39 protein-coding genes and 1 pseudogene are annotated in these 41118 nt (G+C 71.8%); 24 read left to right on the forward strand and 16 right to left on the reverse strand.

The window, feature by feature from the left end; translation table 11 throughout:
* Window positions 1-429, reverse strand: a 429-nt coding sequence (locus ACWEJ6_RS46340; RefSeq protein ID WP_452431743.1) for an SGNH/GDSL hydrolase family protein, incomplete at its 3' end; no start/stop codon positions are given.
* A complete protein-coding gene (locus tag ACWEJ6_RS46345) occupies window positions 426-1001 on the reverse strand; it encodes a PadR family transcriptional regulator (RefSeq protein ID WP_452431744.1) in 576 nt (191 codons plus the stop codon). The genes ACWEJ6_RS46340 and ACWEJ6_RS46345, both read right to left, overlap by 4 nt.
* A 225-nt stretch (window positions 1002-1226) precedes the next feature.
* Between ACWEJ6_RS46345 and ACWEJ6_RS46350 the strand changes: the two genes are divergently transcribed.
* From ACWEJ6_RS46350 to ACWEJ6_RS46360, 3 genes are all read left to right on the forward strand, one after another.
* Window positions 1227-2933, forward strand: a complete 1707-nt coding sequence (locus tag ACWEJ6_RS46350; RefSeq protein ID WP_452431745.1) for an ABC transporter ATP-binding protein — start codon at window positions 1227-1229, stop codon at window positions 2931-2933.
* Window positions 2934-3084: 151 nt separating this feature from the next.
* Window positions 3085-4734: a urocanate hydratase gene (hutU, locus tag ACWEJ6_RS46355; protein ID WP_358283617.1), complete on the forward strand. Its 1650-nt coding sequence runs from the start codon at window positions 3085-3087 to the stop codon at window positions 4732-4734.
* A gap of 68 nt (window positions 4735-4802) precedes the next feature.
* Entirely contained in the window at window positions 4803-5636 is an 834-nt protein-coding gene (locus ACWEJ6_RS46360) for a MurR/RpiR family transcriptional regulator (protein ID WP_387667833.1), read from the forward strand.
* Here ACWEJ6_RS46360 and ACWEJ6_RS46365 read toward each other — a convergent pair.
* The 3 genes from ACWEJ6_RS46365 to ACWEJ6_RS46375 are packed head-to-tail and all read right to left on the reverse strand — an operon-like array spanning window position 5616 to window position 7857.
* A complete protein-coding gene (locus ACWEJ6_RS46365; protein ID WP_397162516.1) occupies window positions 5616-6365 on the reverse strand; it encodes an ABC transporter permease in 750 nt (249 codons plus the stop codon). The two genes, ACWEJ6_RS46360 and ACWEJ6_RS46365, sit on opposite strands and share 21 nt — an antisense overlap.
* Window positions 6362-7312, reverse strand: coding sequence for an ATP-binding cassette domain-containing protein (locus ACWEJ6_RS46370; RefSeq protein ID WP_387669264.1), 951 nt, complete (start codon window positions 7310-7312; stop codon window positions 6362-6364). The genes ACWEJ6_RS46365 and ACWEJ6_RS46370 overlap by 4 nt, the downstream gene beginning before the upstream one ends.
* Before the next feature lie 11 nt (window positions 7313-7323).
* Window positions 7324-7857, reverse strand: a complete 534-nt coding sequence (locus ACWEJ6_RS46375) for a PadR family transcriptional regulator (RefSeq protein ID WP_452431746.1) — start codon at window positions 7855-7857, stop codon at window positions 7324-7326.
* Between the two features lie 55 nt (window positions 7858-7912).
* On the opposite strand from ACWEJ6_RS46375, the gene ACWEJ6_RS46380 reads away from it, so the two are divergent.
* From ACWEJ6_RS46380 to ACWEJ6_RS46400, 5 genes are all read left to right on the forward strand, one after another.
* Window positions 7913-8599: an SDR family oxidoreductase gene (locus ACWEJ6_RS46380; RefSeq protein ID WP_452431748.1), complete on the forward strand. Its 687-nt coding sequence runs from the start codon at window positions 7913-7915 to the stop codon at window positions 8597-8599.
* Between the two features lie 33 nt (window positions 8600-8632).
* Complete coding sequence (locus ACWEJ6_RS46385) at window positions 8633-9802, forward strand: allantoate amidohydrolase (RefSeq protein ID WP_452431749.1); 1170 nt, start codon at window positions 8633-8635, stop codon at window positions 9800-9802.
* On the forward strand, window positions 9793-11115 hold the full coding sequence (locus tag ACWEJ6_RS46390) for a formimidoylglutamate deiminase (protein ID WP_397218657.1): 1323 nt from the start codon (window positions 9793-9795) through the stop codon (window positions 11113-11115). The genes ACWEJ6_RS46385 and ACWEJ6_RS46390 overlap by 10 nt, the downstream gene beginning before the upstream one ends.
* Window positions 11112-12257, forward strand: coding sequence for an imidazolonepropionase (gene hutI, locus ACWEJ6_RS46395; protein WP_452431750.1), 1146 nt, complete (start codon window positions 11112-11114; stop codon window positions 12255-12257). The genes ACWEJ6_RS46390 and hutI overlap by 4 nt, the downstream gene beginning before the upstream one ends.
* A 106-nt stretch (window positions 12258-12363) precedes the next feature.
* Entirely contained in the window at window positions 12364-13305 is a 942-nt protein-coding gene (locus ACWEJ6_RS46400) for a sigma-70 family RNA polymerase sigma factor (RefSeq protein ID WP_358283634.1), read from the forward strand.
* Window positions 13306-13431: 126 nt separating this feature from the next.
* Here the strand turns inward: ACWEJ6_RS46400 and ACWEJ6_RS46405 are convergent, their stop codons facing one another.
* Window positions 13432-13998 carry a TetR/AcrR family transcriptional regulator gene (locus ACWEJ6_RS46405; protein WP_364324545.1) on the reverse strand — a complete coding sequence of 189 codons (567 nt, stop codon included), beginning with the start codon at window positions 13996-13998 and terminating at the stop codon, window positions 13432-13434.
* 79 nt (window positions 13999-14077) lie between these two features.
* Here ACWEJ6_RS46405 and ACWEJ6_RS46410 point away from each other — a divergent pair, with 79 nt between their 5' ends.
* Both ACWEJ6_RS46410 and ACWEJ6_RS46415 read left to right on the forward strand, forming a co-directional pair.
* On the forward strand, window positions 14078-14881 hold the full coding sequence (locus ACWEJ6_RS46410; RefSeq protein WP_452431751.1) for an alpha/beta fold hydrolase: 804 nt from the start codon (window positions 14078-14080) through the stop codon (window positions 14879-14881).
* 10 nt (window positions 14882-14891) lie between these two features.
* The gene (locus ACWEJ6_RS46415) at window positions 14892-15656 is read left to right on the forward strand and encodes an MOSC domain-containing protein (RefSeq protein WP_452431752.1); all 765 of its coding nucleotides are present in this window, start codon (window positions 14892-14894) and stop codon (window positions 15654-15656) included.
* Here ACWEJ6_RS46415 and ACWEJ6_RS46420 read toward each other — a convergent pair.
* A complete protein-coding gene (locus ACWEJ6_RS46420) occupies window positions 15640-16560 on the reverse strand; it encodes an ABC transporter substrate-binding protein (RefSeq protein ID WP_452431753.1) in 921 nt (306 codons plus the stop codon). The genes ACWEJ6_RS46415 and ACWEJ6_RS46420 overlap by 17 nt on opposite strands.
* A gap of 192 nt (window positions 16561-16752) precedes the next feature.
* On the opposite strand from ACWEJ6_RS46420, the gene ACWEJ6_RS46425 reads away from it, so the two are divergent.
* The 7 genes from ACWEJ6_RS46425 to ACWEJ6_RS46455 all read left to right on the forward strand — a co-directional run bounded on the left by ACWEJ6_RS46425 (window position 16753) and on the right by ACWEJ6_RS46455 (window position 25087).
* The gene (locus ACWEJ6_RS46425) at window positions 16753-18069 is read left to right on the forward strand and encodes an ammonium transporter (protein WP_358283648.1); all 1317 of its coding nucleotides are present in this window, start codon (window positions 16753-16755) and stop codon (window positions 18067-18069) included.
* On the forward strand, window positions 18066-18404 hold the full coding sequence (locus ACWEJ6_RS46430; protein WP_352321406.1) for a P-II family nitrogen regulator: 339 nt from the start codon (window positions 18066-18068) through the stop codon (window positions 18402-18404). The genes ACWEJ6_RS46425 and ACWEJ6_RS46430 overlap by 4 nt, the downstream gene beginning before the upstream one ends.
* Window positions 18401-20626, forward strand: coding sequence for a [protein-PII] uridylyltransferase (locus ACWEJ6_RS46435; protein ID WP_387667811.1), 2226 nt, complete (start codon window positions 18401-18403; stop codon window positions 20624-20626). Before ACWEJ6_RS46430 ends, ACWEJ6_RS46435 begins: the two co-directional genes overlap by 4 nt.
* 225 nt (window positions 20627-20851) lie before the next feature.
* Entirely contained in the window at window positions 20852-23695 is a 2844-nt protein-coding gene (locus ACWEJ6_RS46440) for a nitrate- and nitrite sensing domain-containing protein (RefSeq protein ID WP_452431755.1), read from the forward strand.
* Between the two features lie 21 nt (window positions 23696-23716).
* Window positions 23717-24139: a roadblock/LC7 domain-containing protein gene (locus tag ACWEJ6_RS46445; protein WP_185844483.1), complete on the forward strand. Its 423-nt coding sequence runs from the start codon at window positions 23717-23719 to the stop codon at window positions 24137-24139.
* A 26-nt stretch (window positions 24140-24165) separates the two neighbouring features.
* Window positions 24166-24528, forward strand: a complete 363-nt coding sequence (locus ACWEJ6_RS46450; RefSeq protein ID WP_125631446.1) for a DUF742 domain-containing protein — start codon at window positions 24166-24168, stop codon at window positions 24526-24528.
* Window positions 24509-25087: a GTP-binding protein gene (locus tag ACWEJ6_RS46455; protein ID WP_352321413.1), complete on the forward strand. Its 579-nt coding sequence runs from the start codon at window positions 24509-24511 to the stop codon at window positions 25085-25087. Before ACWEJ6_RS46450 ends, ACWEJ6_RS46455 begins: the two co-directional genes overlap by 20 nt.
* Here ACWEJ6_RS46455 and ACWEJ6_RS46460 read toward each other — a convergent pair.
* Window positions 25084-25485: a hemerythrin domain-containing protein gene (locus ACWEJ6_RS46460; protein WP_452431757.1), complete on the reverse strand. Its 402-nt coding sequence runs from the start codon at window positions 25483-25485 to the stop codon at window positions 25084-25086. The two genes, ACWEJ6_RS46455 and ACWEJ6_RS46460, sit on opposite strands and share 4 nt — an antisense overlap.
* Before the next feature lie 74 nt (window positions 25486-25559).
* Here ACWEJ6_RS46460 and ACWEJ6_RS46465 point away from each other — a divergent pair, with 74 nt between their 5' ends.
* On the forward strand, window positions 25560-26012 hold the full coding sequence (locus tag ACWEJ6_RS46465) for a MarR family winged helix-turn-helix transcriptional regulator (RefSeq protein ID WP_387667803.1): 453 nt from the start codon (window positions 25560-25562) through the stop codon (window positions 26010-26012).
* Here ACWEJ6_RS46465 and ACWEJ6_RS46470 read toward each other — a convergent pair.
* Window positions 26001-26768, reverse strand: a complete 768-nt coding sequence (locus ACWEJ6_RS46470; protein WP_387667801.1) for a TetR/AcrR family transcriptional regulator C-terminal domain-containing protein — start codon at window positions 26766-26768, stop codon at window positions 26001-26003. The genes ACWEJ6_RS46465 and ACWEJ6_RS46470 overlap by 12 nt on opposite strands.
* Window positions 26769-26848: 80 nt before the next feature.
* On the opposite strand from ACWEJ6_RS46470, the gene ACWEJ6_RS46475 reads away from it, so the two are divergent.
* On the forward strand, window positions 26849-27787 hold the full coding sequence (locus tag ACWEJ6_RS46475; protein ID WP_387667798.1) for an ATP-binding cassette domain-containing protein: 939 nt from the start codon (window positions 26849-26851) through the stop codon (window positions 27785-27787).
* The gene (locus tag ACWEJ6_RS46480) at window positions 27784-28572 is read left to right on the forward strand and encodes an ABC transporter permease (RefSeq protein ID WP_452431758.1); all 789 of its coding nucleotides are present in this window, start codon (window positions 27784-27786) and stop codon (window positions 28570-28572) included. The genes ACWEJ6_RS46475 and ACWEJ6_RS46480 overlap by 4 nt, the downstream gene beginning before the upstream one ends.
* Window positions 28573-28578: 6 nt before the next feature.
* On the opposite strand, the gene betA is transcribed toward ACWEJ6_RS46480, so the two are convergent.
* The 5 genes from betA to ACWEJ6_RS46505 form a co-directional block, all read right to left on the reverse strand.
* Window positions 28579-30225, reverse strand: coding sequence for a choline dehydrogenase (gene betA / locus ACWEJ6_RS46485; protein ID WP_452431759.1), 1647 nt, complete (start codon window positions 30223-30225; stop codon window positions 28579-28581).
* Window positions 30201-31136, reverse strand: coding sequence for an ABC transporter substrate-binding protein (locus ACWEJ6_RS46490; protein WP_452431760.1), 936 nt, complete (start codon window positions 31134-31136; stop codon window positions 30201-30203). The genes betA and ACWEJ6_RS46490 overlap by 25 nt, the downstream gene beginning before the upstream one ends.
* Window positions 31137-31207: 71 nt before the next feature.
* Window positions 31208-32185, reverse strand: a complete 978-nt coding sequence (locus ACWEJ6_RS46495) for an ABC transporter substrate-binding protein (protein ID WP_452431761.1) — start codon at window positions 32183-32185, stop codon at window positions 31208-31210.
* The gene (locus ACWEJ6_RS46500) at window positions 32182-34095 is read right to left on the reverse strand and encodes an ABC transporter permease (protein WP_452431762.1); all 1914 of its coding nucleotides are present in this window, start codon (window positions 34093-34095) and stop codon (window positions 32182-32184) included. Before ACWEJ6_RS46500 ends, ACWEJ6_RS46495 begins: the two co-directional genes overlap by 4 nt.
* Entirely contained in the window at window positions 34092-35147 is a 1056-nt protein-coding gene (locus ACWEJ6_RS46505; protein ID WP_387667788.1) for a quaternary amine ABC transporter ATP-binding protein, read from the reverse strand. Before ACWEJ6_RS46505 ends, ACWEJ6_RS46500 begins: the two co-directional genes overlap by 4 nt.
* A gap of 341 nt (window positions 35148-35488) precedes the next feature.
* On the opposite strand from ACWEJ6_RS46505, the gene ACWEJ6_RS46510 reads away from it, so the two are divergent.
* From ACWEJ6_RS46510 to ACWEJ6_RS46525, 4 genes are all read left to right on the forward strand, one after another.
* Window positions 35489-38245, forward strand: coding sequence for a nitrate- and nitrite sensing domain-containing protein (locus ACWEJ6_RS46510; RefSeq protein WP_452431763.1), 2757 nt, complete (start codon window positions 35489-35491; stop codon window positions 38243-38245).
* A complete protein-coding gene (locus ACWEJ6_RS46515; protein ID WP_352321436.1) occupies window positions 38245-38667 on the forward strand; it encodes a roadblock/LC7 domain-containing protein in 423 nt (140 codons plus the stop codon). Before ACWEJ6_RS46510 ends, ACWEJ6_RS46515 begins: the two co-directional genes overlap by 1 nt.
* 66 nt (window positions 38668-38733) lie before the next feature.
* Window positions 38734-39048, forward strand: coding sequence for a DUF742 domain-containing protein (locus tag ACWEJ6_RS46520; RefSeq protein WP_229824241.1), 315 nt, complete (start codon window positions 38734-38736; stop codon window positions 39046-39048).
* Window positions 39029-39598 (forward strand): GTP-binding protein, encoded by a 570-nt coding sequence (locus tag ACWEJ6_RS46525; RefSeq protein ID WP_452431764.1) that lies wholly within the window; start codon window positions 39029-39031, stop codon window positions 39596-39598. Before ACWEJ6_RS46520 ends, ACWEJ6_RS46525 begins: the two co-directional genes overlap by 20 nt.
* On the opposite strand, the gene ACWEJ6_RS46530 is transcribed toward ACWEJ6_RS46525, so the two are convergent.
* Complete coding sequence (locus ACWEJ6_RS46530; protein ID WP_387667784.1) at window positions 39592-40551, reverse strand: SIS domain-containing protein; 960 nt, start codon at window positions 40549-40551, stop codon at window positions 39592-39594. The genes ACWEJ6_RS46525 and ACWEJ6_RS46530 overlap by 7 nt on opposite strands.
* A pseudogene (locus ACWEJ6_RS46535) lies at window positions 40548-41118 on the reverse strand (hypothetical protein); the annotation flags it as partial. The pseudogene ACWEJ6_RS46535 and the gene ACWEJ6_RS46530, both read right to left, overlap by 4 nt.

Genomic DNA, 41118 nt, shown 5'->3' on the forward strand with positions numbered 1-41118 from the left:
CTCGCGGACGCGGGCGTTGAGGTCGAGCACGCGCGGCAGCAGCGGCCTGGCCAGCGGCGCGATCCGGCCGATGTCGGGGAAGGTCACGGTCACCACCCGCGCGCCCGCCCCGGTCAGCGCCGCGAACATGTGCTCCAGGTCGGCCGCGACGGCGGCGGCGTCGAAACCGGGACGGATGATGTCGTTCATGCCCGCCATCACCGTGGCCAGGTCGGGACGGAGCTCCAGCGCGGCGGGCAGCTGCTCGGCGCGAATCTGGGCGGCCACCCGGCCGCGCACCGCGAGGTTGGCGTAGAGCAGGCCGGGATTGCCGCGGGCCAGGTGCTCGGCGAGCCGGTCGGCCCAGCCGCGGTGGCCGAGGACGTCGTCGCCGTCGCCGAGGCCCTCGGTCTGGCTGTCGCCGAGCGCGACGTAACGGGTGTAGGTCACGGGTTCTCCTCCGAGGTCCGGGCGGCGCGCTCGCCGAGCGTCCGGGCGGTGCTCAGGCACCAGTCGCGCATCTCCCGCTCCAGGCGGCAGCCCGCCAGGCAGGACAGGTACGGGCCGACCCGCTCGCCCTCGCGCAGGAACGACTCCTCGTCGCGGTCGCCGCGCAGGCGCAGCAGGGTCTGCTCGAAGAACGCGAGCTTGGCGGCGGCCTCCCCGGCGCGGTCGAGGAGCTGGGCGATCAGCGGCGCCGGGTCGAGCCGGTCGGCCGCGTGGACCTTGACGGCCAGGTCGTCGCGGAGCAGCAGCGGTTTGGCCGGGGCGGCGGCGAAGGCGGCCAGCTCGTCCAGGCCGGCCTGGGTGACCGAGAACAGGCGCTTGTTCGGACGGCCGCGCTGGACCACCTCCCGGCCGGTGACCAGGCCGTCGGCCTCCAGCCTGGTCAGCTCGGCGTAGAGCTGCTGGGGGGCGGCGTACCAGAAGTTGGAGACGCCCACGTCGAAGATCTTGGTGAGCTGGTAGCCGCTGTACTCGCCGTCGAGCAGCGCCGCCAGCACGGCATGCCGCAACGCCATCAGCGACGCTCAAGAACATGACTACTCATGGACATGACTATAGGGCCGCCGCCGATCCCGGTGCCAGAGGGCGGCGATCGTCCGTGCGTCTCCTTCTCAAGGAGGAGGCGTCAACGAAAGTTGACATACTTTGGTCGTCAATCTAAGTTGACCCTGGCGCGGCGGTGCGGATCGCGTTGCGCCGTTCGTTGGGCAATTTCGAGAAATGTCGTGAGAGGAGTTGGGGTGCTCAAAGAGCTGCTGGCCTACCTCAGGCCGCACCGGAAAGTCCTGATCGCGGGCGGTCTGCTCGGGTTGATCGGCTCGGTGGCGGGGCTGGCGATGCCCCTGCTGGCCAAGTACGTCGTGGACGCCTTCGGAGAAGACCAGTCGCTGGCCGCGCCGCTGTTAGGACTGACCGTGGCGGTGCTCGTCGGAGCCGTCGTCTCGGCCGGGGGCACCTACCTGATGGAACGCACCGGCGAGGGCGTCGTGCTGGGCGCCCGGCGCAGGCTCGTCGACCGGATGCTCCGGCTCAGGGTCGCCGACGTCGACCGGCTCAAGCCCGGCGACCTGATGTCGCGGGTGACGAGTGACACGACGCTGCTGCGCGCGGTGCTGACCAACGGGATCGTGGAGTCGGTCAGCGCGGTCTTCATGCTGATCGGCGCGATCATCATGATGGCCACCATGGACGGCGTGCTGCTGCTGGTCACACTGCTCGTGGTGGTGGTGATCGGCGGCCTGGTCGCGCTCATCATGCCGCGCATCCAGCGGGCGCAGACGCAGGCCCAGGAGGCAGTCGGCGAGATGGGGGCCGTGCTGGACCGGGCGCTGCAGGCGTACCGCACGGTCAAGGCCAGCGGCGCGGAGGAGCGGGAGATCGCGGTCGTCGGGGAGGCGGCCGAGCGCGCCCGCGACCGCGGACTGCAGGTGGCCGGCTGGACGTCGCTGGCCGGCGTGGCGACCTGGATGGCCGTGCAGATCGCCTTCCTGTGCGTGCTGGCCGTCGGCGGGTCGCGGGTGGCGTCGGGCGTGCTGGAGGTCTCGTCCCTGATCGCGTTCCTGCTCTACCTGTTCTACCTGGTGCCGCCGATCGGACAGCTCGTCCAGGGCGCCGTCCAGCTCCAGAACGGGCTGGCCGCGATGCGGCGCATCAAGGAGATCGAGGACCTGCCCGGCGAGCCGGTCAGCGCCGCCGTCCCGGTCGCGGGCACGCCGGTGGGCCTGCGGTTCGAGAACGTCGTCTTCCGGTACGGCGACGACCGTCCCGCGGTGCACGACGGCGTCACCTTCGAAGTGCCCGCGGGCGGGCTCACGGCGCTGGTCGGGCCGTCGGGCGCGGGCAAGTCCACGGTGTTCGCCCTGCTCGAACGCTTCTACGAGCACCAGGACGGCCTGATCTCGATCGGCGGCCGGGACATCCGCGACTGGCCCCTCGGCGAGCTGCGGGCCGCGCTCGGCTACGTCGAGCAGGACGCCCCCGTCCTGGCCGGCACGCTGCGCGAGAACCTGCTCTTCGCCGCCCAGGACGCCACCGAGGACGAACTGCGCCGCGCCGTCACCCGCACCCGGCTCGACGACCTGGTCGCCCGGCTGCCCGAAGGGCTCGACACGGCGGTGGGCCACCGCGGCGTGCTGCTGTCCGGCGGCGAGCGGCAGCGGGTCGCCATCGCCCGAGCCCTGCTGCGCAGGCCCAGGCTGCTGCTGCTCGACGAGGCCACGTCCCAGCTCGACGCGGTCAACGAGCTGCGGCTGCGGGAGGTCATCGCCGAGGTGGCGGCCGAGACGACCGTGCTGGTCATCGCCCACCGGCTGTCCACCGTGACGAACGCCGACCGGATCGTGGTGATGGAAGCGGGCGGCGTACGGGCGGTCGGCACCCACGCCGAACTCGTCGCGGACGACGACCTCTACCGCGAACTGGCCGCCACCCAATTCCTCACCAGCTAGGGGAGCCTCACGTTCAACCCAACGGTGGACCGCTGGGTGCTACTGGGACCGTAGGCGCAGGCTTCGCCTGCAGCCTGCGGTGGACCGCTGGACGCGGTCCACCGTAGTCTTCGGGTGACAAAGGTGAATGTGTTCATTCAGGAGGGTCACCATGAGCCGCAGCGTGCGCGCACCGCGAGGCACTACGATCACCGCGAAGGGGTGGCCGCAGGAGGCGGCGCTCCGCATGCTCCAGAACAACCTGGACCCCGAGGTCGCCGAGCACCCCGAGCAGCTGGTCGTCTACGGCGGCTCCGGCCGGGCCGCCCGCGACTGGCCCTCCTTCGACGCCATGGTCAGGACCCTGACCACGCTGGAGGGCGACGAGACGCTGCTGGTCCAGTCGGGCCGCCCGGTGGGCGTCTTCCGCACCCACGAATGGGCCCCCCGGGTGCTCATCGCCAACTCCAACCTGGTCCCCGACTGGGCCAACTGGGAGGAGTTCCGCCGCCTGGAGGCGGCCGGCCTCACCATGTACGGCCAGATGACCGCCGGTTCGTGGATCTACATCGGCACCCAGGGCATCCTCCAGGGCACGTACGAGACGTTCGCCGCGGTCGCCGCGAAGCGGTTCGGCGGCTCGCTGGCCGGCACGATCACCCTCACGGCCGGTCTCGGCGGCATGGGCGGCGCCCAGCCGCTGGCCGTCACCATGAACGGCGGCGTCGCGATCTGCATCGACTGCGACCCCCGCTCGGTCACCCGCCGCATCGAGCACCGCTACCTCGACGTGCAGGCGGCCTCCCTGGAGGAGGCGCTGCGGCTGGCCTACGAGGCCCGCGACGCGCGCCGCCCGCTGTCCATCGGCGTCGTGGCCAACGCCGCCGAGGCCCTGCCCGAGCTGCTGGCCGGGGGCGCCGAGATCGACATCGTCACCGACCAGACCTCCGCGCACGACCCGCTGATGTACCTGCCGGTCGGCGTCGCCTTCGAGGACATGGGCGCCGAACGCGACAAGGACCCGGCCGGCTTCACCGAGCGGGCGCGCACGTCGATGGCCCGGCACGTCGAGGCCATGGTCGGCTTCAAGGACGCCGGCGCCGAGGTGTTCGACTACGGCAACTCCATCCGCGGGGAGGCCCAGCTGGCGGGGTACACGCGGGCCTTCGACTTCCCCGGGTTCGTGCCGGCGTACATCAGGCCGCTGTTCTGCGAGGGCAAGGGGCCGTTCCGGTGGGCCGCGCTGAGCGGCGACCCGGCCGACATCGCCGCGACCGACCGCGCGATCCTGGAGCTGTTCCCCGACAACGAGCCGCTGGCCAGGTGGATCGCGCAGGCCGGCGAGAAGGTGCACTTCCAGGGCCTGCCCGCGCGCATCTGCTGGCTCGGCTACGGCGAGCGCAACGTCGCGGGCGAGCGGTTCAACGACATGGTGGCCTCCGGCGAGCTCCAGGCGCCGATCGTGATCGGCCGCGACCACCTGGACAGCGGATCGGTGGCCTCGCCGTACCGGGAGACCGAGGCCATGGCCGACGGCTCGGACGCCATCGCCGACTGGCCGCTGCTCAACGCCATGCTCAACACCGCCTCCGGCGCGGCCTGGGTGTCCATCCACCACGGCGGCGGCGTGGGGATCGGCCGGTCCATCCACGCCGGGCAGGTCACGGTCGCCGACGGCACCGCGCTGGCCGGGGAGAAGCTCAACCGCGTCCTGACCAACGACCCCGGCACGGGCGTGATGCGCCACGTCGACGCGGGGTACGAGGAGGCCGCCGAGGTGGCCGAGGCCCGTGGCGTGCGCATCCCCATGCGCGAGTCCTGACCCCGTCGTCGCCGTCCCCCGCGCGGCGCGGGGGATGAGAATGCCGGTGGCGGAGTGTTGGAGGTGGCGTGGCTGACGGATATCACGGTGGGCTCGGCGTGCTGCTCGACGGCCGGAGGTTGTCGCCGGTGCAGCGCAGGATCGCCCATTACCTGGGCGAGCACCTCGACGAGGCGATCTTCCTGTCCAGCGTCGAGCTGGCCGAGCGGGCCGGGGTCAGCCAGCCGTCGGTGACCAGGTTCGCCATGGTGCTCGGCTTCGCCGGCTATCCCGAGCTGCGCCAGGCGCTGCGCCCGCTGGTGCTCGGGGGCGGCGTGGTCGCGCCCCAGGAGAGCCTGCTGCGCAACGCGATCGACAGCGAGATCCGCAACCTCGCCGTGGTCCGCGAGCGGCTGGCCGCCCTCCCGCTCAAGGAGCTGGGCGAGCAGCTCGCCGCCACCGAGCCGCTGCCGGTGCTGGGCCTGCGGGTCTCCTGCGGCCTGGCCACCACCTTCGCCTACTACGCCAGGCGCATCCACCCCGACGTGCGCCTGCTCACCCACGGCGGCTCCGAGCTGGTCGAGGGGCTGCACGCGGCGCGGCGGGCGGGCGCGGAGTGGGTGGTGGCGGTGGTGCTCCCGCGTTATCCGGCCGAGGTCGTGCAGGCGCTGGAGTACGCCGGGAAGCTCGGCCTGCGCGTCGCCGCCATCACCGACAAGCCCGGCTTCCCGGCCGAGGTCGTGCTCGACGGCCCGGTCGGGGACCGCCTGGTGTTCGACTCCCACGCGGCCCCCCTGGCCCTGGCCATGGCCCTGGTCGAGGCCATGGCCGACGCCGCGCCGCTGCGTACCAGGGCCAGGCTGGAGGAGTACGAGCGGATGACCGACGAGGCCGGCACGTTCCTACCCGGCGATCCTGCGTAGCGACCGCATCGACCAGAGCGTCGTGAGCACCGCGAGCACGATGAACAGCGCGAAGGCGATCGGGATCGACGAGTCGTCCAGCCGTCCGGCGAACAGCGCCCGCCCGGCCTCGACCGCGTGGTAGAGCGGGTTGACCGGCGCGATCGCCCGCATCCAGCCGGGCGCGAACGCGATCGGGATGAACAGCCCGGCCAGCAGCATGATCGGCAGCATGAACAGGTTGAGCGTCTGCGACATGCCGTTCTCGTCGCGCACGGTCAGCGCCAGCCCCTGCGACAGCCCGGAGGCGAACAGCCCGGTGGCCGCCATGAGCGCCAGCACCAGCACCAGCTCGACACCGCCGATCCGCACGCCCATGGCCACGGCCACGACCAGCACCAGGACCGCCTGGCACACCAGCACGACCATGTCCTTGGCCACCCGCCCGAGCACGATGGCCGGCCGCCAGGCGGGGCTGACGGCGTACCGTTCGAGCGAGCCGTTGCGCAGCTCGGCGATCAGGCCGAACCCGGAGAACAACGAGCCGAACACGGCGATCATCATCATCGACGCGGGCGTGAACATGCGCAGAGCGTCGACCGTGCTGCGGCCCGGCGTCAGGTCCTTGAGCAGCGGCGCGAACATCAGCAGGTAGAGCACCGGCTGCAGGATGCCGAACAGCGGCCAGACGGGGTTGCTGAAGGACTTCTTCAGCTCGTAGCCGGTGAACAGGGCGATGTGGCGGATCATGCGGCGGCTCCGGTGTCGCGCAGGGACCGGCCGGTCTTGGCCAGGAAGACGTCGTCGAGGGTGGAGCGGTCGAGGGCGATCGAGCGCAGGCCGATGCCCTGCTCCTCAAGGACGCGCAGCAGCGCGGGCAGGGTGTGCTCGCCGTCGTCGACGTAGACGCGCAGGGCGTCCTCGTCCAGGCGCACCTCGCGGGCCAGGGGCCTGAGCGCCTCGGCGGCCCGCTCGGGCTCGGCCAGCCGCAGCGTGACGACGTCGCCGGAGACCTCGCGCTTGAGCTCGCCGGGCGTGCCCTCGGCCACGATGCGCCCGTGGTCGACGATCACCAGCCGGTCGCAGAGCGCGTCGGCCTCGTCGAGGTAGTGGGTGCTGAGCAGCACGCTCGTGCCGGCCTCGCGGAGCTGCCTGATGCGGTCCCAGAGGTTGGCGCGGTTCTGCGGGTCGAGGCCGGTGGTGGGCTCGTCGAGGAAGAGCAGCGGCGGGGCGTGCACCAGCCCCAGCGCGATGGCCACCCGCCGTTTCTGGCCGCCGGAGAGCGTGCGGCCGGGCCGGTCGGCCATCTCGGCGAGGTCGAAGCGGTCGAGCACGTCGGCCGTGGCCTGCTTCGGGTCGGCCACGCCGTGGATCTTCGCGGCCATCATGATCTGGGCGCGGGCGCTCGTGGTGTCCTCCACGCCGCCCGCCTGGCTGACGTAGCCGAGCCGGCGGCGCACGGCCTCGGGCTCCTTGCGCAGGTCGTGGCCGGCGACGACGGCGGTGCCGGAGTCGGGCGTGATCAGCGTGGCCAGCATGCGGATCGTCGTGGTCTTGCCGGCGCCGTTGGGGCCGAGCACGCCGAAGATCTCGCCCTTCTCGACGTCGAGGTCGATGCCGCGCACGGCCTCGACGGTCTGCGAGCCCTTGCGGCTCCTGGTGGTGAACGTCTTGCGTAACTCACGTGCCTCAATGATCATTTTTCTCCTCAGGGCAGTTCGTCCTTCTCGACCCGGCCGATCGCGCCTTCGACCCAGTCGAGCTGGGCCTGGAGCATGGCTTGGGTCAGGCGGAGGTTCTCGTCGAGGTGGCGGGGCTCGCCGTAGCGCTGCTTGGTGCCGTACGCGTGGTCGATGGTCTCGATGTTCAGTCGCAGTTGCCGAATCCTGCCATGCAGGGCGTCGAGAATCTCCTGCTTTTTCATCCGGTGCATGAACGTCAGCGCGACCTGGAAGGGGTCGACGACGGGTCTCACCTCGGACCAGCTGTGCATGAGCAGCCGGTGGAACTCGTAGCGGCCGGCGTCGGTGAGCTCGTAGACGACCTTGCCGCCCTTGCCGGCCTCGACGACCGCGAGCAGCCCCTCGTCGGCCATCTTGCCCAGGCCGTGGTAGATCGAGCCGAAGGCGACGTTGGCCCAGGTGTCGGCGCCCATCATCTCCAGCCGGCGGCGTACGCCGTAGCCGTTCATGGGGCCGTCGAGCAGGGAACCGAGGATCAGGATGCGCGTGGACGCCGACATGTGCTCAAGTTTGTACTCAAATTTGTATAACCGTCAAGGTCATAAACTCGGCACCATGACTGAACGACCGACTGCGCTGGTCACCGGCGCTTCCCGTGGTGTGGGCGAGGCCGTGGCGCGGGCGCTGGGCCCCACGCATCACGTCATCCTCGGCGGCAGGGACGAGTCCGCGCTCGCCAGGCTGGCGGCCGAGCTGCCGGACGCCCGGCCCTGGCCCGTCGAGCTGACCCGGCTCACCGAGGCCGACGTCGACGGCGTCGAGCGGCTCGACGTGCTCGTGCACAGCGCCGGGATCGCGCTGCTCGGCCGGATCGCCGGCCAGCCCGTCGGCAACTGGCGCACGACCATGGAGCTCAACGTCGTCGCGGTCGCCGAGCTGACCCGGCTGCTGCTGCCCGCGCTGCGCCGCGCCCGGGGGCACGTCGTCTGCGTGAACTCCGGCGCGGGGCAGCGAGCCAACCCCGAGTGGGCCTCGTACGCGGCCAGCAAGTTCGCCCTGCGCGCCTTCGCCGACGCGCTGCGCCTGGAGGAGCCCGAGCTGCGGGTCACCACCGTCTATCCGGGCCGGGTGGCCACCGACATGCAGCGCGGCGTGCGCGCCCAGGAGGGCGGCGCGTACGAGCCGGACAAGTACCTCACCCCGGAGACCGTCGCGCGGGCCGTGCTCGCCACGATCAACGCCGGACCCGACGCCCACCTCACCGAACTGACCATCAGGCCGAGCGCGGGCCCGGCCAACTGACATCTGAATGGATCCATTCACTACAGTGGACCCATGCTTGAACCACTCGCGCACATAGGACGAGATCCCCGCTCCGGCGGATACGTGAGAGACGCCTGGTCGGCCGCCGACATGGAGCTACGCGGGTGGTTCGCGGGCGAGGCCGCGCGCCGCGGGCTCGACCTGCGGGAAGACCGCAACGGCAACCTCTGGGCCTGGTGGGGCGACCCGTCGCGCCGGCCCGGCGTGGTCACCGGCAGCCACCTCGACTCCGTGCGCCACGGCGGCGCCTACGACGGCCCGCTCGGCGTGGTGTCCGCCTTCGCCGCCCTCGACCTGCTGCGCGAACGGCAGGTCACGCCGGGCCGGCCGATCGGCGTCGCCTGCTTCACCGACGAGGAGGGCTCCAGGTTCGGCGTGCCGTGCATGGGCTCCCGGCTGCTCACCGGCGCGCTGTCGCCGGAACGCGCCCTCGCGCTCACCGACGACGACGGCGACACGCTGGCCGACGTCCTGACGCGGGCCGGCCGTAAGCCGGCGGACGTGGGCCCCGACGCCGAGACCCTGGCCACCGTCGGCACGTTCGTCGAGCTCCACGTCGAGCAGGGCCGCGGCCTGGTGCACGAGGGCCGCCCGGTGGGCGTGGCCAGCGCCATCTGGCCGCACGGCCGGTGGCGGTTCGACTTCCACGGCAGGGCCGACCACGCGGGCACCACCCGGCTGGCCGACCGCGACGACCCGATGCTGCCCTTCGCCCGCCTGGTGCTGGCCGCCCGCGAAGCGGCCGAGCGGCACGACGTGGTGGCCACGGTCGGCAAGACCCGCGTCTCGCCCGGCAACGCCAACGCCGTCCCCGGCCTGGTCACGGCCTGGCTGGACGCCCGAGGCCCGGCCGAGCCCGCGGTCCGCGCCCTGGTCGAGGAGCTGTCCGCGGCGGCCGGCGCGGACGTGCGCGAGGAGTCGTGGACCCCCGAGGTCGCCTTCGGCGCGGCGCTGAGGGACCGGCTGGCCCGCGTGGCGGGCGGCGACACGCCCGCGCCGATCCTGCCGACCGGAGCGGGCCACGACGCCGGAATCCTGGCCACGGCGGGCGTCCCGAGCGCGATGTTGTTCGTACGCAACCCCACCGGCGTGTCCCATTCCCCCGAGGAGCACGCCGACCAGGCAGACTGCCATGCGGGAGTGGTGGCACTCGCGGACGTGCTGGAGGATCTGTGTCGCTGACCTACTGGTGCGAGCAGGCCTGGTTGCCCGACGGGGTCGCCCACGGCGTCCTCATCGAGGTCGAGGGCGCCCGGATCGCCAGGATCGGGCGGGGTGAGCCCGGCTCGGCCGAGCGGCTGCCCGGCCTGACCATCCCCGGCCTGGCCAACGCCCATTCCCACGCCTTCCACCGGGCCCTGCGCGGCGCCACCCAGCGCGGCAAGGGCGACTTCTGGACCTGGCGCGACCAGATGTACGAGGTCGCGGGCAAGCTCGACCCCGACACCTACTTCCAGCTCGCCAGGGCCGTCTACGCCGAGATGGCGCTGGCCGGGGTGACCTGCGTGGGCGAGTTCCACTACCTGCACCACGGGCCCGGCGGCCGCCCGTACGAGGACAGGAACGTGATGAGCCACGCGCTCGTCCAGGCCGCGCGCGAGGCCGGGCTGCGCATCACGCTGCTCGACACCTGCTACCTGTCCGGCGGCATCGGCGTGCCGCTGTCGGGCACGCAGCTGCGCTTCAGCGACGGCAGCGCCGACGGCTGGGCGGCCAGGGCCGACGAGCTGGCCGCCGCCTACGAGGGGCAGCACGACGTGGAGATCGGGGCCGCCGTCCACTCCGTGCGCGCGGTGCCGCCCGAGCAGATGCCGGTGGTGGCCGAGTTCTCCCACCGGCACGGCGCCCCGCTGCACGCGCACGTCTCCGAGCAGCGCGCCGAGAACGCCGCCTGCGCCGAGACGTACGCCGCCACGCCGGTCCAGATCCTGCACGAGCGCGGCGTGCTGGGCCCGCGTTCGACCGCGGTGCACGCCACCCATCTGACCGACTCCGACGTGGAGCTGCTCGGCCAGTCGGGCACGTACATCTGCATGTGCCCCACGACCGAGCGCGACCTCGCCGACGGCGTCGGCCCGGCCAGGGCGGCGGCCGACCGCGGCACCCCGATCACGCTCGGCTCCGACGGCCACGCCGTGATCGACCTGTTCGAGGAGGCCCGCGCGGTCGAGCTCGACGAGCGGCTGACCAGCGAGCGGCGCGGCCACTGGAGCGCCGCCGACCTGCTCACCGCCGCCACGGGCGCCGGGCACACCTCGCTCGGCTTCGCCGACGCCGGCCGGCTCATCCCCGGGGCGTGGGCCGACCTGGTGTCGGTCCGGCTCGACTCGGTGCGCACGGCGGGCATCGGCGGCTTGGAGGCCGTGGTGTTCGCGGCCACGGCCTCCGACGTGCACTCGGTGGTCTCCGGCGGCCGCAGGGTGGTCGCGCAGGGCCGCCACGAGCTCGGCGACGTCGGGCACATGCTCTCCGAGGCGATAGGAAAGGTGCGATGACCACCACGCTGATCGACGGGATCGGGCTGCTCTACACCGGCGACCCCGAGCGCGAGGAGATCACCGACGCGGCGCTGGTCGTCGAGGACGGCCTGGTGGCCTGGGTCGGCCCCGCCGCCCAGGCGCCCGCCGCCGACGAGCGCCTGCACGCCGGCGGCCGGGCCGTGCTGCCCGGGTTCGTGGACAGCCACGCCCACCTGGTGTTCGCCGGCGACCGTACGGCCGAGTTCCGGGCCCGCATGTCGGGGCAGCCGTACACCGGCGGGGGCATCAGGACGACCGTCGCCGCCACCCGCGCGGCGAGCGACGCCGACCTGGCCACGCACGCCCGCGCCCTGGTGGAGGAGATGCTCGCCCAGGGCACCACCACCGTGGAGATCAAGAGCGGTTACGGCCTGTCCGCCGAGCACGAGCGCCGCTCGCTGGAGATCGCCACCACCCTCACCGACGAGACGACCTACCTGGGCGCGCACGTCGTCCCCGAGGGCGCCGACGCCGACGACTACGTCCGGCTGGTGATGGGCGAGATGCTCGACGCCTGCGCCCCCTACGCCAAATGGGTGGACGTCTTCTGCGAGCGCGGAGCGTTCGACGGCGACCAGACCAGGGAGATCCTGAACGCCGGGATCAAGGCCGGGCTCCAGCCCCGGGTGCACGCCAACCAGCTCACCGAGGGGCCCGGCGTGCGCATCGCCTGCGAGCTGGGCGCGGCCTCGGCCGACCACTGCACCCACCTGTCGGCCGCCGACGTCGACGCCCTGGCGTCGAGCGGGACGGTGGCGACGCTGCTGCCGGGGGCCGAGTTCTCCACCCGCTCGCCCTATCCCGACGCGCGGCGGCTCATCGACGCGGGCGTCACGGTCGCGCTGGCCACCGACTGCAACCCGGGCTCGTCGTTCACCTCGTCGATGCCGTTCTGCGTGGCGCTGGCGGTGCGCGAGATGGGGATGACGCCGCTGGAGGCGGTGCGCGCGGCCACGTACGGCGGGGCCCGCGCGCTGCGCCGCACGGACGTGGGGTGGCTGCGTCAGGGAGCCCGCGCCGACCTGGTCGTGCTCGATGCCCCCTCCTACGTCCACCTGGCGTACCGACCCGGTGTTCCCCTTGTCCACCAGGTGTTTCAGGCCGGTCTCCTCCTTTAGGAGGACGTCCAAGACCCTCCCTCTGGCGTAGCTGTTTAGGGAATCTTTGCTTCCGGCCGGACGTTGGCCGGATATAGGACGCAGCTGCGGAACGAGGTGCCAGGGGATGGCAAGGCCTACGGGGAGTCGCACGCAGGAGCAGCACGTCGCTGACCGCGACCTGCTGGGGACGTATCTGGCCGAGATCGGCCGGGTCCCGCTGCTCACGGCGGAGGAAGAGGTGGAGCTCGCCAAACGGATCGAGGCGGGCCTGTTCGCCGAGCAGCTTCTTGACAGCGGAGGCTCCGAGCCGCGGATCGGGGACGCGGCGGACGAGGAGCTGGAACGCCTGGCCGTCTCCGGCCAGCGCGCGAAGGACGAGTTCATCCAGGCCAACCTGCGCCTGGTGGTGGCGGTGGCCCGGAAGTACTCGGGCCGGGGGATGCCGCTCATCGACCTGGTCCAGGAGGGGAACCTGGGCCTGGTTCGAGCGGTCGAGAAGTTCGACTACCGCCGGGGGTACAAGTTCTCCACCTACGCGACCTGGTGGATCAGGCAGTCGGTCGGACGGGCCATCCACGAGCAGGCCCGTCCGGTCCGGCTGCCGACGCACGCCGGCGAGCAGATGACCCGGCTGATGCGGGTGCGCCGCGACATGCTGGCCGAGTTCGACGCCGAGCCGACCGACGGCGACCTCGCCGAGATCCTCGACCTGCCGATCGAGCGGGTGCGCGAGCTGCGCCGCTGGGCGTCCGACCCGGTGTCGTTGCAGCTCGGTGTGGGTGACGAGGACGAGACCGAGCTCGGTGACATGATCGCCGACGAGACGTGGGCCGACCCCGAGCAGCAGGCCATCGACATCCTTGAGCGCGAGCGGCTCGACCAGTGGCTCACCGGCCTGGAGGGCGACACCAGCGAGATGCTGCGCTGGCGCTACGGGCTGCTCGACGGGCGCGAGCACACGCTGACCGAGGTGGGGGAGCGCTACGGCATCGGCCGCGACCGCGCCCGCCGCATCGAGCGCGACGCCCTGGCCCGGCTGCGCCGCATGGCCAACGCCGCCGCCTGACCTTTCTCCACGTTTCCGGCCCCGCCGCCCGGCCTCCGGGCGGCGGGGGCGTTTCCGGGTTCCCGCCGTCGGCCTCCGGGCGGCGCCGCCGTTCCCACGGCCGTGTCGCAGCGCCCAGAGGGCCCGCTACGGCTTGAGGACGCGGCGCAGGAACTCCTCCACGGCGGCCTCCGCCGTCGCCGTGTCGCCGCCCCTGGCGACCAGCAGGGCGCTCTCGTTGACGGCGGCCAGCAGCATGTGGGCGTGCAGGTCGACGAAGTCGTCGGGGACCGCGCCGGTCGCCTGCAGGGCCGCCTTCAGCATGCCGAAGGAGTACCGCTCCTCCATCGCCCGCCAGCTCTCCCAGCCCAGCACCGCGGGCGCGTCGATGAGCACGATGCGCCGGATCACCGGATCGCCCGCCAGCCTGACCCAGGCCAGCGCGCCCGCCAGGAGCGCCGCCGCCGGGTCGGCGATGCCGCGCACCGCCTTGGCGATCTTGACGCCGATGGCCGACTCCGTGGCCTCCAGCACCGCCTCGAACAGCGCGTCCTTGCCCGCGTAGTGGTGGTAGAGGGCCCCGCGGCTCAGCCCCGACTCCTGGAGCACGGTCTCGATCGACGTGTCGTCGTAGCCCCGCTCGGCGAACAGCCGCGTGGCGATGGCCAGGACCTTGTCGCGGGTGGCCGCGCCGCGCTCCGCCTTGAGGTTCATGTCCTCACTCTAGACAAACCGACCAACGGTCGGTAATTTCCTAGACCGACAGTCGGTCTGTAATCGAGAGGGAGCCGGCATGGACGGCATCAACTACGTGGACGAGGGCCAGGGCCCGGTGACCCTGTTCGTGCACGGTGTGGGCACCAGCTCGTACCTGTGGCGCAACGTCATCGCCGAGCTGCGCGACGAGCGCCGCTGCGTGGCCCTGGACCTGCCCGCGCACGGCGGCAGCGAGCCGCGCGCGGACCTGTCCATCCCCGCGCTGGCCGAGGCCGTGGAGGAGCTGTGCGCCGGGCTCGGCCTGGACGAGGTGGACCTCGTCGCCAACGACACCGGCGGCGCCGTCGCCCAGGTCTTCGCGGTACGCCACCCCCGCCGCCTGCGCTCGCTCACCCTCACCAACTGCGACGTGCACACCAACACCCCGCCGGAGGCGTTCAAGGACACCGTGGAGCTGGCCGTCAGGGGCGAGCTGGCCGGGCTGGTGGCCGCCGTGCTCGACCACCCCGAGCTGCTGGCCAAAACAGCCCTGGGCGCCGGCTACGAGCACATCGACGACCCCGCCGCGCTGGTGGACGCCTACCTGCGCCCGATCCTGGCCAGGCCGGACGGCGGCCGCGCCTTCGAACGCCTGCTGGCCTCGATCGACGCCGCGGACATGGTCGCCATCGAGCCGCAGCTCACCGTGCTCACCGTGCCGACGCTGGTCGTGTGGGGCACCGGCGACGTGTTCTTCGACGTGAGCTGGGCCCGCTGGCTGCGCGACACGATCCCCGGCGTGCGGGAGGTCGTGGAGATCGACGGCGGCCGGCTGTTCTTCCCCGACGAGCGGGCCGCCGAGCTGGTCCCCCACCTGCGCCGCTTCTGGGACCGGGCCTAAGCTCTCGATCATGCATGTCGACACGTTGCGCCGCTATCCGGTGAAGTCGATGCTGGGCGAGGAGGTCGCCGAGAGCGAGGTGACCGAGCGCGGCCTGGCCGGCGACCGGGTCCGGGCGGTGCTCGACGTCGCCACGGGGAAGATCGCCAGCGCCAAGAACCCGCGGCTCTGGCGCGACCTGCTGACCGTCGAAGGCGCCCGCGTGCCGGGCGACGAGGAGCTGTCGAAGCTGCTCGGCCGCGAGGTGCGGCTGATCGACGTGCCGCCGGAGGGGGCCGAGCTGGAGCGCTCGGTGCCCGAGCGGGTGCTGGCCGAGGGCATCGAGGCGGAGGTGCCGTACACGGCGGGCACGCTCGGCGGGGCCTCGCCGGCGGGCACCTTCTTCGACTTCGCGCCCCTGCACCTGATCTCCACCTCGACGATCGCCCGCATCGGCGAGCTCAGCCCGCGGGGGCACGTCGAAGCCCTCCGCTACCGGCCCAACCTGATCATCAGGACGGACGCGGCGGGCTTCGTGGAGAACGACTGGGTGGGACGCGAGCTGCACGTCGGGGACGAGGTCGTGCTCCAGGTCATCGTGGCCAGCCCGCGCTGCGCGGTGCCGACGCTCGCCCACGGCGCGCTCGGCCGCGACACCGAGGCGCTGCGCGTGGTGGCCCGGCACAACCGGGTCCAGGTGCTGGAGGCCGGGCTGCAGGCGTGCGCGGGCGTCTACGCGCGGGTGCTGCGGCCCGGCCGGATCGCCCGGGGCGACCGGGTCAGGCCAGCGGGCTGAGGTACTTCTCCAGGTCGTCGAGGATCTTGCCGGCGGCGGTGACGCCGATGCCGGTCATCCAGATCTCGTCGTCCACGTCGTGGGCGTGGCCGGCCTTCACCGCGGCCAGGTTCTTCCACAGCGGGCCGCCGGTCACCGTGGCCTGCGACTTGGCGGCGGCCTCGCCGTAGGCGCTGTAGAAGACGGCGTCGCCGTCGGCCTTGGCGATGTTCTCCTGGCTCAGCTTGCCGAAGCGCTTGTCGTCCTGGTCGGCCAGGCGCTGGGCCTCGGGCCGCTGGACGCCCGCGTCGCCGACCACGATGCCGCTGAACGACTCGGGGCCGTACATGCGGATCTCGGTGGGCATGAAGCGCACGATGCTCACCGACAGCTTGCCGAACTTCCCGCCCAGCGCCTCGGCCCGCCGCTCGTAGGCCGACAGCAGCCCGGACGCCTGCTCCTTCTTGCCCAGGGCCTCGGCGTCCAGCAGGAAGTTCTCCTTCCAGGTGACGCCCACCTTCTCGGTGAACACGGTCGGCGCGATCTTGCTGAGCTTGTCGTAGAAGGCGGCCTGGCGGAACTTCGAGCCGAGGATGAGGTCCGGCTTGAGCGCCATGATCGCCTCGATGTTGGGCTGCTGGAGCGTGCCGACCGGCTTGGTGGCCGACAACGCCGAGCCGAGGTACTCCGGCCAGGTCTGGTTCTCGCCCGCCTGGGCCGCGCCTATGGGGGCCATCCCGAGGGAGACCATCGTGTCCAGCTTGTCGGTGTCGAGCACGACGACCCGCTTGGGGGTCATCGGCACCTTGGTCTCGCCCATGGCGTGCTTGACGGTCCGGGTGGGGCCGGCGTCCTCCGTGCCGGTCGAGGTGCCGCAGGCGGCCAGGGCGAGGACGGGGAGCAGGGCCAGAAGCCGGAGACGCATGAGGGATTCCTTGATCTATTAGGTTAGGCAATCCTAAGTATCTCATGACCGGATCGGCGCGTGTGAAGGGGCCGAAACCTACCCGAAACACCGTGCCGGTGAGATTCACCGCCGCGAAACACTGCAGGTCGAGCCACGAAACCCCGGCCGAACACGCTGTGGCAACACGTCACATGTAAGGAGGGTCGCGTCGTGAAGATCGATAGCGGCACCACAGCCTGGATGCTCGCGGCCACCGCGCTGGTGTTGCTGATGACTCCGGGTCTCGCGTTCTTCTACGGGGGCATGACCAGGGCCAAGAGCGTCCTGAACATGATGATGATGTCCTTCGGCGCCATCATCACGGTCACCGTGGCCTGGGTGCTGTTCGGGCACTCGCTCGCCTTCACCGACAACGGCAGCTCGCTGCTGAACAACGTCGTCGGCGGCTTCGACGCCCTGGGCCTGCAGAGCCTGGTGGAGACGGCCACCAAGGACGACGGCACCGGCATGCCGAGCCTGGTCTTCTCGGCCTTCCAGCTGACGTTCGCCATCATCACCGTCGCCCTGATCAGCGGCGCGATCGCGGACCGGGCGAAGTTCGGCGCGTGGATCCTGTTCAGCGTCATCTGGGCCACCGTGGTCTACTTCCCCGTCGCCCACTGGGTGTGGGGCACCGGCTGGCTCAACACCATGGGCATCGAGGACTTCGCCGGCGGAACCGTCGTGCACATCAACGCCGGCGCCGCGGCGCTGGCCCTGGCCCTCGTGATCGGCAAGCGCCAGGGCTGGCGCAAGGAGCCGATGCGGCCGCACAACCTGACGCTGGTCCTGCTCGGCGCGGGCCTGCTGTGGTTCGGCTGGTTCGGCTTCAACGCCGGCTCGGAGCTGGCCGTGGACGGCACCGCCGGGCTGGCGTTCATGAACACCCAGATCGCCACGGCGGTCGCCGCGGGGGCCTGGCTCGTCGTGGAGAAGCTGCGCGACGGCCACGCCACCAGCCTCGGCGTCGCCTCCGGCGCGGTCGCCGGCCTGGTCGCCATCACGCCGGCCTGCGGCTTCGTGGACCCGTGGGCCGCGATGGTCATCGGCCTGGCCGCTGGGGCCGTCTGCGCCTACGCCGTGGGCCTGAAGTACCGGCTGGGCTTCGACGACTCGCTCGACGTGGTCGGCGTGCACCTGGTCGGCGGCGTCATCGGCGCCGTCTCGCTCGGCTTCCTGGCCGCCTATCCCTTCCTCGACCAGCAGAGCAAGGGCCTGTTCTACGGCGGCGGCCTCGGCCAGCTCGGGCTGCAGGTGCTCGGCCCGGTCGCGATCGGCGGCTACTCGTTCGCCGCCACCTGGATCGTCGGCAAGCTCATCGACAGGACGATGGGCTTCCGCATCTCCGCCGAGGACGAGCTCACCGGCATCGACGTCACCACGCACGCCGAGACCGGGTACGACCTCGGCACGGTCTACGCCTCCGGCGTGACCACCCCGAACGGTCCGCTCACCCCGGCACCGGCTCCCAAGAAGGTGGAGGCATGAGGCTCATCACCGCGATCATCAAGCCGTTCAAGCTCGACGACGTCAAGGCGGCGCTGGAGCAGTTCGGCATCAAGGGCATGACGGTCAGCGAGGCCAGCGGCTACGGCCGCCAGCGCGGCCACACCGAGGTCTACCGCGGCGCCGAGTACCAGGTGGACCTGGTGCCGAAGGTGCGCCTGGAGGTGCTGACCGAGGAGGACGACGCCGAGGACGTCATCGACGTCATCGTCAAGGCGGCGCACACCGGCAAGATCGGCGACGGCAAGGTCTGGTCCGTGCCCGTCGACACGGCCGTGCGCGTACGCACCGGAGAGCGAGGGCCGGAGGCCCTGTGAGAGGAGAGGCGCGCTCGTACGCCGCGGCCCGCAAGGAGCGGACCGCGGACACCGACCGCTGGCTCAAGGACCTCTTCAGGACGGCGAGCGACGGCGACCAGGTCTCCCTGGTCGCCGTCGGCAGCCTCGGCCGCGGCGAGCCGGCCCCCGGCAGCGACCTGGACCTGGTCCTGCTGCACGACGGGCGGGCCGACGTGGCGCGGATCGCCGAGCGCATCTGGTACCCGATCTGGGACTCCGGCGTCGGCCTCGACCACTCCGTGCGGACCGTGGCGGAGGCCGTGGCCGTGGCCGGGCAGGACCTCAAGGCCGTGCTCGGCCTCATCCAGGCCAGGCACGTCGCCGGCGACCCCGAGCTGACCAGGAGGGCCAGGGAGGCGGTGCTGGCCGAGTGGCGGGCCGACTCGCGGCGCAGGCTGGGCGAGCTGCGCGCGTCGGCCGACCGCCGGGCCCAGGTCAGCGGCGAGCTGGCCTTCCTCCTCGAACCCGACCTCAAGGACGGCCGCGGCGGGCTGCGCGACGTCCAGGCGATGCAGGCCGTGGCGGCGGCATGGGTCGCCTCGGCGCCGGGACCGCGGGCGCGCGAGGCCCACGAGTTCATCCTCGACGTGCGGCACGCGCTGCACGTCGTCACCGCGCGCGGCGCCGACCGGCTGGTGCTCCAGGAGCAGGACGCGGTGGCCGGGCTGCTCGGCCTGCTGGACGCCGAGGCCCTCATGCGCCGGCTCGCCGAGGCGGGCCGGACCGTCTCCCACGCCTTCGACGCCACCTGGCGCACGGTTGACAGGCTGCTGTCAGGACCGGTCCCGCGAGGGCGCCGCCCGCTGGCCGACGGCGTGGTCGAGCACGGCGGCGAGGTGGTGCTCGCCAGGGGCGCCGACCCGCGCAAGGACCCCGTCCTGGTGCTGCGGGCCGCCGCCGCGGCGGCCGGCTCGGGGCTGCCGCTGGCGCCCGCCACGGTGTCCGTCCTGGCTGCTCAGTCGGCTCCGATGCCGGTGCCGTGGCCGGAGGAGGCGCGCGACGCGCTGGTGTCCGTCCTCGGCGCCGGACGGGCCGCCGTGCCGGTGTGGGAGGAGCTCGACCAGGCGGGCGTGCTTGTCAAGCTGCTTCCTGACTGGGAGCGCGTACGGCACCGTCCGCAGCGCAACCCCATCCACCGCTTCACCGTCGACCGGCACCTGATCGAGGCCGCCGCGAACGCCGCCGGCCACGCCCGCGAGGTCTCCCGTCCCGACCTGCTGCTGATCGGCGCGCTCCTGCACGACATCGGCAAGGGCTGGCCCGGTGACCACTCGGCGACGGGCGAGGTCGTGGTCCGCGACATCGCCCGGCGCATGGGGCTGCCCGCCCGCGACGTCGAGACGCTGGCCACCGTCGTGCGCCACCACCTGCTGCTGCCCGAGACCGCCACCCGCAGGGACCTCGACGACCCGGTCACGATCGAGAAGGTCGCGGCCACGGTCGGCTCCCGTGAGGTGCTCGACCTGCTGGCCGCGCTGGCCGTCGCCGACGGCAACGCGACCGGGCCGGCCGCGTGGAACGCCTGGAAGGCCGGGCTGGTCGCCGACCTCGTGCGCCGCGTCAGGTCCGTGTTGTCGGGCTCGCCGCCGCCCAGGGCGCCCTCGATCCCGCCCGAGCAGGCGGCGCTGGCCCGGCACGGCGGCGGCGCGGTGCGCGTCAACGGCGGGGCGGTCACCGTCGTCGCGCCCGACCGGGCCGGGCTGTTGTGGAGCGCCGCCGGGGTGCTGGCCGCCCACCGGATGGTCGTGCGCTCGGCGTCGGCCGCCTCGGCGGGCGGCACGGCGGTGATCGAGTTCGCCGTCGTGCCCGAGTACGGCTCGCCGCCCGACCCCGCCACCCTGGAGGCCGACCTCCGTCTCGTCCTTGCCGGCCGTCTTGACATCGAGCAGCGGCTGGCCCGCCGGACCAGGTCCGTGCGGCCGCCGCGGGTACCTGTGGCTCCACCTCGGGTGACACTGGTCGACGACGCCTCCGCGACGGCCACCGTGGTGGAAGTCAGGGCCCATGACAGGCCGGGGCTCCTGTGGCGCATCGGACGGGCGTTCGGGGAGTGCGGTCTTGACGTGAGAGCCGCCCGCGTGGAGACTCTCGGCGCGGAGGCGGTGGACGTCTTCTATGTCGTGGACCGCGCCGGTCGCCCCCTCAGCGACAGCGCGCAGCGAGCTCAAGTCCACGATCAGGTGCTGGCCGCACTGCGATAACCAACAGTGAACAACTGTCGGTCACATATGTAACGATTGTGTCCGAAATGCCTGTTAAGTCGGATGCTGCGGATACCTTGTGGACGGCTTGAACACCCGTCGTTTGAACGGGACGATTGAGGGGTAGCGAAAGCAGTGATCACGGGGAACTCCGACAGCGGCCATGCCGCGAGGCGGGACCGCGGGAAGCGGTCGCTGCCTCGCCTCGGCCTGCGGAACTGGCGCGTGAGATGGCGTCTGACGGCGCTCATCCTCGTGCCCACCATCGCCGGCGTCGTGCTCGGGGGAGCACGTGTGGTCGGCTCGGTCCAGAGCATCGGCGACTACGACCGCACGGCCACCGCGGCCGAGCAGGCCGGCCGGATCCGCGACCTGGTGCAGGCACTCGGCCTGGAGCGTGACACGGGGGGCTGGATCGGCGCCTATCCCAAGTTGCGCAAGTCGAAGGCCGGCGAACTCGCCGAGTACAAGGCCGCGGTCGACAAGCTGGTCACCAGCGTCCGCGCGGACCTCGACACCATGGACGAGTCCTACGGCGAACGCGTCGTCAAGGCCGCCGGCCAGGCCAAGTACGACCTCAACCGGCTGAGCAAGATCCGCGCCGAGGGCCAGGCCGACACCATCCGGTACGACTTCCTGACCGACACCCTGCTCAAGCTGCACGACGAGCTCTCGCTGCTGTCGGACGACTCCCAGATCATCGGCCACTTCCGCGCCCTGAGCGCGCTCGCGCAGGCCAAGGAGGAGATGTCCCGCCAGCGCGTGCAGCTGCTGAAGAACTCCTACAACGTCGAGCGCGTCGACGCCAAGGAGGTCGAGCGGTTCATCGCCTCCAACGCCCGCGAGCAGAGCGACATCGCCACCGTGGGCGCCGAGGCCGGCGTCGAGATCGGCCTGCAGCTGTCCAAGCTGCTGACCGGCAAGAACGAGTACGTCAACGTCCAGCTCACCAAGGCCCGCGCGGTCACCCTGGCCAGCGGCCGGGCCCCGGGCGTGCGGATCGCCGACAACCTGATCTCCTCCCGGTCCAACGCCCGCGAGCAGTGGTTCAACGACAACAAGGTCGCGATCGGCGTCCTGCACGAGATCGAGAAGGACCTCGCCGACAAGGTGAACCTGCGCAGCCAGGAGCTGCGCGAGGCCGAGATCCGCAACGCCATCATCGCCGGTGTGCTGATCCTGGCGCTGCTGCTGATCGTGCTGCTGCTGACCGTGGCCATCGCCCGTTCGATGGTCGGCCCGCTGCGCCGGCTGCGCACGGAGGCGCTGGAGATCGCCGGTTTCCGGCTCCCCGACGTGGTCCGCCAGCTGCGCGTCTCGGGCGAGGCCAGCACCGAGGTCCGCCCGATCGAGGTCGAGGGCCAGGACGAGATCGGCGAGGTCGCGCGGGCCTTCGACCAGGTCCACCGCCAGGCCGTGCGCCTGGCCGGTGAGGAGGCCGAGCTCCGCAGCAACATCAGCTCGATGTTCGTCAACCTCTCGCGCCGCACCCAGACGCTGGTCGAGCGGCAGATCTCGCTGATCGACGGCCTGGAGAAGGGCGAGCAGGACGGCGGCCGGCTGGCCGACCTGTTCAAGCTCGACCACCTGGCCACCCGCATGCGCCGCAACTCCGAGAACCTGCTGGTCCTCGCCGGCCACGAGGCCACCCGCCGGCGCAGCCAGCCGGCCAAGCTGGTCGACGTCGTGCGCGCCGCGCTGTCGGAGGTCGAGGGCTACGAGCGGGTCCAGGTCAAGGTCCACCGGGCCACGTCCGTGCAGGGCAGCGCCGCCAACGACCTCGTCCACCTGGTGGCCGAGCTGGTCGAGAACGCGATCCAGTTCTCCCCGAGCAACTCCCAGGTCCTGGTCTCCAGCAGTCTCATCGAGGGCGGCGGCGCGCTGCTGTCGGTGAGCGACTCCGGCATCAGCATGACCGAGGAGGAGCTGGCCGAGGCCAACCGCCGCCTGGCCGAGCCGCCCGTCGTGGACGTGTCGGTCTCCCGCCGCATGGGCCTGTTCGTGGTCGGCCGGCTGGCGCTGCGCCACGGCATCCGGGTGCAGCTGCGCAAGGGCGAGGGCGCCGGCCTGATCGCCATGGTGCTGCTGCCGCCCACGCTGATCGCCGACAACATGCAGCAGCCGCTGCCGCAGCGCCCCGCGTTCGGCGGCGGAACCGTGCCGCCGCCTGCGCCGAACGGCTCGTTCCGGTCGTTCGGCAGCTTCGACTCGGTCGAGGCGAACGGGGCCAGGCCGGCTCCGGGCGACCCGGCCAGGTTCGGCACCGGGCCGTCGGCGTCCCCGGCGTCCCCGGCGGCCCCGGCGCCCTCGGGGACCTTCGACAGCGCTCCCTCCGGGCCGCCGTCCTTCGACAACCCGCCGCCGCCCGCGCCCAGGCACGGGCTCGGGGCGTTCAACTCCGACCCGGGCCGTCCGGTCAACGGCTTCACGGCCGACACCGACGGCGGTTCCTACCGGCGGCAGCCGTCCTCGTTCGACTCCGGGGCCTACCCGTCGTTGTCGTCGGGCACCGGCTCGTTCCCGCCGTACCCGGCGAGCGGCGGGACGTTCCCGACGCCGCCGCCGTACGCGACGAACTACGGGACGAACGACGTACGCCGTCCCGATCCGACGCCCTCGGTGGACGTCTCGCCGATGGAGCCGGAGCAGGAGGAGTTTCTGCCGATCTTCGCGTCGGTGGAGTCCGCGTGGTTCCGCAGGCCGCCGGGGGAGTCGGCGCCCGAGGCGTCCTCGTCCGGCGAGAACGGCGGTGAGGCGAGGCCCGCGCAAGCCGTACCCTCTGGGGAGGAAGCGTGGCAGACGGCCGCGGACGCCGGTTGGCGTGCGGCGGCCAAAGCCAGCGAGCCCAGCCTCGGCGGCGTGACCGCCGCGGGGCTCCCCAAGCGCACCCCCAAGGCCAATCTGGTCCCCGGCACGGCCAGCCAGCCCGCTCAGCAGCAGGCTCAGCAGTCGCCGCCGCCGGCGCCACCGGTCTCAGCCGACCGGATGCGCAGCCGCATGGCCAGCTACCAGAAGGGTGTGCGACGGGGCCGCCAGGAAGTACGTGGACAGGAGGAACAGAGTGAGTAAGCGTCCCGCTGGGGAGGATGCGTGACAACGCTGAGCCATGAAGCGCACCGCTTCGACTGGCTGATCACCGACTTCGTGCGCAACACTCCGGGGGTCGCGCACGCCGTGGTCGTCTCGGCGGACGGCCTGTGCCTGGCCGCCTCCGAGGGTTTCCCGCCGGACCGGGCCGACCAGCTCGCGGCGGTCTCCGCCGGTCTGCTGAGCCTGACGGTGGGCGCGTCCAGGGTGTTCGAGGGCGGCGCGGTGTCGCAGACCGTCGTCGAGATGCAGCGCGGGCTGCTGCTGGTCATGGCGATCAGCGACGGCTCGGTGCTGACGGTGCTGGCGGGTCCTGATTGTGACATGGGGCTGGTGGCGTACCAGATGACGCTGCTGGTAGACAGAGCGGGACAGGCGCTCACGCCGGCCCTGCGCGCCGAACTCCAGGCCGCCAGGACCCGGTGATGTGATGGAACTGATGGGAGAGGGCCGTGTACGGCAGTGACGGGACCGGGGACGACGAGCCCCTGTTCCGTCCTTACGCGGTGACCGGCGGCCGTTCCGAGCCGCGGTATCACCTCGCGATGGAGACGCTGATCTCGTCGATGTCGATCCCGGACGACGAGATGGCCATGCTCACCCCCGAGCAGGAGGCCATCATGCAGCTCTGCAGGACGTTCCGGTCGGTCGCCGAGATCTCGGCCCTGCTCCGCGTCCCGCTGGGCGTGGCGAGGGTGCTAGTGGCGGACATGTCAGACGAAGGTCTCGTCCGCCTGCACCAGCCACGCCTCAGCCAGGGACAGCCAGACCTCAACATGCTCGAAAGGGTGCTCAGTGGACTTCGCAGGCTCTAGCCCCGGGCTCACTTCGACGAAGATCGTCGTCGCTGGTGGGTTCGGCGTCGGCAAGACGACGTTCGTGGGGGCGGTGTCCGAGATCCTCCCGCTCACCACGGAAGCGGTGATGACCGACGCGTCCGCGGGCATCGACGACCTCGGGTTGACGCCGAACAAGCAGACCACGACCGTCGCCATGGACTTCGGCCGGCTCTCGCTCGACCGCGACCTGATCCTGTACCTGTTCGGCACGCCCGGACAGCACCGGTTCTGGTTCATGTGGGACGACCTGGTCCGCGGCGCCATCGGCGCGGTCGTGCTGCTCGACACCCGCCGCCTGGCCGACAGCTTCCCCGCCATCGACTACTTCGAAGAGGCCAAGCTGCCGTTCGTGGTGGGCATCAACGGCTGGGACGGGCAGTTCCCGCACACCGACGACGAGGTGCGCGAGGCGCTGGCGCTGGGCTCGCACGTGCCGATCGTGCGCACCGACGCGCGCAACCGCGAGTCGGTCAAGACGACGCTGATCTCGCTGGTCGAGCACGTCGTACGGCTGCGCGCGGCCCCCGTCCGCTAGCCGCCGACCGCCCACGGGACGCTCTCCAGCGAGTTGAGCACGGGCACCAGCGCCCGCTCCTCATGGTCGAAGTGGCTCTCCAGCTCGGCGGCGACGCGTTCGATCGCCGCCGGGTCGCTCGCCGCGCGCAGCTCCTCGACCAGCGCCGCGATCACCTCGTGCTCGCGGCGCAGCCGGTCGAGCGCCTCCTTCAGCTCCGGGCGCGTGCCCTCCAGGTAGGGGAACGCCACCCGGTCCTCGCCGGAGTGGTGGAAGCTCAGCGCGTCGCAGAAGGTCAGGCAGTGTGCCCGCAGGTCGTCGGTGACGGCCCCGCCCGCGCGCAGCTTCGCCAGCTCGCCCCTGAACCAGTCGTGCACCTTGACCAGCTCGTCCCCGAAGGCCCGCACCCGCTCGTCCATGTCACTATCCTTTGCTCAGACGACGACAAATTAGCTTTGCGAACAAAGCTAATTTAGACAGCAAGGTATTGGCGATGTCAACCGACGGCTTGAGCGTGGACGAAGGCATCAGGACGCTGCTGCTCCTGATGCCGCGCATGGTGGGCCGGGCCAAGCGGCTCAAGGTGCCCGAGGCGCTGCGGTCGTTGGCGCTGGCCCCCCGGCACCTGTCGTTGCTGGCCTACCTGCTGTTCGACGGCCCGACCACGGTCAACGAGCTGGCCGGGCGCCTGGAGGTGGCGCCGGCCACCGTGAGCCTGATGGTGGGCGAGCTGAGCAGGAAGGGCGTGCTGGAGCGCCGCGAGGACGACGCCGACCGGCGCCGCACGATCGTCAGCATCGCCCCGGCCCACCAGGAGGCGATCACCGAATGGCTCGGCTACGGCGCCACGGCCTGGCGGGCCGCGCTCGACCCGCTGACGCCGCAGGAGCGGCAGACGTTCGTGCGCACCCTGCTGGCCTACGAGCAGGCGTTGTCAGCCCGCTGACCGGCTGTTGACCAGCACCTCGACGCCGTCGAGCACGCGCTGGAGGCCGAACTCGAAGGCGTGCTCGGGGCTGTAGGCGGCCTGCAGCGCCTCCCCGGCCGCCTGGCCGACGCGCGAGGCTGTGGGGAACATGGCGGGATCGGAGATCCGGCTGAGGAAGGGCGCGTGCGCGGCCCACCACTGCAGGTCCGTCATGCCGGTCCGGCTCTCGGCCTGGGCGGCCTCCACCGCACCTCTCGCGGTGCCGTGCACGAAGCCGGTGACCAGCGTGATCACCGAGTCCATCTCCAGGTCGGTCAGGCCGATGCCGTCGACGGCGCGCAGCTCGTAGTCGTACTTGGCGGTGACGTTGGGGCCGAGGACCGGGCGGCTGGCCGCCACCTGGAGCAGCCACGGGTGACGCAGGTAGAGGGCGAAGTTCTCGCGGGCGATCAGCTCCAGGCGGGCCCGCCAGCCGCCCGGCACGTCCTCGGGGCGGGCGGTCTCGCCGTAGACGGTGTCGAGCATGACGTCGAGCAGCTCGGGTTTGCCCGGCACGTACGTGTAGAGCGACATCGTGCCCACGCCCAGCTTCTCGGCCACCCGGCGCATGGACAGCGCCGCCAGCCCCTCGGCGTCGGCCACGTCGATGGCGGCGCGGACGACGCGCTCGACGCTCAGCTCCGGCTTGCCCTTGCGGCTGGCCCGTTCGCTCGTCCGCCACAGCAGCGCGAGGCTGCGGGCCGGGTCGCCTTTGCCCGGGTACTCAACAGTCACCCTCGTACGGTACACCGTACGGTTGCGTGCGTCGATCGTATGTTGTACGGTACGCCGTACGATTCGACAAGGAGGTGGCCATGTCCGCAGTGCTCGCCCAGGGCCTGCGCAAGACCTACGGCTCGACGACGGCGCTCGACGGCATCGATCTCGACGTGCCCGCCGGCACCGTCTACGGCCTGCTCGGGCCCAACGGCGCCGGGAAGACCACCGCCGTCCGCATCCTCACCACGCTCCTTCGCCCCTCGGCCGGCCGGGCGGAGGTGGCCGGGTTCGACGTGACGGCCGAGCCCCGCCGGGTCCGCGCCGCCATCGGCCTGGTCGGCCAGCAGACGGCCGTGGACGAGATCCTGACCGGAAGGCAGAACCTGGAGCTGTTCGGCCGCCTCTACCACCTGAGCGCGCCGGCCGCCCGCGCCCGGGCCGCCGAGCTGCTGGAGCGCTTCGGCCTGACCGGGCACGACGGCCCGGCCAAGGAGCTGTCCGGCGGCCTGCGCAGGCGGCTCGACCTGGCCGCCAGCATGATCCTGGCGCCGCCCGTGCTCTTCCTCGACGAGCCCACCACCGGCCTCGACCCGCGCAGCCGCGCCGGGATCTGGAACGCGGTGCGCGAGCTGGTCGCGGGCGGCACGACCGTGCTGCTGACCACCCAGTACCTGGAGGAGGCCGACCAGCTCGCGGACCGCGTCGCGGTGATCGACTCCGGCCGGCTGGTGGCCGAGGGCACGCCGGAGGAGCTGAAGGCCAAGCTCGGCGGCGACCGGCTCGACGTGGTGATCAACGACCCGGCGCGGCTCGACGAGGCGGCAGCGATCCTCTCGGCGGCCGCCGCGGGCCCCGCCGAGATCGACCGGGACACCCGGCACGTCAGCGCCCCGGTGGCCGAGCGGGTGAGCGCGCTCACCCGGGTCCTGCCCGCGCTGGCGGCGGCCGGCATCGAGGCCGCCGACGTCGCGCTGCGCCGGCCGACCCTCGACGAGGTCTTCCTGAACCTGACGACCGCGGGAGGCGATCGATGACCGCACTCAGATGGGCGCTGGCCGACGGCTGGACCGTCGCCCGCCGCGACCTGATCCACTGGGCCAACCAGCCCATGACGGTGGTCTTCGGGGTGCTCTTCCCCGTGGTGATCACCCTGGCCTTCGGCTACCTGTTCGGCGGCGCGGTCGAGGTGCCCGCGGGGGCCGACTACTTCGCCTTCCTCATGCCCGGCATGTACGGCATGACGATGCTCTTCGGCCTGAGCTCCACCATGATCGCCGTGTCCTCCGACGTCTCCAAGGGCGTCACCGACCGGTTCCGGTCGATGCCCATGGCGCCCTCGGCCGTGCTGGTCGGGCGGGCCGTGGCCGACCTGCTCAACTCGGTCCTGATCCTGGGCGGGCTGCTGCTGTGCGGCCTGGCGGTGGGCTGGCGGCCCGCCTCGGCCGGGGGCGCGCTCGGCGCGATCGGCCTGCTGCTGCTCCTGCGCTTCGCCCTGCTGTGGGCGGGCATGTACCTCGGCCTGCTCACCCGCGAGCCGGGCGCGGTGGTCGCGATCCAGACGCTGGAGTTCCCGATCGGCTTCCTGTCCAACGCCTTCGTCGCGCCCGGCACCATGCCCGGCTGGCTGGGCGCGATCTCGGAGTGGAACCCGCTCTCCTCCACGGTCGCCGCCGCCAGGCAGCTGTTCGGCAACCCGGGCTGGGGCGGCGACTCGTGGGTGGCCCAGCACGCCGTGACGATGGCGGTGCTGTGGCCGCTGGCGATCACCGTCGTCTTCTTCGTCCTGTCCGTCCGCCTGTACCAGCGTCTGGACCGTTAGACCGGGTCAGGCGTGGCGGTGGAAGGCCGTGGTGTCGGGGGCGAGGGGGGTGTTGCCGAGGATCAGGTCGGCGGACTTCTCGGCGAGCATCATGACCGGGGCGTAGATGTTGCCGTTGGTGACGTACGGCATGGCGGAGGCGTCCACGACGCGCAGGCCGTCCAGGCCGTGCACGCGCATGGTGGCGGGGTCGACCACGGCCAGGTCGTCCACGCCCATCTTGCAGGTGCACGACGGGTGCAGGGCGGTCTCGCCGTCCTTGGCCACCCAGGCCAGGATCTCCTCGTCGGTCCGGACGTCCGGGCCGGGGGAGATCTCGCCGCCGTCCAGGCCGGCCCAGGCGGGCTGGGACAGGATGGCGCGGGCGTGCCTGATCGCCTCCACCCACTCGCGGCGGTCCTGCTCGGTGGAGAGGTAGTTGAAGCGCAGCGCGGGCTTGGCGCGGGGGTCGGCCGACCGGATCCGCACCGAGCCGCGGGCGTCGGAGTACATCGGGCCGATGTGCACCTGGTAGCCGTGCCCGCCGGCCGGCGCCGAGCCGTCGTAGCGCACGGCGATCGGCAGGAAGTGGAACATCAGGTTCGGGTACGCGACGTCGTCGTTGGAGCGGATGAACCCGCCCGCCTCGAAGTGGTTCGTGGCGCCGGGGCCGCGCCGCAGGAACAGCCAGTCGGCGCCGATGAACGGCCGCCGCCACATCGCCAGCGACGGCTGCTGCGAGACGGGCTGCGTGCAGGCGTGCTGGACGTAGACCTCCAGATGGTCCTGGAGGTTCTCGCCGACGCCCGGCAGGTCGTGCGCCACCCGGACGCCCACGGACTCCAGGAGCGCCTTCGGCCCGACCCCGGACAGCTGGAGGAGCTGCGGGGTGTTGATCGCGCCGCCGCACAGCACGACCTCGCGCGCCTCGATGCGCTCGCCGCCGCACTGGACGCCCACCGCCCGCGTCCCGTCGAAGAGCACCTTCTCCACGTGGGCCCGCGTCCTGACCGTGAGGTTGGGACGGCGGCGCACCGGATGCAGGTAGGCGCGGGCCGCGCTGAGCCGGCGGCCCCGGTGGACGTTGCGGTCGAAGGCGGCGAAGCCCTCCTGGCGGTAGCCGTTCACGTCGTCGGTGAGCGGATGGCCGGCCTGCTGGACCGCCTCGAAGAACGCCTCGAACAGCGGGCCGCGGGCCGGGCCGCGCTCCAGCTTCAGCGGGCCGTCGTCGCCCCGGAAGGGGGAGCCGGGGTCGGCCAGGCAGTTCTCCATGCGCCTGAAGTAGGGCAGGCAGTGGGCGTAGTCCCAGTTCTCCATGCCGGGATCGGCGGCCCAGCGCTCGTAGTCCAGCGGGTTGCCGCGCTGGAAGATCATCCCGTTGATGCTGCTGGAGCCGCCCAGCACCTTGCCGCGCGCGTGGTAGATGCGCCGGTTGTTCATGTGCGGCTCTGGCTCGGACTCGTACTTCCAGTCGTAGAACCGGCTGCCGATGGGGAACATCAGCGCGGCCGGCATGTGGATGAAGACGTCCCAGAGGTAGTCCGGCCGGCCCGCCTCCAGCACCAGCACGGACACCGACGGATCGGCGCTCAGCCGGTTGGCCAGGGCGCAGCCGGCCGAGCCGCCGCCCACGATGACGAAGTCGAAGCTCAACGCGGGATCCAGTCCTTCCACACGATCTTGTTCTCCTCCACCCACTGCCGGGCGGCCTGCTCGGCGGTCTTCTTGCCGTTGATCATCTCGGCGGCCACGGCGTTCTGGTTGTCGTTGGTCCAGGTGAAGTTGCGCACCAGCTCGTACGCCTTCCCGCCACGCTCGGCGAACCGCCTGCTGACGATCTTGTCCAGCAGGTACGGCGGGTAGTCGCAGGCGACCCTGGCGGGCACGTCGTCGCAGCCGACCGCGTACGGGGGCAGGTTGACCTTGACCAGTTTGACCTTGGTGAACAGCCATTGCGGTTCGTAGAAATACATGAGCAGGGGCGTGCGGGTGCGCGCCGCCGTCTGCGCGGCCTTGATCAGCGCGTCCTCGCTGCCGGAGTAGACGACCTTGTAATCGAGGCCGAGGTTCTTGATGAGAACCTCGTCGTTGGTGACGAATGTCGGGTCCCCGTCGAGTACCTGACCCAAATTTCCGGTTTTGCCGGTCCGGAATAGGTGTGCATACTTGTTCAGGTTCCGATAGTCGGTGATGTCGGGATATTTCTTGGTCATCCACTCGGGGACGTACCAACCGATCACGCCTTTGTTGCCGGTGAGCCCGGCCGACAGCGCCACCTTCTTCTGCTCGATGTACTCCTTCTTCAGGTCGTTGTGTCCCCAGTTCTCGACGATCACGTCGACCTTGCCGGATTCGAAATCGCGCCAGGAATCGCTCTCGTTGTTCTTGCGCGTGTTGACCTTGTAACCCAGCTCGTGTTCGAGCAGGTAGGCCAGGACGGCGGCCTGGGCCTCGTACCCGACCCAGGCGTGCACGTCGATGTTGACCGTGCCCTTGGCGGCGACCCCGGTCTCGGGGGCGCCGCCGGAGCAGGACGTCAGGAGCAGGGCCGCGAGCAGCGGCCCGGCCAGCTTCTTGGTTCGCATGAGAGGTCTCCGCGACCGCGCCTCCTCCGTCCCCGCCGGCGCCCGGCCGGAGGGGACGCGGTCAAGAGGGGTCACTTGGGGAGCCAGGCCTGCCACTTGGCGGTGTTGGCCTCGACCCACTTCTTGGCGGCCTGCTCGCCGGTCAGGCCGTTGTTGGTCATGTCGTTGGCGACCGCGTTCTGGTCCTCGTTGGTCCAGTTGAAGTTCTTGACCAGCTCGTACGCCTTGCCGCCGGTGTCGGCGAACTTCTTGCTGACGATCTTGTCGAGGTCCAGCTCGGCGTAGTCGCAGGCGACCTTCTTGGCGTCGGCGTCGCAGCCCTCGGTGTACGGGGGCAGGTTCACCCGGGTCAGCTCGACCTTGTCGAACAGCCAGTGGGGCGTCCAGAAGTAGAACAGCAGCGCCTTCTTCTGCGCCTGCGCCTGCTCGGCCGCCTTGAGCAGGGCCGCCTCGCTGCCGCCGGTCACCACCTTGTAGTTCAGCTTGAGGTTCTTGACCAGGGCCTCGTCGTTGGTGACGTAGCTCGGGTCGCCGTCGAGGAGCTGGCCCTTGCCGCCGGACTCCGACGTCTTGAACAGGTCGGCGTACTTGTTCAGGTTCTTGTAGTCGGTGATGTCGGGGTACTTGTCGGCCATCCACTTGGGCACGTACCAGCCGATGACGCCCTTGTTGCCGGTGGAGCCCGCCGAGAGCGCGACCTTCTTCTCGTCGATGAACTTCTTCTTCAGGTCCGGATGGCCCCAGTTCTCGATGATGACGTCCACGTCGCCCGTCTCGAAGCCCTCCCAGGCGACCTGCTCCTTGATCTCGGGCAGCTGCACGTCGTACTTGAGCTCGTTCTTCAGCAGGTAGGCGACGACGTTCGCGCTGGCCTCGTAACCGACCCACGGGTTGATCGCGATCTTGACGGTGCCGGTCGTCGCCGCGCCTGAGGCGGCGCCGGCCGACGGGGCGGCGGAGCTGGGGGAGGTCTCCACCTTGGCGCCACCGCCGCAACCCACGGCGGTGAGGCCGACAACGAGCAGGCCTGCGAGCAGGCGAATCTTCATGTGCGCTTCCTCTTTCGGGGGGAAGGGCGCCTGTCGGCGCCCTGCGTGATGCGGTCGAGCATGACTCCGAGCAGGACGGTCGCGATGCCCGCCACGAAGCCCATGCCGAAATCCGTGCGCTGGGAGAAGCCGACGACCACGTCGTAGCCGAGCGCGCCCGCCCCGACCAGGCCGCCGACGACGACCATGGCCAGCGTCATCACGATGCCCTGGTTGGCGGCGAGCAGGATGGCCCGCCGCGCCATCGGCAGCTGCACCTTCCACAGCAGCTGGCCCGGGGTCGAGCCGGCCGACGCGGCCGCCTCGACGACCGTGCCGGGCACCCCTCTGATGCCGTCCTCGACCAGGCGCACCACGGGCGGCACCGCGTAGATCACCGAGGCGAAGATCGCGGTGAACCGGGTCGTCTCGAACAGGGCCAGCGCCGGCAGCAGGTAGACGAACGCGGGCATGGTCTGGGCGGCGTCCAGCAGCGGGCGCTGAACGGCCGACCAGCGCGGCGAGCGGGCCGCGGCCACCCCCAGCAGCAGGCCGACGACGAGGGTGACGAGCACCGCCACCGCGACCGTGGTCATCGTCTGCATGGCGTGCTCCCACACGCCGAGCAGCGCGATCGCCAGCAGGCAGCCGAGCGCGGTCAGCGCCGGGCGTACCCCGCTCACCCGCCAGGCCAGGGCCAGCACCGCGAGGGCGACCAGCCACCACGGGGCGGAGGTGAGCAGGCCCTCCAGCGGGTTGAGCAGGAAGGCCGAGGTCAGGTCCTTGACGAACGTCGTGACCGGGTACCAGGTCGTCTCCGCCCAGCGGACGGCGTCGTTCACCGCGCCGGCGAAGGTGACCGTCAGGCCGTCGGGCCAGCCCGCGGGCAGCGCGAGCCCGGCCGCCACGCCCGCGACCGCCAGCGCCGCCGCGACCGCCAGGTCCGGCCGGCCGAGCGACGCGTGCGCCTCGCGGCGGGCCACCGACATGAGCATGCGGTCGAGCACGACGGCCATGACCACGATGGCCAGGCCCGCCGGGAGCATGATGCCGACCTGGGCCCGCGACAGGCCGCGGATGATGTCGCCGCCCAGGCCGGGGGCCGAGATCAGGTTCGCGATCACGACCATCGACAGCGCCATCATGATGGTCTGGTTCACCGCCAGCGCCATCGTCGGACGGGCCAGCGGCAGCTGCACCTTGAACAGCGTCTGACGGCGGGTCGCGCCGAGCGACGCCGACGCCTCGACCGCCGTGGCGGAGACCCCCTCGACGGCCAGCGCGGTGATCCGGATCGCGGGCGGGATCGAATAGATCATCGTCGCGATGGCCCCGGCCGGCGCGCCGATGTGGAAGAACAGCACGAGCGGCGCCAGGTAGGCGAACGTCGGCATGATCTGCATGACGTCCAGCACCGGCGTCAGCACCCGGCGCACCCGTGCCGACAGCCCGGCCCAGACGCCGAGCGGCACGCCGACCGCCAGCGACAGCAGCACCGAGGCCGCCACCAGCGCCAGCGTGTCCACGCTCGACTGCCACAGGCCGAGCACCCCGAACGCGCCCACGCCCGCCGCCGCGAGCAGCGCGATGCGCCAGCCGCCCGCGAGCCAGGCCAGCGCGGCCAGGACGCCGATGAGACCCGGCCAGTTCAGGGCGGTGAGCACGGTCTGGAAGAAGGTGTAGACGCCGTCGACGAACAGCCGGATGTAGTTGAGGAAGTACAGGAAGAGCGGGCTCTCGTTACGGTGGTCGTCGATCCATTCGCGCAGCTCGGTGACCGCCAGGAACTGCGGCGCCTCCTTGTCGTGCGGCAGCGTGCCGGTGCCGCGGAAGACCAGGTAAGCCACGGCGAACAGGATCGCGACCCCGGCGGGAGCGGCCCATCTGGGGATCTTGAGCCTGGTGGGGGCGCTGACCGCGGTGGTGCTCACGCGCCTGCCCTCACCGCGGCGTCCGCGCCGGCGAGGAAGGACAGCAGGTCCACGCGGTCCACGACGCCGGTCAGCTCGTCGCCGTCCATCACCCGGATCGGGCGGGAGGAGGCCGAGGCCGCGGCGATGGCGTCCTTGACCAGGGTGGTGGCGGGGAGCTGGGGGCCGTCCAGCGGCTCGCCGGGCTCGGGGGCGCGGCAGATCCAGCGCAGCGTCAGCACGTGGCTGCGCGGCACGTCGCGGACGAAGTCGGCCACGTAGTCGTCGGCCGGCGCGCCCACCAGCTCCTCGGCCGTGCCCAGCTGCACGATCGAGCCGGCCCGCATGATGGCGATGCGCTCGCCCAGCTTGAGCGCCTCGGACAGGTCGTGGGTGATGAACACCATCGTCTTGCCGACCTCACGGTGGAGCCGGATCACCTCGGTCTGCATGTCCCGCCGGATCAGCGGGTCGAGCGCGCTGAACGGCTCGTCGAACAGCATGACCTGGGGATCGACGGCCAGCGCGCGGGCCAGGCCGACGCGTTGCTGCATGCCGCCGGAGAGCTGGTCGGGGTAGGCGCCGGCGTACCCGTCGAGGCCGACGAGGGTGAGGATCTCGGCGGCCCGCGCGTGCCTGGCGGCCCTGGGGGTGCCCTGGATCTCCAGGCCGTAGGCGACGTTGTCGATGACCCTGCGGTGCGGCAGCAGGCCGAAGTGCTGGAAGACCATGCTGACCCGGTGGCGGCGCAGCTCGCGCAGCCGGGCGGGGGAGGCGCGGCCGACGTCCTCGCCGCCGATGCTGATGCGGCCGGCGGTGGGCTCGACGAGCCTGGTCAGGCAGCGTACGAGGGTGGACTTGCCGCTTCCCGACAGGCCCATGACGACGAAGACCTCGCCGGGGCGCACCTCGAAGCTCACGTCGCGGACGGCGGCGGTGCAACCGGTCTTCTCTCGCAGAGCGGCGGGGTCGAGGTGTCTGTCCTCGCTGTCCAGCACCTTTTGCGCCCTGGATCCGAAGATCTTCCAAAGCCCTTCGACGCTGATGGCCGCGCTGTCGGGAGAATCCCGCACCCTCGCCTCCTCGATTGCCGAGGGCTCAACATATGCGGTGAATAACGCAAATCTCAACGCTGTGACCTGTGAGAGACCTGGCTGCTCCTCCCGTGTTATGCGCTTGGAACGAACTAAACGCCCATAGATGGACATATGAATGTATAGGGGGCTATTTCTGGTTGGGTGGACGGCGAGATGGGGCTCCAGCTTTCGTCCCACTGGGCACAGAAGTTGAATTTCGCACCGATATGTGTGGGTGGCCACCTCCGCTTAGGATGTGTTCCAATTACCCGCACTTGCTGATTTCTCCCAAGGGCCACAGCCCTGACAAATACGCCGATTCGGGCGAGGTGCGTTCGGTGACAACACAGCTGGGCGAGCGGCAGGCCGTCGAAGGCAACTGGCGCCTGCGCAATTGGCGCGTACGTGCGCGCCTGGTCGCCCTCATCCTGGTGCCGACCGCCGCCGCCGTGCTGCTGGGCGGCGTCCAGGTGCTGTCCTCGACGGGCGCCGCCGCCGACTACGACCGGACGAACCGATTAGCCGTGCTGTCGGAGCAGGTGGGCGACCTGACCCACCAGCTCGCCGGTGAGCGGGCCAAGACCGCCTGGTACATCGCCAGGAACCGGCCCGTGAACGGGCTCGGCGGCGTCCGGTCCCAGATGGACCAGGTGGACGTCGCCATCAGGGAGGTACGCGGCACCGCCCAGCAGATCCTGGCCGACGTCGAGGGCCGCACGGCCGACCAGATCGAGAACATGCTCACCCGCCTGGACGACCTGACCTCGCTGCGCGAGCAGGCGATGGACGCCGACCTGCTGCCAGGCCCCGCCGTCGACCTCTACACGACGGTGATCGGCGACCTCCTCTCCATCCACACCGAACTGATCAAGGGCAGCTCCGACGACGAGCTGTTCCGCCAGACCCGCATGCTGGACGGCCTGGCCAGGGCCAAGGAGAGCGTCTCCTACCAGCAGGCGCTGCTCACCACCGTCCTCGTCGAGGGCGCCTTCGGCCAGGACCAGCTCAAGCGCTTCCTCGGCGAGCTGTCCGCCGAGACCGCCGACCGCAGGGGCTTCGCCGCCGAGGCCACCGCCGACGAGCGCCGCTTCTTCGACGAGACCGTCAACGGCCGCAGCGCCGACCGCATGTTGTTCCTGCGCGAGCTGGTGCTCATCAGGGCCTCGGCCTCGCTGCCGCTGCGCGGGCTGGACCTGGCCAAGCGCGACGACGCCAAGGAGTGGTTCGACGCCTCCAACGTCGTCGTGGACTCCATGCGCAAGGTCGAGCAGCGCCAGGCCGCCGGGATCGTGGCGCGCAGCGCCACGCTCAGCGCCGAGGAGCAGCAGCGGGCGCTGGTCATCGCGGGCGCGGTGCTCGCGCTGCTGGTCGCCGTCCTGCTGATCACCACCGGCGTGGCCAGGTCGCTGGTCCGGCCGCTGCGCAGGCTGCGCGGCGAGGCGCTGGAGATCGCCGGGCGCCGCCTGCCGGACTTCGTCCAGCACCTGCGCGAGTCGCGCGACGGCGCGGTGGACGCCGAGGTGCCGCCCATCGGCATCTTCTCCAGGGACGAGGTCGGCGAGGTCGCCCGCGCCTTCGACGAGGTGCACCGCGAGGCCGTCCGGCTGGCGGGCGACGAGGCGCGGCTGCGCTCCAACGTCAACGCGATGTTCGTCAACCTGTCGCGGCGCAGCCAGACCCTGGTCGAACGGCAGCTCACCCTGATCGAGCGCCTGGAGCGCGGCGAGCGCGACGACGAGCGCCTCGGCGACCTGTTCAAGCTCGACCACCTGGCCACCCGCATGCGCCGCAACAGCGAGAACCTGCTGGTCCTGGCCGGTCAGGAGGCCGCGCGCAAGTGGAGCGAGCCGGTCGAGCTCATGGACATCGTGCGCGCGGCGCTCGGCGAGGTCGAGAGCTACGACCGGGTCAGCGTCCAGGCGCAGTCGGACGTCGCCATCGCCGGGCAGGCCGTCACCGACGTGGTGCACCTGCTGGCCGAGCTGGTCGAGAACTCGGTCTCGTTCTCCTCGAAGGACACCAAGGTGATCATCTCCAGCAGCCGCATCGACGGCGGCGGGCTGATGGTCTCGGTGACCGACAACGGCATCGGCATGACCCCCGAGGAACTGGCCGAGGCCAACTGGCGGCTGGCCCACCCGCCGGTCGTGGACGTGTCCGTGTCGCGGCGGATGGGCCTGTTCGTGGTCGGGCGGCTCGCGCTGCGGCACAGCATCAAGGTGCAGCTCCGCCGCCAGGACATCGGCGGGCTGACCGCGATGGTGCTGATCCCGGAGATGCTGCTCGCCGCCGTCCCCGGCACGGTGGCCGGGCACCTGCACGGCTCGATGGCCGCGGCCGCGCACACCCCGGCCATGTCCGCCATGGGCCGCCCGGACCAGGGACGCGCCGAGCCCTTCCAGAGCGCCGAGCCCTTCCAGACTGCCGACCCGTTCCAGAGCGCCGAGCCGTTCCAGAGCGCCGAGCCGTTCCGAAGCGCTGAGCCTTTCCGCAGCGCCGACTCGTTCCGCAGCGCCGACCCGTTCCAGAGCGCCGAGCCCTTCCAGAGTGCCGAGCCGTTCCAGGGCGCCGAGTCGTACGCGCCGCCCACGGCCCCGATGCCCGCCTACGGGCACCCGTCGTTCGACCCCATGCCGCCGGCGTCCGAGTCGTCGTGGTTCACCTCGTCCTCCTCGCAGTCGGTCGAGCAGCCGGAGCCGCCGGCGTCCGGGGCGTCGTACCCGTCGTTCGCCACGGGGCCCGAGCCGGCCGAGCCGGCGGCCGGGAACGAGTTCCTGCCGATCTTCGCCTCCGTCGAGGAGAGCAGCTGGTTCAGCAAGGCCGCGCCGACCGCCGACCGGCGGGACCCGGCCTGGTCATCGCCCGCCGACCAGGGCTGGCAGGCGGCGAACACGACCGCCGAGCCCGCCCAAGGCGGCACCACGAACTCCGGCCTGCCTAAGCGCACGCCGCGAGCGAATCTGGTACCGGGTACCGCGGTTCCCCAGCCGCCGCCCGTGCCGGTTCCTCCGCCGTCCCCCGACCGGCTGCGCAGCCGGCTGGCCAGCTACCAGCAGGGCGTGCGCAAGGGCCGAGCCGAGCTAGAGGAGGACTGATGAAGGAACTGAGCCAGGGGGCCAGGGACATCAACTGGCTGGTGAGCGCGTTCGTCGAGGAGGTGCCCGGCGTGGCCCACGCCGTGGTGGTCTCCGCCGACGGCCTGCCGATGGCCTTCTCCCGCGGCTTCCCCAAGGATCGCGCCGACCAGCTCGCCGCCATCGCGGCCGGCCTGGTCAGCCTGACGCAGGGGTCGGCGCGGGTCTTCGAGGGCGGCGGCGTCACGCAGACCCTGGTGGAGATGGAACGCGGGCTGCTGCTGGTGATGTCGATCAGCGACGGGTCGTGCCTGGCGGTGCTGGCCGCGCCCGACTGTGACATGGGCCTGGTGGCGTACCAGATGACGATTCTGGTCGAACGCACGGGGCAGGTGCTGACCCCTGCCGTACGGGCGGAGTTGTCATCCGCGCGCCCCTGGTGATGGGAGTGGACGTTGGCATCGTGGCATGACGGGGAGCCGGAGCCCCAGCGCAGTTCGCTGGTGCGCATGTACGCCGTCACCGGCGGCAGGACGGCGCCGCGCACCGGCCTGGCCATGGAGGCGCTGGTCTCGTCGGCGACCTCGGCCCGGCTCGGCATGACCTACACCCGCGAGTACCGCGCGATCAGCGAGCTGTGCCGCCAGGTGCGCTCGGTGGCCGAGATCTCCGCGCTGCTGGCCGTGCCGCTCGGCGTGGCGCGGGTGCTGGTCGCCGACATGGAGGCGGACGGGCTGGTCAAGGTCTACCAGCCGCAGCTGGAGGCCGGGCTGCCGGACCGCAGGCTGCTGGAGAGGGTCCTGAGTGGACTTCGCCGGCTCTAGCCCAGCGCTCACCTCGACGAAGATCGTCGTGGCGGGCGGGTTCGGCGTGGGGAAGACCACCTTCGTCGGCGCGGTGTCGGAGATCGTGCCGCTGACCACCGAGGCCGTGCTGACGGACGCCTCGTCCGGCATCGACGACCTCGCGCACACCCCGGGCAAGTCCACCACCACGGTCGCGATGGACTTCGGCCGCGTCTCCCTCGAACGCGACCTGATCCTGTACCTGTTCGGCACGCCCGGCCAGCACCGGTTCTGGTTCATGTGGGACGACCTGGTCCGCGGCGCGATCGGCGCGGTCGTGCTGGTGGACACCCGCCGCCTGGCCGACAGCTTCCCCGCCGTCGACTACTTCGAGGAGGCCGGGCTGCCGTTCGTCGTCGGCCTGAACGGCTGGGACGGTCGCTTCCCGCACGTGGAGAGCGAGGTGCGCGAGGCGCTCACGCTCTCACCGCAGGTGCCCATCGTGCGCACGGACGCGCGGGCCCGCCAGTCGGTCAAGAACACCCTGATCACCCTGGTCGAGCACGTGATCGGCGCCCGTCCCTACTGAGCGTTCCACCAGTACGCGGCCACCAGCTCGGCCACCAGCGTCTCGGTGAGCAGCGCCACGCCGGGGTCGTCGTCGTGCGCGTAGCGGATCGCCGCCGCGGCGTCCTTCACCTCGCCGCCCACGGAGATCACCGTGGAGCCGCGCTCGCGCACCCAGTCCATGGCCTGCTCGTCGTAGCGGGAGCCGGGGAAGAGCAGCGCCCGGTAGTCGAGGGTCTTGGTGAGGTAGACGTCGACGTGCGACCAGTCGCCCGCCTCGCAGGCGTCGGCCGCGCGGCGCGGGCCCTCGCGGAACATCAGCGCCGACTGCTCGGCCGACGACAGCCGCTCGGCGGGGGCGATCGTGTAGACGCCGTGGGGCCCGTCCAGGAGCTCCATGGTCAGCGGGAGCCATTCGTCCCGGCGGTCCAGGAGGTCGCGGGTGGCCTCGGCGGCCCGGGTGAGCAGCGCGGGCAGGTCGCCGCCCGTCCCGGTGAGCCGGGCTTCGAGCGCCAGCAGCAGGGCCAGCGTGTGCTGGAACGTCCGGCAGGCCACGCCGCCGCGCTCCTCGCCCGCGCCCATGGGGACGACCAGGTCGGCCGCCTCGGTGACGGGCGAGCCGGGCACGTTGGTGATCGCGGCCACGTACGACGGGCCCCCGGCGTAGCGGGCGAGGGCGTCGAGGGTCTCGCGGCTGCCGCCGGTGGCCGAGATCGGCACGACCAGCGTGTCCGGCCCGGCCGGGTAGGTCGCCGCGGCCGAGGCGTAGTCGGCGTAGGCGTCCACGCCGGCCGCGCGCAGGCGCAGGGCCGCCACCCCGGCGGCGTACCGGGAGCTGCCCATGCCGAGGAACAGCACCCGGCGCACGCCCTCGGGCAGCCCGGCGAAGGGATCGGCCGCGCGCAGCCCGTCGGCGAGGGCGGCCAGGGCGGCGGGCTTGGCCTCCAGGTCGGCCAGGTAGAGCTCGGGATTCACGGCAGGTTCTCCTCGGGGTACCAGGTGCGCAGCACGCCCATGGGGGCGTAGCGCCAGCGGGGCAGGTGGCGGGCGGCGTAGATCAGCTCGCGGCACTCCTGCTCGACCTCGAACGGGCGGATCAGGGTCTCGTCCAGCAGGTCGGAGCGGCCGAGGCCGGACAGGCGGTCGCGGTAGGCGTCCAGCAGGCCGGCGCGGGCCCGCGCCGCCCAGGCCGCGGCGTGGGCGGGCGGGGTGCCCCGGCGCTTGACGGCGACCTGGGCCACGTGCTCCAGGCTCGTGGTGAGCTGGGCGACGTCCCTGGCGGCCGGCTGGCGCACGCCGGTGTCGGCCACGGTCGGGTTGCCGTCGAAGTCGATCACGGCGTAGCCGTCGCGCCACCGCAGGATCTGGCCCACGTGCAGGTCGCCGTGGATCCTGATCACCGGGCCCGCGAAGCCCGCGCGCAGCGGCTCCAGCTCGCCGGCCAGGGCCGGGTTCGAGGCGGGCGGGCTGGTCAGCACCGACGGCGACCCCGCCAAACGGGCCATGCTGGCGGTGATGTTCGCGCCGGAGAAGGCGTACGAG

This window comes from Nonomuraea sp. NPDC004702 (genome assembly GCF_053601695.1).

What these genes read in the sequence shown, in the direction of transcription:
- ACWEJ6_RS46345 (WP_452431744.1), bottom strand. Translation starts at nt 1,001, where the DNA reads ATGGCGTTGCGGCATGCCGTGCTGGCGGCGCTGCTCGACGGCGAGTAC.
- hutU (WP_358283617.1), top strand. Translation starts at nt 3,085, where the DNA reads ATGAGCCGCAGCGTGCGCGCACCGCGAGGCACTACGATCACCGCGAAG.
- ACWEJ6_RS46365 (WP_397162516.1), bottom strand. Translation starts at nt 6,365, where the DNA reads ATGATCCGCCACATCGCCCTGTTCACCGGCTACGAGCTGAAGAAGTCC.
- ACWEJ6_RS46375 (WP_452431746.1), bottom strand. Translation starts at nt 7,857, where the DNA reads ATGTCGGCGTCCACGCGCATCCTGATCCTCGGTTCCCTGCTCGACGGC.
- ACWEJ6_RS46380 (WP_452431748.1), top strand. Translation starts at nt 7,913, where the DNA reads ATGACTGAACGACCGACTGCGCTGGTCACCGGCGCTTCCCGTGGTGTG.
- ACWEJ6_RS46385 (WP_452431749.1), top strand. Translation starts at nt 8,633, where the DNA reads ATGCTTGAACCACTCGCGCACATAGGACGAGATCCCCGCTCCGGCGGA.
- hutI (WP_452431750.1), top strand. Translation starts at nt 11,112, where the DNA reads ATGACCACCACGCTGATCGACGGGATCGGGCTGCTCTACACCGGCGAC.
- ACWEJ6_RS46400 (WP_358283634.1), top strand. Translation starts at nt 12,364, where the DNA reads ATGGCAAGGCCTACGGGGAGTCGCACGCAGGAGCAGCACGTCGCTGAC.
- ACWEJ6_RS46405 (WP_364324545.1), bottom strand. Translation starts at nt 13,998, where the DNA reads ATGAACCTCAAGGCGGAGCGCGGCGCGGCCACCCGCGACAAGGTCCTG.
- ACWEJ6_RS46410 (WP_452431751.1), top strand. Translation starts at nt 14,078, where the DNA reads ATGGACGGCATCAACTACGTGGACGAGGGCCAGGGCCCGGTGACCCTG.
- ACWEJ6_RS46415 (WP_452431752.1), top strand. Translation starts at nt 14,892, where the DNA reads ATGCATGTCGACACGTTGCGCCGCTATCCGGTGAAGTCGATGCTGGGC.
- ACWEJ6_RS46420 (WP_452431753.1), bottom strand. Translation starts at nt 16,560, where the DNA reads ATGCGTCTCCGGCTTCTGGCCCTGCTCCCCGTCCTCGCCCTGGCCGCC.
- ACWEJ6_RS46430 (WP_352321406.1), top strand. Translation starts at nt 18,066, where the DNA reads ATGAGGCTCATCACCGCGATCATCAAGCCGTTCAAGCTCGACGACGTC.
- ACWEJ6_RS46460 (WP_452431757.1), bottom strand. Translation starts at nt 25,485, where the DNA reads ATGGACGAGCGGGTGCGGGCCTTCGGGGACGAGCTGGTCAAGGTGCAC.
- ACWEJ6_RS46465 (WP_387667803.1), top strand. Translation starts at nt 25,560, where the DNA reads ATGTCAACCGACGGCTTGAGCGTGGACGAAGGCATCAGGACGCTGCTG.
- ACWEJ6_RS46475 (WP_387667798.1), top strand. Translation starts at nt 26,849, where the DNA reads ATGTCCGCAGTGCTCGCCCAGGGCCTGCGCAAGACCTACGGCTCGACG.
- ACWEJ6_RS46480 (WP_452431758.1), top strand. Translation starts at nt 27,784, where the DNA reads ATGACCGCACTCAGATGGGCGCTGGCCGACGGCTGGACCGTCGCCCGC.
- ACWEJ6_RS46490 (WP_452431760.1), bottom strand. Translation starts at nt 31,136, where the DNA reads ATGCGAACCAAGAAGCTGGCCGGGCCGCTGCTCGCGGCCCTGCTCCTG.
- ACWEJ6_RS46495 (WP_452431761.1), bottom strand. Translation starts at nt 32,185, where the DNA reads ATGAAGATTCGCCTGCTCGCAGGCCTGCTCGTTGTCGGCCTCACCGCC.
- ACWEJ6_RS46515 (WP_352321436.1), top strand. Translation starts at nt 38,245, where the DNA reads ATGAAGGAACTGAGCCAGGGGGCCAGGGACATCAACTGGCTGGTGAGC.
- ACWEJ6_RS46520 (WP_229824241.1), top strand. Translation starts at nt 38,734, where the DNA reads ATGTACGCCGTCACCGGCGGCAGGACGGCGCCGCGCACCGGCCTGGCC.